At 33.8% G+C, this 55724-nt stretch carries 68 protein-coding genes and 2 tRNA genes (2 of these 70 cut by a window edge); 50 read left to right on the forward strand and 20 right to left on the reverse strand.

Translation table 11 applies throughout. The features are described 5' to 3' along the window. The 12 genes in view from DESAMIL20_RS00295 to DESAMIL20_RS00350 are tightly spaced (at most 27 nt apart) and all read left to right on the forward strand, a layout consistent with a single transcriptional unit that may run on beyond the window. On the forward strand, positions 1-1103 hold the final stretch of the coding sequence (locus tag DESAMIL20_RS00295) for a helicase-related protein (RefSeq protein WP_086032885.1). 1969 nt of this gene lie to the left of the window's left edge; 1103 of the gene's 3072 nt are visible here — the last part of the coding sequence; the start codon falls outside the window, past its left edge; its stop codon occupies positions 1101-1103. Between the two features lie 27 nt (positions 1104-1130). After that, positions 1131-1991, forward strand: coding sequence for a peptidyl-prolyl cis-trans isomerase (locus tag DESAMIL20_RS00300; protein WP_086032886.1), 861 nt, complete (start codon positions 1131-1133; stop codon positions 1989-1991). After that, a complete protein-coding gene (locus tag DESAMIL20_RS00305) occupies positions 1981-2244 on the forward strand; it encodes an RNA-binding S4 domain-containing protein (protein WP_086032887.1) in 264 nt (87 codons plus the stop codon). Before DESAMIL20_RS00300 ends, DESAMIL20_RS00305 begins: the two co-directional genes overlap by 11 nt. Continuing rightward, positions 2234-3235, forward strand: a complete 1002-nt coding sequence (pdxA, locus tag DESAMIL20_RS00310; RefSeq protein ID WP_086032888.1) for a 4-hydroxythreonine-4-phosphate dehydrogenase PdxA — start codon at positions 2234-2236, stop codon at positions 3233-3235. The genes DESAMIL20_RS00305 and pdxA overlap by 11 nt, the downstream gene beginning before the upstream one ends. Further along, positions 3214-3972 carry a 16S rRNA (adenine(1518)-N(6)/adenine(1519)-N(6))-dimethyltransferase RsmA gene (gene rsmA / locus DESAMIL20_RS00315; RefSeq protein WP_086032889.1) on the forward strand — a complete coding sequence of 253 codons (759 nt, stop codon included), beginning with the start codon at positions 3214-3216 and terminating at the stop codon, positions 3970-3972. The genes pdxA and rsmA overlap by 22 nt, the downstream gene beginning before the upstream one ends. Beyond that, positions 3963-5609 (forward strand): ribonuclease J, encoded by a 1647-nt coding sequence (locus tag DESAMIL20_RS00320; RefSeq protein ID WP_086032890.1) that lies wholly within the window; start codon positions 3963-3965, stop codon positions 5607-5609. The genes rsmA and DESAMIL20_RS00320 overlap by 10 nt, the downstream gene beginning before the upstream one ends. 2 nt (positions 5610-5611) lie before the next feature. After that, on the forward strand, positions 5612-7744 hold the full coding sequence (locus DESAMIL20_RS00325; RefSeq protein WP_143340206.1) for an FtsK/SpoIIIE family DNA translocase: 2133 nt from the start codon (positions 5612-5614) through the stop codon (positions 7742-7744). Positions 7745-7755: 11 nt separating this feature from the next. Continuing rightward, entirely contained in the window at positions 7756-8976 is a 1221-nt protein-coding gene (locus DESAMIL20_RS00330; protein ID WP_086032892.1) for an aspartate kinase, read from the forward strand. Between the two features lie 17 nt (positions 8977-8993). After that, positions 8994-10586 carry a citramalate synthase gene (cimA, locus tag DESAMIL20_RS00335; RefSeq protein WP_086032893.1) on the forward strand — a complete coding sequence of 531 codons (1593 nt, stop codon included), beginning with the start codon at positions 8994-8996 and terminating at the stop codon, positions 10584-10586. Positions 10587-10589: 3 nt separating this feature from the next. Then, positions 10590-11540 (forward strand): acetyl-CoA carboxylase carboxyltransferase subunit alpha, encoded by a 951-nt coding sequence (locus DESAMIL20_RS00340; protein WP_086032894.1) that lies wholly within the window; start codon positions 10590-10592, stop codon positions 11538-11540. A gap of 7 nt (positions 11541-11547) precedes the next feature. Continuing rightward, complete coding sequence (gene pheA / locus DESAMIL20_RS00345) at positions 11548-12621, forward strand: prephenate dehydratase (RefSeq protein WP_086032895.1); 1074 nt, start codon at positions 11548-11550, stop codon at positions 12619-12621. Continuing rightward, complete coding sequence (locus DESAMIL20_RS00350) at positions 12622-13926, forward strand: diguanylate cyclase (protein ID WP_086032896.1); 1305 nt, start codon at positions 12622-12624, stop codon at positions 13924-13926. Here DESAMIL20_RS00350 and DESAMIL20_RS00355 read toward each other — a convergent pair. The 4 genes from DESAMIL20_RS00355 to DESAMIL20_RS00370 all read right to left on the reverse strand — a co-directional run bounded on the left by DESAMIL20_RS00355 (position 13912) and on the right by DESAMIL20_RS00370 (position 15727). Then, entirely contained in the window at positions 13912-14862 is a 951-nt protein-coding gene (locus tag DESAMIL20_RS00355; RefSeq protein ID WP_086032897.1) for a hypothetical protein, read from the reverse strand. The genes DESAMIL20_RS00350 and DESAMIL20_RS00355 overlap by 15 nt on opposite strands. Beyond that, on the reverse strand, positions 14859-15527 hold the full coding sequence (locus DESAMIL20_RS00360) for a M48 family metallopeptidase (RefSeq protein WP_086032898.1): 669 nt from the start codon (positions 15525-15527) through the stop codon (positions 14859-14861). Before DESAMIL20_RS00360 ends, DESAMIL20_RS00355 begins: the two co-directional genes overlap by 4 nt. Before the next feature lie 6 nt (positions 15528-15533). Further along, positions 15534-15627: transfer RNA gene (locus tag DESAMIL20_RS00365), tRNA-Ser, on the reverse strand. 10 nt (positions 15628-15637) lie between these two features. Beyond that, positions 15638-15727, reverse strand: a tRNA-Ser gene (locus DESAMIL20_RS00370). A 509-nt stretch (positions 15728-16236) separates the two neighbouring features. Here DESAMIL20_RS00370 and DESAMIL20_RS00380 point away from each other — a divergent pair. The 3 genes from DESAMIL20_RS00380 to DESAMIL20_RS00385 all read left to right on the forward strand — a co-directional run bounded on the left by DESAMIL20_RS00380 (position 16237) and on the right by DESAMIL20_RS00385 (position 17454). Then, positions 16237-17028 (forward strand): COG4705 family protein, encoded by a 792-nt coding sequence (locus DESAMIL20_RS00380; RefSeq protein WP_086032900.1) that lies wholly within the window; start codon positions 16237-16239, stop codon positions 17026-17028. Between the two features lie 71 nt (positions 17029-17099). Next, positions 17100-17258, forward strand: coding sequence for a hypothetical protein (locus DESAMIL20_RS10425; protein WP_158090464.1), 159 nt, complete (start codon positions 17100-17102; stop codon positions 17256-17258). Further along, positions 17245-17454 (forward strand): ATP-binding cassette domain-containing protein, encoded by a 210-nt coding sequence (locus DESAMIL20_RS00385; protein WP_143340207.1) that lies wholly within the window; start codon positions 17245-17247, stop codon positions 17452-17454. The genes DESAMIL20_RS10425 and DESAMIL20_RS00385 overlap by 14 nt, the downstream gene beginning before the upstream one ends. A gap of 1 nt (position 17455) precedes the next feature. Here the strand turns inward: DESAMIL20_RS00385 and nikR are convergent, their stop codons facing one another. After that, the gene (gene nikR / locus DESAMIL20_RS00390) at positions 17456-17869 is read right to left on the reverse strand and encodes a nickel-responsive transcriptional regulator NikR (RefSeq protein WP_086032902.1); all 414 of its coding nucleotides are present in this window, start codon (positions 17867-17869) and stop codon (positions 17456-17458) included. Positions 17870-18040: 171 nt separating this feature from the next. On the opposite strand from nikR, the gene DESAMIL20_RS00395 reads away from it, so the two are divergent. The 9 genes from DESAMIL20_RS00395 (at position 18041) to speB (ending at position 25877) form a co-directional block, all read left to right on the forward strand. After that, positions 18041-18316: a hypothetical protein gene (locus tag DESAMIL20_RS00395; RefSeq protein ID WP_086032903.1), complete on the forward strand. Its 276-nt coding sequence runs from the start codon at positions 18041-18043 to the stop codon at positions 18314-18316. Then, the gene (locus DESAMIL20_RS00400) at positions 18313-21672 is read left to right on the forward strand and encodes a pilus assembly protein (protein ID WP_086032904.1); all 3360 of its coding nucleotides are present in this window, start codon (positions 18313-18315) and stop codon (positions 21670-21672) included. Before DESAMIL20_RS00395 ends, DESAMIL20_RS00400 begins: the two co-directional genes overlap by 4 nt. Beyond that, positions 21657-22100 carry a prepilin-type N-terminal cleavage/methylation domain-containing protein gene (locus DESAMIL20_RS00405; RefSeq protein WP_086032905.1) on the forward strand — a complete coding sequence of 148 codons (444 nt, stop codon included), beginning with the start codon at positions 21657-21659 and terminating at the stop codon, positions 22098-22100. Before DESAMIL20_RS00400 ends, DESAMIL20_RS00405 begins: the two co-directional genes overlap by 16 nt. After that, entirely contained in the window at positions 22078-22470 is a 393-nt protein-coding gene (locus DESAMIL20_RS00410) for a type IV pilus modification PilV family protein (RefSeq protein ID WP_086032906.1), read from the forward strand. Before DESAMIL20_RS00405 ends, DESAMIL20_RS00410 begins: the two co-directional genes overlap by 23 nt. Further along, positions 22467-23537, forward strand: a complete 1071-nt coding sequence (locus DESAMIL20_RS00415) for a PilW family protein (protein ID WP_086032907.1) — start codon at positions 22467-22469, stop codon at positions 23535-23537. The genes DESAMIL20_RS00410 and DESAMIL20_RS00415 overlap by 4 nt, the downstream gene beginning before the upstream one ends. After that, on the forward strand, positions 23534-24046 hold the full coding sequence (locus DESAMIL20_RS00420; protein ID WP_086032908.1) for a hypothetical protein: 513 nt from the start codon (positions 23534-23536) through the stop codon (positions 24044-24046). The genes DESAMIL20_RS00415 and DESAMIL20_RS00420 overlap by 4 nt, the downstream gene beginning before the upstream one ends. A gap of 129 nt (positions 24047-24175) precedes the next feature. Next, entirely contained in the window at positions 24176-24574 is a 399-nt protein-coding gene (gene speD / locus DESAMIL20_RS00425) for an adenosylmethionine decarboxylase (RefSeq protein WP_086032909.1), read from the forward strand. Then, complete coding sequence (locus tag DESAMIL20_RS00430) at positions 24571-25053, forward strand: pyruvoyl-dependent arginine decarboxylase (protein ID WP_086032910.1); 483 nt, start codon at positions 24571-24573, stop codon at positions 25051-25053. Before speD ends, DESAMIL20_RS00430 begins: the two co-directional genes overlap by 4 nt. After that, the gene (gene speB, locus DESAMIL20_RS00435) at positions 25050-25877 is read left to right on the forward strand and encodes an agmatinase (protein WP_086032911.1); all 828 of its coding nucleotides are present in this window, start codon (positions 25050-25052) and stop codon (positions 25875-25877) included. The genes DESAMIL20_RS00430 and speB overlap by 4 nt, the downstream gene beginning before the upstream one ends. On the opposite strand, the gene DESAMIL20_RS00440 is transcribed toward speB, so the two are convergent. Both DESAMIL20_RS00440 and DESAMIL20_RS00445 read right to left on the reverse strand, forming a co-directional pair. Beyond that, positions 25872-26480: a pyrimidine 5'-nucleotidase gene (locus tag DESAMIL20_RS00440; RefSeq protein ID WP_086032912.1), complete on the reverse strand. Its 609-nt coding sequence runs from the start codon at positions 26478-26480 to the stop codon at positions 25872-25874. The genes speB and DESAMIL20_RS00440 overlap by 6 nt on opposite strands. Further along, positions 26440-26952 (reverse strand): glycosyltransferase, encoded by a 513-nt coding sequence (locus DESAMIL20_RS00445; protein WP_086032913.1) that lies wholly within the window; start codon positions 26950-26952, stop codon positions 26440-26442. Before DESAMIL20_RS00445 ends, DESAMIL20_RS00440 begins: the two co-directional genes overlap by 41 nt. A gap of 430 nt (positions 26953-27382) precedes the next feature. Between DESAMIL20_RS00445 and surE the strand changes: the two genes are divergently transcribed. After that, entirely contained in the window at positions 27383-28138 is a 756-nt protein-coding gene (surE, locus tag DESAMIL20_RS00450; RefSeq protein ID WP_158090466.1) for a 5'/3'-nucleotidase SurE, read from the forward strand. Here surE and DESAMIL20_RS00455 read toward each other — a convergent pair. Beyond that, positions 28126-28770 (reverse strand): CBS and ACT domain-containing protein, encoded by a 645-nt coding sequence (locus tag DESAMIL20_RS00455; protein WP_086032915.1) that lies wholly within the window; start codon positions 28768-28770, stop codon positions 28126-28128. The two genes, surE and DESAMIL20_RS00455, sit on opposite strands and share 13 nt — an antisense overlap. 239 nt (positions 28771-29009) lie before the next feature. Here DESAMIL20_RS00455 and DESAMIL20_RS10550 point away from each other — a divergent pair, with 239 nt between their 5' ends. After that, positions 29010-29357, forward strand: a complete 348-nt coding sequence (locus DESAMIL20_RS10550) for a redoxin domain-containing protein (RefSeq protein WP_204218537.1) — start codon at positions 29010-29012, stop codon at positions 29355-29357. Positions 29358-29381: 24 nt separating this feature from the next. Then, positions 29382-29558 (forward strand): hypothetical protein, encoded by a 177-nt coding sequence (locus DESAMIL20_RS10555; RefSeq protein ID WP_204218538.1) that lies wholly within the window; start codon positions 29382-29384, stop codon positions 29556-29558. Positions 29559-29577: 19 nt separating this feature from the next. Here the strand turns inward: DESAMIL20_RS10555 and xerA are convergent, their stop codons facing one another. Genes xerA through gmhA form a run of 3 tightly spaced genes read right to left on the reverse strand, consistent with a single transcriptional unit; the run spans position 29578 to position 31422 of the window. Further along, positions 29578-30405, reverse strand: coding sequence for a site-specific tyrosine recombinase/integron integrase (gene xerA / locus DESAMIL20_RS00465; RefSeq protein WP_086032916.1), 828 nt, complete (start codon positions 30403-30405; stop codon positions 29578-29580). Then, positions 30389-30874, reverse strand: a complete 486-nt coding sequence (gene rfaE2, locus DESAMIL20_RS00470; RefSeq protein WP_086032917.1) for a D-glycero-beta-D-manno-heptose 1-phosphate adenylyltransferase — start codon at positions 30872-30874, stop codon at positions 30389-30391. The genes xerA and rfaE2 overlap by 17 nt, the downstream gene beginning before the upstream one ends. After that, complete coding sequence (gene gmhA / locus DESAMIL20_RS00475; RefSeq protein WP_086032918.1) at positions 30862-31422, reverse strand: D-sedoheptulose 7-phosphate isomerase; 561 nt, start codon at positions 31420-31422, stop codon at positions 30862-30864. The genes rfaE2 and gmhA overlap by 13 nt, the downstream gene beginning before the upstream one ends. Before the next feature lie 139 nt (positions 31423-31561). Here gmhA and DESAMIL20_RS00480 point away from each other — a divergent pair, with 139 nt between their 5' ends. From DESAMIL20_RS00480 to DESAMIL20_RS00490, 3 genes are all read left to right on the forward strand, one after another. Further along, a complete protein-coding gene (locus tag DESAMIL20_RS00480) occupies positions 31562-31762 on the forward strand; it encodes an MBL fold metallo-hydrolase (RefSeq protein WP_086032919.1) in 201 nt (66 codons plus the stop codon). Between the two features lie 165 nt (positions 31763-31927). Next, the gene (locus DESAMIL20_RS00485; RefSeq protein ID WP_086032920.1) at positions 31928-33220 is read left to right on the forward strand and encodes an acetamidase/formamidase family protein; all 1293 of its coding nucleotides are present in this window, start codon (positions 31928-31930) and stop codon (positions 33218-33220) included. Positions 33221-33229: 9 nt separating this feature from the next. Continuing rightward, positions 33230-34492, forward strand: coding sequence for a hydroxyacid-oxoacid transhydrogenase (locus DESAMIL20_RS00490; RefSeq protein WP_086032921.1), 1263 nt, complete (start codon positions 33230-33232; stop codon positions 34490-34492). A gap of 104 nt (positions 34493-34596) precedes the next feature. On the opposite strand, the gene DESAMIL20_RS00495 is transcribed toward DESAMIL20_RS00490, so the two are convergent. From DESAMIL20_RS00495 to DESAMIL20_RS00510, 4 genes are all read right to left on the reverse strand, one after another. Continuing rightward, positions 34597-34776 (reverse strand): RtcB family protein, encoded by a 180-nt coding sequence (locus tag DESAMIL20_RS00495; RefSeq protein WP_086032922.1) that lies wholly within the window; start codon positions 34774-34776, stop codon positions 34597-34599. A gap of 293 nt (positions 34777-35069) precedes the next feature. After that, on the reverse strand, positions 35070-35396 hold the full coding sequence (locus DESAMIL20_RS10840; RefSeq protein ID WP_086033094.1) for an RtcB family protein: 327 nt from the start codon (positions 35394-35396) through the stop codon (positions 35070-35072). 474 nt (positions 35397-35870) lie between these two features. Then, positions 35871-36284 (reverse strand): LUD domain-containing protein, encoded by a 414-nt coding sequence (locus DESAMIL20_RS00505; RefSeq protein ID WP_086032923.1) that lies wholly within the window; start codon positions 36282-36284, stop codon positions 35871-35873. Beyond that, positions 36281-36952: a 2,3-bisphosphoglycerate-dependent phosphoglycerate mutase gene (locus tag DESAMIL20_RS00510; protein WP_086032924.1), complete on the reverse strand. Its 672-nt coding sequence runs from the start codon at positions 36950-36952 to the stop codon at positions 36281-36283. The genes DESAMIL20_RS00505 and DESAMIL20_RS00510 overlap by 4 nt, the downstream gene beginning before the upstream one ends. A gap of 93 nt (positions 36953-37045) precedes the next feature. Between DESAMIL20_RS00510 and DESAMIL20_RS00515 the strand changes: the two genes are divergently transcribed. Continuing rightward, positions 37046-38920 (forward strand): ATP-dependent DNA helicase, encoded by a 1875-nt coding sequence (locus DESAMIL20_RS00515; protein ID WP_086032925.1) that lies wholly within the window; start codon positions 37046-37048, stop codon positions 38918-38920. Here the strand turns inward: DESAMIL20_RS00515 and bioB are convergent. Further along, on the reverse strand, positions 38880-39857 hold the full coding sequence (gene bioB / locus DESAMIL20_RS00520) for a biotin synthase BioB (RefSeq protein ID WP_086032926.1): 978 nt from the start codon (positions 39855-39857) through the stop codon (positions 38880-38882). The genes DESAMIL20_RS00515 and bioB overlap by 41 nt on opposite strands. An 82-nt stretch (positions 39858-39939) precedes the next feature. On the opposite strand from bioB, the gene DESAMIL20_RS00525 reads away from it, so the two are divergent. Beyond that, entirely contained in the window at positions 39940-40560 is a 621-nt protein-coding gene (locus DESAMIL20_RS00525; RefSeq protein ID WP_086032927.1) for an MBL fold metallo-hydrolase, read from the forward strand. A 28-nt stretch (positions 40561-40588) separates the two neighbouring features. Here DESAMIL20_RS00525 and DESAMIL20_RS00530 read toward each other — a convergent pair whose 3' ends face one another. Continuing rightward, positions 40589-40774, reverse strand: coding sequence for a ferredoxin (locus tag DESAMIL20_RS00530; RefSeq protein ID WP_086032928.1), 186 nt, complete (start codon positions 40772-40774; stop codon positions 40589-40591). A 132-nt stretch (positions 40775-40906) separates the two neighbouring features. Here DESAMIL20_RS00530 and DESAMIL20_RS00535 point away from each other — a divergent pair, with 132 nt between their 5' ends. The 17 genes from DESAMIL20_RS00535 to DESAMIL20_RS00615 all read left to right on the forward strand — a co-directional run bounded on the left by DESAMIL20_RS00535 (position 40907) and on the right by DESAMIL20_RS00615 (position 53932). Continuing rightward, positions 40907-41737 (forward strand): glycosyltransferase family 2 protein, encoded by an 831-nt coding sequence (locus DESAMIL20_RS00535; protein WP_086032929.1) that lies wholly within the window; start codon positions 40907-40909, stop codon positions 41735-41737. A gap of 14 nt (positions 41738-41751) precedes the next feature. Next, positions 41752-42300, forward strand: a complete 549-nt coding sequence (rfbC, locus tag DESAMIL20_RS00540; protein WP_086032930.1) for a dTDP-4-dehydrorhamnose 3,5-epimerase — start codon at positions 41752-41754, stop codon at positions 42298-42300. Continuing rightward, entirely contained in the window at positions 42297-43142 is an 846-nt protein-coding gene (gene rfbD / locus DESAMIL20_RS00545) for a dTDP-4-dehydrorhamnose reductase (protein WP_086032931.1), read from the forward strand. Before rfbC ends, rfbD begins: the two co-directional genes overlap by 4 nt. Then, positions 43132-44544 (forward strand): undecaprenyl-phosphate galactose phosphotransferase WbaP, encoded by a 1413-nt coding sequence (gene wbaP / locus DESAMIL20_RS00550; protein ID WP_086032932.1) that lies wholly within the window; start codon positions 43132-43134, stop codon positions 44542-44544. Before rfbD ends, wbaP begins: the two co-directional genes overlap by 11 nt. 63 nt (positions 44545-44607) lie before the next feature. Then, a complete protein-coding gene (locus DESAMIL20_RS00555; RefSeq protein WP_143340208.1) occupies positions 44608-44883 on the forward strand; it encodes a DUF167 domain-containing protein in 276 nt (91 codons plus the stop codon). After that, complete coding sequence (locus tag DESAMIL20_RS00560) at positions 44870-45169, forward strand: FmdB family zinc ribbon protein (RefSeq protein WP_086032934.1); 300 nt, start codon at positions 44870-44872, stop codon at positions 45167-45169. Before DESAMIL20_RS00555 ends, DESAMIL20_RS00560 begins: the two co-directional genes overlap by 14 nt. Next, positions 45144-45557: a nucleoside-diphosphate kinase gene (gene ndk / locus DESAMIL20_RS00565; protein WP_086033095.1), complete on the forward strand. Its 414-nt coding sequence runs from the start codon at positions 45144-45146 to the stop codon at positions 45555-45557. The genes DESAMIL20_RS00560 and ndk overlap by 26 nt, the downstream gene beginning before the upstream one ends. 24 nt (positions 45558-45581) lie before the next feature. Then, the gene (gene rpmF, locus DESAMIL20_RS00570; RefSeq protein WP_086032935.1) at positions 45582-45761 is read left to right on the forward strand and encodes a 50S ribosomal protein L32; all 180 of its coding nucleotides are present in this window, start codon (positions 45582-45584) and stop codon (positions 45759-45761) included. Further along, positions 45758-46804: a phosphate acyltransferase PlsX gene (plsX, locus tag DESAMIL20_RS00575; protein WP_086032936.1), complete on the forward strand. Its 1047-nt coding sequence runs from the start codon at positions 45758-45760 to the stop codon at positions 46802-46804. The genes rpmF and plsX overlap by 4 nt, the downstream gene beginning before the upstream one ends. Then, positions 46794-47762, forward strand: a complete 969-nt coding sequence (locus tag DESAMIL20_RS00580; protein ID WP_086032937.1) for a beta-ketoacyl-ACP synthase III — start codon at positions 46794-46796, stop codon at positions 47760-47762. Before plsX ends, DESAMIL20_RS00580 begins: the two co-directional genes overlap by 11 nt. Positions 47763-47772: 10 nt before the next feature. Continuing rightward, positions 47773-48717 carry an enoyl-[acyl-carrier-protein] reductase FabK gene (gene fabK / locus DESAMIL20_RS00585; protein WP_086032938.1) on the forward strand — a complete coding sequence of 315 codons (945 nt, stop codon included), beginning with the start codon at positions 47773-47775 and terminating at the stop codon, positions 48715-48717. Position 48718: 1 nt separating this feature from the next. Continuing rightward, positions 48719-49657, forward strand: coding sequence for an ACP S-malonyltransferase (gene fabD / locus DESAMIL20_RS00590; RefSeq protein WP_086032939.1), 939 nt, complete (start codon positions 48719-48721; stop codon positions 49655-49657). Beyond that, positions 49647-50390: a 3-oxoacyl-[acyl-carrier-protein] reductase gene (gene fabG / locus DESAMIL20_RS00595; protein ID WP_086032940.1), complete on the forward strand. Its 744-nt coding sequence runs from the start codon at positions 49647-49649 to the stop codon at positions 50388-50390. Before fabD ends, fabG begins: the two co-directional genes overlap by 11 nt. 27 nt (positions 50391-50417) lie before the next feature. After that, complete coding sequence (gene acpP / locus DESAMIL20_RS00600) at positions 50418-50657, forward strand: acyl carrier protein (protein WP_086032941.1); 240 nt, start codon at positions 50418-50420, stop codon at positions 50655-50657. A 2-nt stretch (positions 50658-50659) separates the two neighbouring features. Next, positions 50660-51901 (forward strand): beta-ketoacyl-ACP synthase II, encoded by a 1242-nt coding sequence (gene fabF, locus DESAMIL20_RS00605; RefSeq protein ID WP_086032942.1) that lies wholly within the window; start codon positions 50660-50662, stop codon positions 51899-51901. Next, positions 51894-52538 (forward strand): HAD-IA family hydrolase, encoded by a 645-nt coding sequence (locus tag DESAMIL20_RS00610; protein WP_086032943.1) that lies wholly within the window; start codon positions 51894-51896, stop codon positions 52536-52538. Before fabF ends, DESAMIL20_RS00610 begins: the two co-directional genes overlap by 8 nt. After that, positions 52535-53932 (forward strand): tRNA nucleotidyltransferase/poly(A) polymerase-related protein, encoded by a 1398-nt coding sequence (locus DESAMIL20_RS00615; protein ID WP_086032944.1) that lies wholly within the window; start codon positions 52535-52537, stop codon positions 53930-53932. The genes DESAMIL20_RS00610 and DESAMIL20_RS00615 overlap by 4 nt, the downstream gene beginning before the upstream one ends. A gap of 4 nt (positions 53933-53936) precedes the next feature. On the opposite strand, the gene minE is transcribed toward DESAMIL20_RS00615, so the two are convergent. The 3 genes from minE to DESAMIL20_RS00630 are packed head-to-tail and all read right to left on the reverse strand — an operon-like array spanning position 53937 to position 55620. Further along, a complete protein-coding gene (gene minE, locus DESAMIL20_RS00620; RefSeq protein ID WP_086032945.1) occupies positions 53937-54176 on the reverse strand; it encodes a cell division topological specificity factor MinE in 240 nt (79 codons plus the stop codon). A 3-nt stretch (positions 54177-54179) separates the two neighbouring features. Further along, entirely contained in the window at positions 54180-54974 is a 795-nt protein-coding gene (gene minD, locus DESAMIL20_RS00625) for a septum site-determining protein MinD (protein ID WP_086032946.1), read from the reverse strand. Positions 54975-54978: 4 nt separating this feature from the next. Then, the gene (locus tag DESAMIL20_RS00630) at positions 54979-55620 is read right to left on the reverse strand and encodes a septum site-determining protein MinC (RefSeq protein WP_086032947.1); all 642 of its coding nucleotides are present in this window, start codon (positions 55618-55620) and stop codon (positions 54979-54981) included. An 81-nt stretch (positions 55621-55701) separates the two neighbouring features. Between DESAMIL20_RS00630 and DESAMIL20_RS00635 the strand changes: the two genes are divergently transcribed. After that, positions 55702-55724 carry the beginning of a glutaredoxin domain-containing protein gene (locus tag DESAMIL20_RS00635; protein ID WP_143340209.1) on the forward strand. 721 nt of this gene lie beyond the right edge of the window, so 23 of the gene's 744 nt are visible here — the first part of the coding sequence; its start codon is at positions 55702-55704; its stop codon lies off the right edge, out of view.

A 55724-nucleotide genomic window follows, 5' to 3' on the forward strand; every position in this document is an offset into this window, starting at 1 on the left:
GTACGCTAAATATGGCAATTAACTCGATTATGGGAATTAGTGTTATAAAGACAGCCCCTCTTTCAAGAAAACACATACAAACATACGTACTTAAACAAACGGATAAAGTCATAAAAGAAGCGATAGAAAGGGAGCTTTTCCGTGATGGTAGTGTGTTCTTTGTTCACAATAGAATTGAAACAATCTATAAAATAAAAGAACACCTTGATCGGTTGTTGCCGGATTGCCAAAAGCATGTTATTCACTCAAAATTGCCAAAAAATGAGATAAAGAAAATTATTACAGATTTTGCAAATGGCAAGTTTCCTATTCTGATATCTACATCTATTATTGAATCGGGTTTGAATTTGAAGCATGTAAACACGATTATTATAACCCAGGCGCAAAATTTTGGCTTAAGCGACTTATATCAGCTAAGAGGTAGGGTAGGGCGCTCTGATATAGAAGCTTTTGCATATTTGCTCTACGATACTCAACTTAGCGAACAAGCCTTAACGCGGCTTGACACGCTAAGGCAATATATGCAAAGAGGTTTGGGTTTTAATATTGCCCTTAAAGACTTAGAAATTAGAGGCGCAGGCAATATTTTGGGAAAAGATCAAAGCGGCAACATAAAAGCTCTTGGGTATGATTTATATGTTGAGTTAACACAGGAAGCATTATCGCAAATATCAAATGAGAAAACCGAGCGCGATGTCGAGATAAAATTTATCGATAATCTATACATACCCGCCTGGTATATAGATGATAATGAAAAAACAGCTGTTTACACGCTTATTTCAAAAGCAAAAAATGAAGAAGAGTTAAGTAGCATAAAAAACTACATTGAAGATAAATATGGCAAACTTCCAAAATTAGTTTCAAAACTCATTGAAATTAGTATAATAAAACTGTATGCTAAAAAATCTTTTGTAAAAAGTTTAATGTTTGGCCCAAAAGGTGTTTCGGTGCAATTTTATATCGATGCAAAAATTGATACAGATAAATTAATAAAACAGGTTAATACATTAAAGGGTAAATTTTTGGGTGAGACAGCAGTTTTTTTAGATATTGACAAAGATAACTTAAATGTGCTAAAAAACTTCTTGATTAATATTGTATAAATTGATATTCTATAAAAAGGAGTACGTATGAAAAAATTTTTAGTATTTATTGTAGCTACTATTTTTTTTGTTAGCATAGCTAAAGCTGAAATAATAGATAAAATTATGGCAACAGTAAATGATAGGCCCATAACAACGTATGATTTAAAGGAACTTGCCCCATTTTATCATGCCAAAGATGAAAAGCAGTTGCTCAATGATGTTATAGATGATTATGTAATTGAAGATATTGCAAAAAAAGAGGGCATTGCGCTTACTGATGAAGATATTAATCAGTTTATTGAAAATGTTGCTAAAAATAACAAGCTTACAAAAGACCAATTAGAAGAAAAAATTAAACAGCAAGGCTTAAGCTATGATTATTATAAGGAATTTGCAAAATTCAACGCATATAAACTAAAAGTTATGCAAAAGGTTTTCGCCCCTACAATTCAAATTGATGAGCAAGAAATTAAAAACTTTTATAACAATCATTCAAATTTGTTTAATCAAAGTACTGTTGTTTTAGACATTATTAAAACGAGCAATAAAGCTGATACTGAGGATGCTATGAAACAGCTTCAGCTTGGAGCTAGTTTTGATAGCGTAAAAGAAAAATATTCAATAGACAAAAGTGAACCTAAAAAAGTTTATGTAGCTGATATAAATAAACAATTGCAAGGTATTATAGAAAAGATGCAGGTAGATCAGATTAGTCCGATTATTGAATCAAGTAACGGTTATTTTATCATTAAAGTATTAGATAAAAAAGATGTCAATTTGCCTTTTGATGAAGTAAAAGATAAAATTAGAAACTTGCTGTTTGAGGAAAAACTGCAAGAGAGATTTGCCAGCTGGCTAAATGGTATTAAAAGCTCTATGGATATAAGCATTTTTAATGAGAATTGATCTTTTTTTAAAACAATCGCGTATTGTTAAAAGACGTACGCTTGCAAAACAGATGTGCGATGATGGTTTTGTTTTTTTAAATGATAAAAAGGCCAAAGCGCAAAGTGATGTAAAAACAAACGATACCATCACAATATACTTTTCTTTAAAGAAAGTTACATACAAAGTGCTTGATGTACCAGAAAGGGTTTTAAGCAAATCCCAATCTAGCTTGCTGTATGAGGTATTAAGTGAGGAATTTTATGAAAAGTAAACCAATTGTTGGCATAAGCATGGGAGATGCAGCAGGTATTTCACCAGAAATTATAATAAAATACTTTCTTTACGGGAAAAAAGCTAACCTCAAGTTAGTTGTTTTTGGCGCAAGCAATGTATTTGAATTTTACAAAAAATTGTTTGATTTAAACTTTAAGATTAAGGTGATAGAAAATTTAAATAATTTAGATGATGATGCACTCAATGTTTTTAATTGTACAAGTTTAAACCCAAAAGACATAGTTGTTGGTCAAATAGATAAAGAATATGGCAAACTATCATTTGAATCAATAAATTATGCCATAGATATGGCACTTGAAAATAAAATTGATGCGTATGTAACAGGACCTATAAACAAAAAGGCTATGAATTTAGCTGGATTCGATTACCCAGGTCATACAGAAATTTTGGCCAAAAAAACTAATACAAAGAATTATGTTATGATGCTTGGATATAGAAAATTTAGAGTATCGCTTGTTACCACGCATGTGAGTTTAAGGGATGTAAGTGATTTAATTACAAAAGAGCGTGTGTTTAATACTATTTTAATTAGCCACAAAGATTTAGTTGAAAAATTTGGCATAAAAAACCCAAAAATATTAGTTAGTTCACTAAACCCTCATAACTCAGAAGATGGCATGTTTGGAGATGAGGAGAAAAAAGAGATTATGCCTGCTGTTGAACAAGCAAAAAAAATGGGCATAGATGTAGTAGGCTCAATTGCCGCAGACACTACATTTTTGCCTCAAAATAGAAAGATATACGATTTGTTTATTAGCATGTACCATGATCATGGATTGAGTGTATTGAAAGCGCTTTATTTTGATAAAAGCGTAAATGTTACTCTGGGTTTGCCTATCATTAGAACATCTCCAGACCATGGCAGTGCATTTGACATTGCTGGCAAGTTTAAAGCAAGCTACCAAAGTATGCAAGAAGCGATACTTCAAGCCTATAATATGATCGAATGCAGGCAAAAAAGTCACTAGGTCAGCATTTTTTGCACGACAAAAGCGTCATTTGGCGCATTGTATCTTTAATTGATGAGCCTTGTTTGGTTTTAGAAATTGGACCTGGCGGGGGGGCGCTGACAGAAGGCTTATTAGAAAAAAGCTTTAGTGTAGATGCGGTTGAGTTTGATAAAGATATGGTTGAGTATTTAAAAGAAAAGTTTAAGGATAGCGGTAGACTAAATATTATCGAGGCTGATGCCACAACATACAGACTTGATAAAAGTTACTGCGTGATGGGTAATTTGCCATACAATGTATCAAAGAAAATTATTGTTAATATGATTAATCAAAAGAATTTTGTTAAAAAGATGATTTTGATGGTTCAAAAGGAAGTAGCAGATACTATAATTGCACAACCGAAAACAAAAGAATATTCAAAGTTTAGTATTTTTGTACAGATTTTTTGTAAAGTTAGAAGAGTTTTTGATGTGCAAGCTAGTGCATTTAAACCACCCCCAAAGGTAATATCCAGCGTTGTTGAGCTTGTGCCTTATGAGGTTAGCTTATTTAATGAGCCGCCAGAAAGTGATTTTTTTGACTTTCTAAAAAAATTCTTTGCCCAACCAAACAAAACTATCAGAAACAATCTAAAGGGATATATTACTGTTCAATACTTAAATGAGAATTTAATCTTGAATACAAGACCTAGGCAGGTGGGTATTCAAGAAATATATAAATTTTATAAATACTTAAAGGAGAGAAAATGGGTATAAATGTTATACCACTTGGAGGATTATCCGAAATTGGCTTAAACTGCACAGTAATTGAGGACAAAACAAATGCTATTTTAATTGACGCTGGATTAATGTTCCCAGAAGAAGACATGCTGGGCGTAGATATGGTAATACCGGATCTTAGCTATGTGTATGATAATGCAAGTAAATTTAAAGCTTTGTTTTTGACTCATGCCCACGAAGACCATTTGGGAGCGATACCTTATTTGCTTGAAAAGATTAAGCTTCCTGTGTATGGCACAAAATTTACATTGGGTATCTTACAAAAAAAACTCGATGAGTTTAAGATAACAGATGCTCAGTTAATAGAAATTGAAACAAAAAAGATTTATAAAGTGGGTAATTTTAAAATTGAACCTATCTTAATGACACACTCGATAATTGGTGGTGTGGGTTTTGCAATTGAAACTTCAGCAGGTATAATTCTGCATACTGGCGATTTTAAGATTGATCAGACGCCTGTAGATGGAAAACCTATAGATTTAGCCCGTCTTGCATATTATGGTGAAAAAGGGGTCAAATTGCTTTTAAGCGATAGCACAAATGCCTTAAATGAAGGTTTTACAAAGTCTGAGAAAAAAGTTGGAGAGGCATTTTATAATTTATTCAAAGAAGTAAAAGGTAGGATTATAGTTGTAACATTTGCTTCTAATATTCACAGAGTCCAGCAAATTATAGATGTGGCTTCTTTGACGAATAAAAAAGTCTGTATAATGGGGAAAAGCATGGTGAGAAACACAAATATATCAAAAGAATTGGGTTTTTTGAATGATCCCAAAGCTTGCATAATTGAAGAGTCTCAATTGGCTGATTATCCCGACGATAAATTAATTATTGTTACAACAGGCTCTCAAGGTGAACCTATGAGTGGTCTATCAAGAATCGCATCCAAAGAGCACCAGAAAATTAGAGTCAAACCTACAGATACATTTATCATATCAGCAAAGCCAATTCCTGGTAACGAAAAAGCCGTTTATAGGATAATAAACACACTATTAAAAGAAGGAGCAAAAATTTACCATGATAAGAACTCAGAAGTACATGTGTCAGGCCATGCTTCAAAAGATGAATTAAAAATCATTCTTGGAATCACAAAACCAAAATATTTTATACCCATTCATGGCGAATATATGATGCGTGTAGCTCACAGGGACATAGCAATTGATGTAGGTATAAATAAAGACAATATATTTATGCTTGACAACGGCGATGTGTTTGAGCTAAACGATAATGTTAAGTCTACAAAAAAGGTGTCTGCAGGACGAGTATTTGTTGACGGCAAAGGTGTTGGAGATGTGGAAGATGTAGTTATAAGAGATCGAATGCAGTTGTCCACAGATGGCTTTGTCATAGTGATTTTGGCTTTTGACAGCTCCAGTGGAGAATTGATAAGTGGACCGGATATTATCACAAAGGGGCTAACTTACGAAGAAAGGTCAAAAAAATTGATTAGCGAAGCTACAAGTATGGTAAAAAATCTTGTGAGTCAATGTGATTTGAATGTTAACATGGATTCTTTAGAATTAAAGAAAAAAATCAGAAAAGCACTAAATAAATTTTTATACAAAAAACTCATGCGCAACCCCATGGTTTTACCTATTGTAATGGAGGTTTGATTTTGAAAAGACAGACTTTTTCGGCCGTATATACATTCATATTACTCATAATTTTTTTAGCTATAATCTCTTATGATTTTCACGATACGTTTTATCCGCATACGCAAATACACAACCTTATTGGGTATGTTGGTGCTGATATTTCAAATTTTTTCTTCACAAATTTTGGTATACTTTCTTATGCATTACCTTTTTTACTTTTTACCAGCGTATTTGCATACTTAATAAAGCCTATAAAGCTTATAAGAAGTATTGTGTTTGTTTTTTTGTTTGTTGTAGCTATAAACATAATGCTATATATTTTATTTGGTGCTGAAGGTAGGCAGTATTTAACTCAAAATGGATATTTTCTTTATGGTTTAAGCGGCTATTATATGGGTAGTTTTTTAGAATTTTACCTTGGCAGAGTAGGTATAATGGTAATTTTCTCACCAATTGCTGCTTTGTGCTTGTTGTTTTCTACAAAAGAGATGTTTTTATTCATTATCAGTCTGTTAAAAAAAATTAAGTTCAAAAAAAAAATTAACATAAAACCAAAAATCAAAGAAAAACAGCCTATGATACAACAAAGTAAAATAGATGCGCCACAGTTACAATCGCAAAGCATAGTCGAAGAAGATAAAAAAGCTATAGATACAAATATTGAAAAAAAGTTAAATATCAGTATTAAGCGCAATTTAACAAAAGAAGATGGTATCCAGATAACACAAAATTTGGGAAATAAGACAAAAAATGGGTATATTTTGCCAAACATAGAGCTATTAAATGATCCGGTGCATATAAACAAAGAAGTTGAAGAAAACGAAATTTTAGAAAATGTTAAAATTTTAGAAGAAAAATTAAGAAATTTTGGTGTGACAGGAAAAACAGTTGAGGTAAGACCTGGACCTGTAGTAACACTCTATGAGTTTAAACCTTCATCTGGTATAAAAATTAGTAAAATTGCCAATTTAGCAAATGATTTAGCTATGGCTATGAAGGCTATTGCTGTAAGAATCATAGCTCCCATTCCAGGTAAAAATGTCGTAGGTATTGAAATCCCAAATAGGCAGATCCAAACAGTATACATGAAGGAAATATTGGCATCAAAGTTGTTTCTTAACTCAAAATCTTCATTGACATTAGCTTTGGGTAAAGATATAATGGGAAATCCTTTTATAGCTGATTTAGCTAAAATGCCCCACTTATTGATTGCAGGGGCAACAGGAGCAGGAAAGAGTGTTGGGCTAAATACAATGATCGTAAGCATACTATATAAGTCTACACCAGATGATATTAAACTTGTTCTTATTGATCCAAAAATGATTGAGCTTTCTATGTATGATGGCATGCCTCATTTATTGATGCCACCCGTTATAGATCCAAAACAAGCAAGTGGTGCACTGGCTGCCTTGGTAAAAGAGATGGAGACAAGGTATAAAATAATGAGCGAATCAGGCGTTAGAAACATAGATGGCTTTAATGAAAAAGCAAAAAACGGCTCAATAGATTATCCGCCATTTCCATATATAGTTGTCGTAATAGATGAGTTATCTGATTTAATGATGGTATCATCTAAAAAAGTTGAGCTGTCAATTGCAAGGCTTGCTCAAATGGCTAGAGCTGCTGGCATTCACCTAATTGTTGCAACGCAGCGGCCCAGTGTGGATGTATTGACAGGTCTTATTAAAGCTAACTTTAGCGCGCGTATTTCATTTAAGGTGTCATCTAAAATTGACTCAAGAACGATTTTGGACTCGCAAGGTGCTGAGATGTTGCTTGGCAGGGGCGATATGTTATTTTTGCAGCCTGGAACATCACATATGACACGTGTTCATGGAGCATTTATTACCGATGATGAACTAAAAGCTATTATTAACTATGTAAAATCTCAAGGTACACCTATCTATAACGAAGAACTCATAAATGAAGCCAAAGAAGAAAGTGGTATAGAAGAAGAATTAGACGAAGAAAAAGACGAGCTTTTTGATGAAGCGTTAAAAATTATTAAAGATGGTGGTTCACCAACAATTTCCTATATTCAAAGAAGGTTGAAGATTGGCTACAATAGGTCAGCTCGTATTGTAGAGCAAATGGAAAAAATGGGCATACTGTCAAAACCAGACGATAAGGGTAAAAGGGAATTACTAATATAAAGGGGGTTTAAATGGGCCTTATAGTTCAAAAGTATGGTGGTACATCAGTTGGGACACTAGAGAAAATTAAAAATGTTTGTAAGCACATTAAAGAAACTAAAGAAAAAGGCAACAAAGTTGTTGTAACTATTTCTGCAATGGCTGGAGAAACGGATAAGCTTGTAGAGATGGCTTATGCTTTATCAAAAAGTCCAAAAGAACGTGAGATGGATTTATTGCTCTCAAGTGGCGAGCGTATCTCAAGTGCACTTGTTGCAATTTATTTAAACGAGTTTGGCGTTAAAGCTGCTGCTTTGACTGGCAGACAGTGTGGCATAGTAACGGATTCTGCTCACACTAAGGCACGTATAAAAAACATTGATGCAAAAAAGATTTTAAATATGCTTGAGGATAATTATGTTGTAATTGTCGCAGGTTTTCAAGGTATATCAGAAGATACAGGCGATGTTACAACGCTTGGCAGGGGTGGTTCTGACACAACAGCTGTGGCCGTTGCTTGTGCCATTAAAGCAGATGTATGCGAAATCTATACGGATGTAGATGGAGTCTACACAGCAGACCCAAGGATTGTAGAAAAAGCCCGAAAACTTGATAAAATTACTTACGAAGAAATGATGGAACTTGCAAGTTTAGGCTCAAAGGTTTTGCAAATTAGGTCAGTTGAGTTTGGCATGAAGTATAGAATGCCAATTATGGTTATATCAAGTTATACTTATAATCCAGGCACATTAGTAACATGGGAGGATGAAAATATGGAAAAAGCATTAGTTTCAGGTATTGCGCATGACAAAAATCAAGCAAGAATTACTATTGTCAAGGTGCCAGACAAACCAGGCACATCAGCAAAGATATTTGGGGCTATAGCAGAAAAAAACATTAATGTAGATGTGATTGTACAAAATGCAAGTGAAGAGGGCTATACAGATATTTCTTTTACTGTCCCACGAAATGAAGCAGACAAAGCCTACGATCTATTAAAATCAATTATCAAAGAGATTAGTGCAAGTGAGATTGAGGTTAGAAAAGATATAGCTAAGGTATCTATTGTTGGAGTTGGCATGAGATCTCACCCTGGTGTTGCAGCTAAAATGTTTGGTACACTAGCAAAAGAAGGAATAAACATACTAATGATTACAACGTCAGAAATCAAAGTTTCCTGTATAATTGAAGAAAAGTACTTAGAGCTAGCCGTAAGGGCCCTACATACTGCATTTGGGTTAGATAAAGAATAATATATTTGGAGGGGGAAATGCACGATCAAGTTAAAATATTTGACACAACGCTAAGGGATGGTACACAATCAGAAGATGTTAGTTTGCTTGTTGAAGATAAACTTACAATAACAGAAATTTTAGATGATTTAGGTGTTCATTATATCGAAGGTGGTTGGCCAGGTTCAAACCCAAAAGATGAGGATTATTTTAGACAGGCAAAAAGCCTACATTTAAAAAACGCTAAAATCTCATCATTTGGTTCTACAAGAAGGGCTAAACTCAAAGTTGAAGATGATCCAAATATCATACAGTTAGTTGAAAGCCAAACGCCTGTTATTACGATTTTTGGCAAAAGCTGGGATTTGCATGTAAAAGATGCTCTTAAAATATCACTGAGTGAAAACCTTGAGATTATATATGACTCCGTTCAGTATTTAAAAAAACATTGTGATGAGTTTATCTACGATGCAGAGCATTTTTTTGATGGTTTTAAAAATGACCCGGAATATGCCCTAAAAACATTGCAATCAGCTGTAGAAGGTGGAGCAGATGTTATTGTGCTAGCCGATACAAATGGTGGTATAATGCCTTGGGAGATTGAAGAGATTATAGAAAAGGTAAAATTAAAATTTCCAAATGCAGTGCTTGGTATACACCAGCACAATGATTCTGAGCTTGGTGTTGCAAATACTATTTTAGCGGTAAATCATGGTATCGTGCATGTTCAAGGCACTATAAATGGCTATGGTGAGCGTTGTGGAAATGCTAATTTGTGCTCTATTATTCCAAATTTAAAATTAAAAATGGGTATAGATTGCATAAGCGATGAAAATTTAAAAAAGCTTACTATAGTGTCTAAAAAAATTGACGAAATACTTAATTTACACCATAATAAGCATTTGCCATTTGTTGGGGAGAGTGCTTTTGCTCACAAAGGTGGCGTTCATGTAAGTGCAATATTAAAAAATTCCAAAACTTATGAGCATATTGTACCAGAGCTTGTGGGTAACTCACAAAGAGTGTTGGTATCGGATCTTTCCGGAATTAGCAACATTATATACAAAGCCCAAAATATAGGCATACCTATTGATAAAGATTCAAAAGCAGGCAAAAATGCGTTAGCTGAGATTAAAAAACTTGAAAACGAAGGCTACTACTTTGAAACCGCTGACGCATCGTTTGAATTGTTGCTTAGAAAACACAGAGGTGAGATTAGAGACTATTTTGAAGTATTATCATACACTGTAATAGATAGAGAGCGATGCGATAAAAGTCAGCGCAGTCCTGTTGAAGCTACAGTTATTGTTAAAGTAAAAGACAAAATTGAACACACCGCAAGCCTTGGCAATGGTCCTGTTAATGCACTTGATAATGCTATAAGAAAAGCTTTGATTGTTTTTTATCCAAACCTTGCAGAGTTAGCGCTTATTGACTACAAGGTTAGAATTCTAAAAAGTGTGCAAGGCACAGGTGCAAGCGTAAGGGTATTAATCCAATCTACAGATAAAAAGGATAGGTGGGAAACGGTTGGTGTAGGCGAAGATGTCATCGAGGCATCGAAAAAAGCACTGTTTGATTCAATAATATATAAATTAATGAAAGATGATGGTTTGGTGAGTAAGAGGTGAGTTATGTTTATTTATGATTTTGAAAAACCTATTTATGAAGTAGAAGAAGAAATAGAGAATCTAAGACAAATGGCACTCAATAGTTCAATTGATGTTCACGAAGAGATAGAAGCTCTAGAGCGTAAAAAAAACGAGATAATAAGAGAAGAATTTAAAAATTTATCCATTGATAAAGTTATTAAAATTGCAAGACACCCCAACAGGCCATATACGCTTGATTTTGTAAATTTTATTGTTAAAGACTTTGTTGAAGTGCATGGTGATAGGTTATTTGCAGATGACAAGGCTATTATAGCTGGATTTGGTTATATTGATAAATACAAAGTAGCTATCATAGGCCACCAAAAGGGTCGCAATACAAAAGAGAATCTCTATAGAAACTTTGGGATGGCAAACCCAGAAGGCTACCACAAATCTCAAAGGGTTATGAAGCTAGCAGAAAAATTTAACCTGCCTATTATAACATTTGTGGATACACCTGGTGCATATCCTGGCATAGGTGCCGAAGAGCGTGGCCAATCAGAGGCAATTGCAAGGAATTTATACATTATGCCTGGTTTAAAAGTGCCTACGATTTGCATCATAACGGGCGAAGGCGGTAGTGGCGGAGCACTTGCTTTATCTGTGGGCGATAAAGTCGCTATGCTTCAGTTTGCTATTTATGGTGTTATATCGCCTGAGGGGTGTTCTTCTATTTTGTGGCGCGATGGTAACCATGTTGTTGAAGCTGCAAAAGCCATGCATGTAACAGCTAAAGATTTGTATGATTTAAAAGTTATAGATGATATTATTGAAGAACCGCTTGGTGGAGCACACAGAAATCCTCAACAAACAGCCTATGCAATAAAAAATTACATCGTGGAAAACTTAAAAGAATTAACACGGAATAATCCAAGAAAGTTATTGGATAAAAGATGGGAAAAATGGCGCACTATGACAACGAATTTCTTGTGAGGCTTAAATGAATAAAGATTTGCAAGATTTGCGGGTTCAAATAAATGAAATAGACAATAAAATAATAGAACTTTTAGAGAAGCGCTTAGAGATTGTAAAAGAAGTTGGTGCTATAAAGCGCGAAAAAAGTTTATCGTTCTACGCACCAGAAAGAGAAAATCAAATTTACAAGGCACTTGATAGCCTAAAGCTTACCTTTATGAATAAAAATTCTCTAAAGGCAATTTTTAGAGAAATAATGAGTGTTTCAATTAAAATGGAAGAGCCGCTCACGATAAGTTATTTGGGCCCAGAAGCTACATTTACACACCAAGCGGCAATTGAGAAATTTGGTACAAGTCTTTACTACCAACCAGAAGAATCTATTGAGGATGTTTTTTTTGATGTGGAACAGGATAGGGCTGATTTTGGTGTTGTGCCAATAGAAAATTCCATTGAAGGCGTTGTTAACTATACACTTGATATGTTTGTAAACTCAAATGTAAAGATTGTTTCTGAGGTTATGGTAGATATAAAGCATAATTTGCTGTCCAAAGCAACCAGTTTGAGTGAAATTAAAGCTGTATATTCACACCCAAACGCCCTTGGCCAGTGTAAAAATTGGCTCAAAAAACACTTACCAAACGCTATACTGTTAGAAACCGCCTCTACTGCAAAAGCGGCAAAAATTGCAGCAAAAGACAAGAGTGTAGCCGCTATATCGTCTTTGGCAGCAAGTAGTTTGTACGATTTAAATGTGCTTGCAAGGGGCATTGAAGATAAAATAAACAATGTAACGCGCTTTTTGGTTATAGGCAAGCATATCCCATCGCCAAGCGGAGAAGACAAAACTTCATTGATGTTTTCAATACACGATAAGGTTGGAGCGCTGTATTCCATTTTAAAAATATTTTATGACAATCAGATTAATTTGACGCGCATAGAATCTAGACCATCAAAACAAGAAAATTGGTCTTACATATTTTATGTTGATGTTGATGGACATATTGAGTCTGAAAGTGTAAAAAAAGCTTTTGACAGTTTAAGTGAGATTGTGCCGTTTGTTAAACTTTTGGGTTCATATCCAAAATATATTAAATAAGTGAAAAAGCGAATTTTAATTTGCGATGATAGTTCCACAATAAGAGCCATTATAAAAAAAGAACTTCAAGATTATTTTGATTTAGAAATTTTCGAAGATGGCATATACGCTTATAATTTTCTGCTTAGGGGTCAAAGGCTTGATTTTGCTGTGATTGATGGTGAAATGCCACAAATGAATGGCTTTGAACTGTTAAAAAAAATAAAAGAAGAATTAAACTTAATCTTTTTACCCGTTGTGATTTTGACTGCTAATGAAGGGGATTATTACGAAAAGGAGGCATTCAATTTAGGCGCATTTGATTTTTTAAAAAAGCCATTTAACCAAGGTGAACTATTAACGTATTTATTAGACTATTTTAATGAAAAAATTACAGAAGGTAGTGTGTTGGTTGTAGAAGACTCTATGCTTCAAAATGAAACCATTTGTCAACAACTAAGGCTCAAAAACATACAACCAGTTAGTGCAAAAAATGCTGTTGAAGCTATGAGGTATCTGTTGAGTGGGTATGATGTAGATGTTATTTTGATGGATATTTTTTTACCACAATACACTGGATACGATTTGATTAGTATTTTAAAGTCTGATGAGCGTTTTATTACTATACCAATTGTGGGTCTTACAGCTTTTAGACAAAAGGATATATTATCTGAAATTTTGGATTTAGGGGCGGATGATTTTATTTATAAGCCATACAATATTAATGAATTTTTTGCGCGAATCAGGGCAAATATTAGAATTTCAAAGTTAATTAAGCGATTGAAAGAAACATCCGAGAAAGACTATTTAACAGGTATTTACAACAGACGCACGTTTTTTCATTTTCTTGAAAATCTTTCTGCTTTGAGCATAAGAGAAAACAAGCCACTTTCTTTTATGATTTTAGACATTGATTATTTTAAAAAAATAAATGATACTTATGGTCACGATGTAGGTGATTTTGTTTTAAAAAAACTTGCAGAAATTGTTTTAAAAATGACACGAAGGTCAGATATATTTGGCCGTTATGGCGGCGAGGAATTTTGTCTTGCGCTACCTAACACCGACCTTTATGGGGCATGCTTGCTTGCAAACAAAATTCTCTCTACTATTGCTCAAACAATTATAACTTTTAAAAATAACAAAACTATTTCTTTTAACATTACAATTTCTATCGGTGTTTCTGAGTTTGCTAAAGATATGAATATAGATGAGCTTATAAAGATTGCCGATAACAATCTGTATTTAGCCAAAGAAAATGGTCGAAACCGCGTTTATCCGCTTTTTTCTAAGCTTGACTCAAAAAATTATTTAAAAGGGTTTTAATTTGGTCATCTTTATAAATGGTGCTTGATTGTTTGTGTAGTAGACTATGTAAATATATCCATTTATGAAGGCTAAATCTGTATAGCCACCATCAAATAGACTGCCTTTGTATGTGTCAATTACCTTTTTTTCGTGTGTTTTTACGTTTATAATGCTTATCTTGTTTGTATTACCCTCATTGTCCCTAAAACTTACAAATATTATGCCATTTACATCTATTGCCATAGGGGCTAAAGCAAAGTCTGTGAATTTTTTTGGCTTATCCCAATTGATAAAATCTTTGCTAGTGCTATAATACAAAGCATAGTTTGGGTAAGTATCTTTTCGTGAAAATGCTATATAAACATCGCTTGCTTTTGCTACCGAAGTTTCATTTAACATTAAATCTTTAGAACTATCTAGATAGCTAAAAAGTTCAAAATGCGAAAAATCTTTTGTTGCAATAAATAGGGGCCTTGTAAAATTTTCGCCTTTTAGGGCGCCGTATGCACTAAATATATAGTAAGAATTTACAATTAATGCTTTACCGTAAAAAGCGGCCAGGTTAATATCTTTAACGCTAACTTTTTGCCTATGCTTAAAATTGCAATTCTCAGATACAGATAAAAATACATCGTTTATTTTATTTCTAACAAAAATTCTCGTGCCAAGCGTGTATAGATTATCATTTAATTTTGAAACTATAGCGTCCAGTTCATTTTGGCTTTCAAATAATTGGCTTTCTTGTATATTAATTGGGTTGTTTTGATCGAAAAACCTCTCTAATTCACTTAATTTTATTTTTATACACTGTACTTTGCCATAAAAGCCATGAGGGTTTGTATGGTCAACTACGCCTTGCCTGTAAAATATTGCCAAATAATCTCTGCATATACTCATAGTGGGAAAAGAGCTGTATAACCGTAGCTCTTCTTTTACAATTGTTTTGGTTATCATAAACTACTTACCATTATATAAAAATTTTTCCTAAGCCACAATCTTTTCTGTTTGAAATCAGGCATAATGCTTTGTACTTTTTGCCAAAATGCTTTTGAGTGGTTTAGGTAAAATAAATGGCAAAGCTCATGAACAACAACATAATCAATATAGGCTTCATCTAGTAAAATATTGTAGAAACTAAACCTCAAGTTTCTTTGAAAATCACAAGATCCGAGCCTTTTTTTGGCACTTGTAATAGTGATGCTTTTAAATTTGCACCCAAGTATGTTTGCATAGTAAACACAGCGCTGAAAAATAAATTTCGATGCTTGCTGTTTATACCATTTTATTAAAATGCACTCTGGTTTCGATTGTTTTTTTAAGCTTAATAGAAGCGTTTCGTTTTCAATTAAGACGCTGTTTTTTTGCGAATTGACTATTTTGAGAGTAAGCAGTTCTCCTAAATAATAAAACGTTTCTTTGTCTTGATATGAGTTTTTAGAAACAGGTTTAATTTGCTTAATTTCGTTGATTTTTCTTTCGATCCAGTCCTTTTTCTCATCTATAATTTTGTTTATGAGTTTTTTGTCTGTGCCAAAGGGTACCCTTAGAATCAAATCAGCATGATCTGTTATGATAAGGCTTATGGTTTTGCGTTTAGAAAAAATAACTTGCGCTTGCATAAAAACTGGCGGAGAGGGCGGGATTCGAACCCGCGGTAGAGGTTTTGCCCCTACACTCGCTTAGCAGGCGAGCGCCTTAGGCCAACTCGGCCACCTCTCCAAATAAAAAATGGCGGAGGAGGTAGGATTTGAACCCACGGAAGGCTTACACCTTCAACGGTTTTCAAGACCGCCGCCTTAAACCACTCGGCCACTCCTCCGATAAACTTTTATAAGTATAACAAATGTAAACTTTTTTTCAAGTATTTTTGTAAAAATAATGCTTGACGAAGTTATATAGAAGTTATATAGATTTAATATTATTAGTTTAATATAATATTTGGTGGAGTATGGGTATGTGTGTGTACTAGTGCTTGGCTGTATGGATAGATTGGAAGATGACTATATTGAAACAAGTAAAAACTGGGTTTGATCTAAAGGTTTATACTAAATGCGTATGTGGTTTTTCAGCTAGAATTGGCAGTATTTACAGGGTTATAGCATTTATAAATCAAGTTTCCCATCGAGCAAAAAATCAAATTTTTAAATTTTTAATTTTTTAAAAAAGACCAATAAACCAGTGTGCATGTACTATTCATGTGGCATATATTCACCTAAAAAACGCCAAATTGGGATTAAAATAAAAAATAAAAGCGTAGGGTTTGTTAATGCTTTGTTAATGTATTTTGTGATATTGTGGTTGGCGAAATTAATCTTAGGAGGTGCAGGTATGCAAAATACAGATTCGGTTGAAATTTTTAACAAGGTTGCTGAGGTTGGACTGGTGTTTTGGCTAACAAAAATTGTAGCGACCACATTGGGTGAGACATTTGGAGATTTTTTATCTATGACGCTAAACTTAGGTTATTCTATCACACTTTTGTTGACAGCTGTCTTTTTGATGATTACACTTTCTGCCCAGTTGTCGTCAAAAAAATATGTGCCGTTGTACTTTTGGCTTGCAATTGTAGGTACAACAACGGTAGGCACAGAAATTTCAGATTTACTTGATAGAACGCTTCACTTAGGTTACCCTTTGGGTAGTTTAATTTTAACTACTGGTTTGTTTTTGACTTTATTCGCATGGTTTAAAAAGTTTAACGATTTAAGCATTTACCCTATGACAGACAAAACAAAAGAGTTGCTTTTCTGGATAGCTGTATTGTTTTCTAATAGTTTAGGTACTGCTTTTGGAGATTTTCTGTCTGATAGCTTAGGTTTGGGTTATTTGGGTGCTACATTTATTACAACAGGTGTAATTTTAGCAGTAGTAATATTGCATCACTTTAGCAATGTAAACAAGATTGCTTTATTTTGGGTAGCATTTGTTTTTACAAGACCGTTTGGCGCAACTTTCGGGGATTTATTGACAAAACCCCTCTCAATGCATGGCTTCGGATTAGGCACGCTAAATGCTTCTGCAGTAGAGCTTGCTATTATAGCAGGGCTAATCTTTTTTGCACATTTAAATTTAAAATCGAACCAAAAACTATCATATCAAAAAATAAACAGAGTCAACTAGGGTTTCCTAGTTGACTTAACCTTTTATTATAAAAAGGTTAAATTTAGAGCACCTTGCATTAAAAAAGTTTAATGAACTCAGTGGCGGAAGAGGCTCAAAAAGTTAGGATTGCCCAGCTTTTGGCTCAAGACTCAAGGGCTATTGCTTATAGACGAGCTTCTAAACAATCTCGATTTAAAAAATCAGATAGACACCATACGTCTTATAAAAGGTTTGGTGGAAAAGACTGAGCTTATAGCCATAATAGCAATTCATGATATTAACATTGCTATAAACTATGCACACTCGTTAATTTTTTTAAAAGATGGCAAGGTGCTTGATTTTTGTAAAAGCACCCAAGCTAATCCACATACTATAGCGGAAACGTACGGCATGGGGTTTTATTTTATTAGCAAAAATAACAAGAAAATATGTATACCGATCTAAATTATTTATCAACCGTAGCAGCTCTTGTTAATTTTGAAAATTTTATACCGGTTAAGCCGCCTATTTTGATGGCAATGTTTTCTATAGCCTCTGGAGTACCTCTTAGAATGATAGTTTCAAGGCAGTTGTGGTGATCTATGTGTATATGTGTTGCGCATACAATATTTATGGGCGTATGATGCTGAATGTCAATTAATCTTTCTGCTAATTCTTTTTTGTTATGGTCATAGATGAGCGCTAAAACACCAAATACTTCCTCTCCAGAGATAGACCACTTTTCTTCGATTAACTCTTTTCTGATTAAATCCCGTACAAATTCAGATCTTGAAGCATAGCCTTTATTAATCATTTTTTCGTCTAATTCTTTAAGCAAAGACTCAGGCAGTGAAATACTAAACCTAATAGTTTCATCCATAAACTACCTCTTTCGTGTGTTTTTTTGCAAATCAAAACAACAAATTATTGTACATTTCTGTGCTTTTGTTGTCAATAAAGCTAAAATTTTCGTTGCATTTTTTTAATTTTTTACTTGCTTTTGTAAAATAGTAAATATAGAATAATACAAATAGGAAAACAAGGGGGTTTTATGAAAACGATTATTATGGCTATAATTATAACTTTATCATTGTTATTACACAGTGTGTATGCATTAAAAGAATATACAAGAATAGAAGGTAAAGTTTTATTTATTGATACAAAAAATTCTGCCATTGAGGTTAAAGTGTACTCTAAAGTGTGCAGCGGTTTGCATACATTTGATATAGAAAACAGCGAAGCTATAAAAGGACTTAACGTTGGGGATGGTATATCTTTGTATGTTATAAGTGATTGCAATAAAGCCAAAGTAGGAGAGCAAAGATGATTAAAAAACTGCTTTTGGTGCTATGGGCTTTTTTAATGTTTAGCCCGTATGCTATGGCTGATTGTAAGTCACCCTCTGCTTCAGCTATACCGCCGTTTTTGGGCTCAGCAGTATCAATACCGCCAAATGTGCTAATTGTAATGGATATTAGTGGTTCTATGAGCTGGAAGGCATATACAGGAAGATACACTGGCACAGAAGAGGGTTATTTTGACCCCAACGCGGTTTACTCTTATAATAGTAACGATGGTTATTGGTATCAATCACAGGTAAACTCTGCTAAATGTCCTACTGATCGAAGAGTTGATGGTGGATATTGCGGTTCATATTTAAACTTTCACTATATGACACGTATTGACTTATTACAGTGGGTTTTAACGGGAGGCTCGCCAAAGTATTGTTCTAATAATAATCAAAGTTGTGACCCTAGGCTTAATAACAATGGCAACGATATTATGCTGACTACTTATAATGGAGTAGATGTACTTACACCTATGAGCCGCATCAATAATTCTTTATTATTATCTTTAGCAAACAGCACGCAAAATACAAAGCCTCGCATTGGTTTAGAGATGTTTTCGAACAATGTGAGTGCAAGTAAAGTTTATATTGGTGATTACGATAAATCGGGTAACACAGGCCCTAACAATCCATATACAAACCTTATTAGAATGATAAATAGTGCAACGCCTGGTGGATCGACAGCAACGGGTCCTGCTATGAAAGCAGCGCTAGACTATTTTAATCAAAGCACACTTAATATTGGTACGGACTGTGAGGGACAAGGTTATAGCTACAGCAATGGCTTTAACACTTCTAAAGGTACCTGGAAAGACCCTATGTATCAGCCGTGTAAGTCAGATTGTATAACTAAAAGCTGTAGTTTTTGCTCTGCAGAATGCGCTAACAACTATGTAATTTTAATGTCTGATGGCGACTGGAATAGTGGCGGTGACCCGCTAAAGCCTGCATGGTATATGTACAACAAATTTAGCCGCCCATTAAACAATACAAATTTTACAATCAACAAAGTATACACAGTGGGTATGTTTTTACCAACAGGCAGCGGCTATTGCGGTTTTAAAGCGCTAAAAAATGTGTCACTGTATGGCTCAACAAATATTAGCAGCTATCCTACAAATTGCCCGTCGTGTTCAAGTGATTGCGAAAATACGGATTATTATAAATATGCATACGGTAGTTACTGCTCCACTCCAGAACCAGACCCCACTACTACAAACCCTCCTACAACTTTTAGCTCAAATAACGCAAGTCAGCTAAAAAATAGCCTATCTGCAATATTTCAGGATATTGCAAAAAATGTTTCATCTGGCTCATCTGCTGCTATTGCAAGCACGAGTAACCAGGGTTCTATATTGCTGCAATCTGTATTTTGGCCTCAGAAAACTTTTGATAATGGCGCTAAGGTTTCATGGGTTGGTAAGCTTTATGCTTGGTGGCTTCAGCAAAGCGCAGGTAGCGCACCTCAAATAAAAGCAGACAATGATGGCAATAAGCAATTAAACCCAAGCGACACAACTATCACATTTGGCTCTACAAATCAATCAACAATACTTGATCAAAATAAGCCTATTTTTGAAGCAGGTGCTGTACTGCTAAGCACTCTCCCAGATGATAGAACAATATATACCACAACAGATGGTAAAACACTTATTTCTTTTGGCACAAGCAAAGTAGAAGTAGATTCAATAAGTCCGTATTTTGGCAGTTTGCCAAGCTATTTAGGTAGTTCAAACCAGGCAGCTAATTTAATTAACTATATAAGGGGTACAGATTTTACAGATTTGGGCGCAAGGAGTCGAAGTGTTGGTGTATCTGGTGTGTGGAAATTAGGTGATATAGTCTACTCTTCACCATCTGTGATGCAGGCAGTTGACTATACGGATGCTTCAAAAACATACAATGTGATTTTTGTTGGTGCAAATGATGGGATGCTGCATGCATTTTTGCTTGGTCAGCCTATAAATACATACAAACAAGACCCAGTTGTTGTACTGTGCAACGATAATAAGTTTACAGTAGATTCTAGTGGAAATGTGGCATGCAGTGATGGAAACAATCAAGTAGGTAGTGAGCTTTGGGCTTTTATACCAAAAAATTCTCTACCGTATCTAAAATATTTAGCAGACCCAAATTATGACTCAAGCAAACATATCTATTTTAGTGATTTAGAGCCATTTGTATTTAGAATATATACTAACAATGGTGTTAAAACAATTTTAATTGGCGGCATGAGATTTGGTGGTTGTGTTAGCCCTTTAACTGATGCTGGCTATTCTTCTTACTATGCACTAGATGTTACAGACCCTAAAAACCCTTTACTATTGTGGGAGTTCAGTAATCTTGCTTTGGGTTTTAGCTATTCTGGTCCTGCTATCATAAAAGAATACGATGGTACGCAAAATAAGTATTTTGCAGTATTTTTATCTGGTCCAACGAATTATGATGGCACATCAACGCAGTCTTTGAGTTTATTTATTATAGATCTACTTTCTGGACAACTACTGCAAACAATTACAAATTTTGGTGGCTCAACTTACCAAAAAGCTTTTGGAGGCAGACTATTTACAGGTGGTATTGTAGATAATGCAAATAGCCTAACTCAGGCTATACCTTTTGGAATTTCTTATCAGGATCCAAACAACAATTGGCATGGTAAAGTTTTTTTGCTAAATACTTTTGAGAATTCGGATTATGCAAAATGGCAAGTTATCCCAGTTCCGTTGGGTATGGATATTGGGCCAGTTACTGCTCAAGTAGCCACGTCTAAGTGTCAAAATATAAGACAGTATATTTACTTTGGCACAGGGAGGTATTTTAAACCTACAGATGGTATAACTTTGCCAAATGAAAATATTTTTGGTGTTGATGTAACTGAGTGCATAAATTCTGCCTCTTGCACAACCAATAATATAACAAAAATAACACCTTCAAATCAAATCAATGCTTCTTATGTGCCCGGATTTTCTTGGTATATGCCATTAACTGATAATGGTGAGCGTGACATTAGTGATCCATCATCAGGAAGCACTGCTGTGACATTTACAACGGCTTTGCCTACAGGCACTAATAACGTTTCAAACTCTCTTTGTATATCGGGCTATGGTGGTCAGGCGAATGTATGGTCTTTAATGTGCGGCACAGGTGCACCAAATACTAGCACAGATATATATCTTATCTCAACTTCTTCCGGTGGTATTTATGCAGCAAGCGCTAATAGCTCAAATACAACGGGTAAAATTGGGACATTTAGCGGCATTCCTTCTATAAAAAAACCTGCAAAAGTTAGCGCTGGAACAAATAAAGGAATTATCATACAATGGTTAGAAAAGTAAGGGCGTTTACTTTATTAGAAGTGATTATTACGATAGCTATCTTGGCTATAGCCTTAGCGATTGCTATACCAAATTTTAATAAATACATGAAAAGCTTTCAGATCACAAGCCAATTTAATCGCATTGAAGCAGACCTTGATTATGCAAAAACTTACGCTTTTACAAGAAAAGTTAAGGTAAATGTGATAATCTCACAATATAGTTGCACTATAGTAGATACTACAAACAATAAAACGATAAAGGGTCCTATTGCTTTAAAATACGCTTGTTATACAAACCCTCAAAACGCTGTTGTTATATTTTATCCATTAGGCTACCCTACGCCTGCAAGCATATATACTACACAGGCAAACAATCCCAATTGTACAAGTGTTTCTTTTACAAAGATAATTTCTGGAGTATACAATGGCACAAGTTGCACGCAGTAATAGTGGTTTTTCTTTAATAGAAGCAATTATTGCTTTATTTATAATAATTGTCGCCTTAGTTGGCCTTTTGGGCGCTTTAAACTTAAGTATGAATGTAGAAGTACAAAATGAAGTAAGGAACGCTTTACTCAACATCATTGGTCAACAAAGAAATGCTATAGAATCTAACATCTCACTATGTGACAATTATGTTTCACCCACAACAATCAATATAACAAACTCTACTATACAAAAATATATTCCAAATTACACAATTCAAACTACAAAACAAGATCAGGGTTCAAATACTATTTGTACTGCAGATTTTAGCTGGGCATATAAAGGAAAACAGGAGCATACAACAAGAATTATCGTTGTGAGGAATCAATGAGTGATCGCGAAAAGGGTTTTACTCTAATAGAAGTCATTGTTACACTGTTTATACTAATGGTAGCTTTGGCTATAGGATATTATACTTTTGTAAGGGTTTTAAAACTCTCATTTTACCATTCAAGCACAACAAAATCACAAATAAACACGCTTATGGGTACGACTTTATTAAGGTACGATTGCGAGATGGCTGGCTACGGATTAACCCAAAGCATACCAAATACTGTAGACTCAAGCAATTATAATGAGGCAGTCTCTTCTCCAGCAAAAACTTACAATGTGGCACCAGGTGTGCCATGGCCGTACCAAATTGGCACATACAACAATGCCTCATATTTAGTCATACGTTCTTGCTTAGCAAACATAAATAGCGCTTCTAAAAAATGGAGCATAATGTACTATGATGGTTCTAGTTGGCAGATTCAAGGATACACTGATCAATTAGCCTGGCCAGCTGCTGAATCTGATTATCACTTTAGGCCAGGTTCAGACGACAATGATTACGTTATAATACTAAATAAGCGTGACTTATACGCAAAATCAAGTGGGCTTTACTACTTTAAATTAAGTACACTGCCCTCAAACGCCAATATACCACCATCGGATTATACATATATAGTCTATGGTGTAAGCCCAGATACTACACTACGCATGCCATTTAACCGTGTAGATTATTTTTTGGATAATACGAATTTGCCAAAGTTTTGCGAGCCTTCTACATACGAGTTATACAGGACTACAATTAATCAAGCAAACGGCGGAATGAATAAACAACCGCTTTTAGATTGCGTCGCAAAATTTCAAGTTGCCATTAAAAGCAATGGACAATGGTTTACAAGTAAAAATCCCTTTGGCAGTGTTATTGATTCTCAAAATACCCAAGAGGTAAGAATTTTTATAATCCAGCAGTCTGGCAAATTTAATCCAGAATACACTAATGCAAATACAATTAATTTAGGCGATACCGATACAGGTACCTTAAGCTCTTTTACGCCAGCTGGTAATCAAGTGCACTACCAGTGGAAGACAATAAAATTATCAATTGTACCAAGGAATTTAGTGCAATGAAAAAGTCAAGTGAAGAGGGTATAGCCTTAATTGTAGCAATTTTACTTAGTTTTATGACTTTAGCTTTGATTGGTGCTCTACTTTGGCTTGTGGTTGAAAGTACAAAGATGAGTAGTATGCATAAGCAATACAGTAGTGCACATGATGCGGCTATTGGTGGTGCAGAGGTTATCATGGATGCACTGTATTGGGGTCAAAATCCAAATTTGCCAGCAGGTACATATTCTATAAATGATCAAAGCTGTTTTCGAATAAAGAGAGAAAACCCTACGCAGTATTGGGGTAGCTGTCTAAATTCTAGCCCAGATATTACTATAAATTTTGGCAAGATAAACTCAAGTAGCGATTATTATAATGTAGGCATTACAATTACTTCAACTACGATAGCACCTGCTTGTGCAGCAAGTAGTACACCTGCTGCCTATACTTATGCTGTTTCTGTAGATGCTACGGATCCTACAAAGCTGGACAAGGCTGGGATTGATTTTGTATATTATGTAGGTAAATAAAATTTGCTTTATAAATTACTAAAATAAACTATTGACATTTTAGCAAATAAATGTTAAAAAACCCTGCTAGTGCATAAGTGCGCATTAAGAAATTTAGTGAAAATTTTTTGTTTGAAGGAGGGCACATGGGTGAAGGCACTCGGGAGGCATATTTTAGCGGAGTACTTTAGCTGTGATAAGGGCATCTTAAATGATGCAATGGCTTTGGAAAAATTCTTAAATGGTGCAGCAAGAGCTGCAAATGCTACTGTAATTTCTTCTTCTTTTCGTACCTTCCAACCTTTTGGCGTAAGCGGTATTGTTATAATAGCTGAATCTCATTTGGCTATTCACACATGGCCGGAGTATGGCTATGCGGCGATAGATTTTTTTACATGCGGGGATTCTGCAGATCCATGGAAAGCACACGAGTACCTTAAAAATTTGCTCAAACCACTATACACTAAAGAGCAAGAGGTGTTGCGAGGTGTGCTTGATTTAGAACATTTTACATATAAAGCTCAATGTAATTTGGCGGTAGAGCAATGAATAATATCTTTCTAACTGCGCCGAATATCTATAAACTTTCATCGTCAAGTGCTGAAGGGTTAACATTGCTTAACGCATTCGATGTAGCTTTGCTCGAAAGTGGCATAGGTAATACAAACCTTGTTAAAATGAGCTCAATTTTGCCACCAAACTGCGAATACCAAGACAACATCAAATTACCACTTGGATCATTGGTACCTGTGGCGTATGCATCGATTGTTTCTAAAAAAGAAGGCCAGAAGATCTCTGCTGCTGTAGCTTGTGCTATACCTAAAGATAAAACAAAAAATGGCCTCATAATGGAATACGAAGATTATGATATTTCAAAAATTGAAGCTGAGAGAGTGGTTATTGAAATGGCAAAATGGGGTATGGAAAAGCGTGACTATGAAATTGGAAAAATCGTAAGTATTTCTGCTGAACACATTGTAGAAAGAAACGGTTGTGCCTTTGCCTGTGTTGTGTTATGGTGGAAATGAAATACTACTGCGCTACTTCAAGTTATGAAAAATCAAATATAGTTTTAGTGGGTGTGCCATATGATGGCACATCCAGTTTTAGGCCAGGATCACGATTTGCTCCAAATGCTATTAGAGAAAATTCTGACGGAATTGAGTCTTATTCACCTTATTTTGATAAGGATTTAAGAGAAAAAAAGATATGCGATATGGGCGATATACCTTTGCCATTTGGGGATAAAGAGCTTGTTTTGGATATTGTAGAAAAATTTTCTTTTAAGCTAATTAAAAATAAAAAAAAGCTTTTGTCAATTGGCGGGGAGCATTTAATTAGTTTTCCTCTGATTAAAACATTTAGCAAGAAATACGAAAACCTTGCTGTTGTACACTTAGATGCCCACAGTGATTTGATAGATTCTTATCGTTCAGAAAAACTCTCTCACGCAAGTGTAATTAGACGTATATCTGAAATAGTTGGTTTTGAAAATGTTTATCAACTTGGGATTAGAAGTTTAAATATTACAGATTTAAACCTTCCATATAGAAAAGACAATCTATGCTTGTTTAATTTTGACAAAGTCCAAGATTATGTTGATAAAATTAGCAGTAAACCCGTTTATCTTACTATAGATTTAGATGTTTTAGACCCTTCGATTTTTCCTGGAACAGGCACGCCAGAGCCAGGTGGCGTTACATACAAAGAACTGATTGATTGTCTGAAAAAAATTAGCGTTTTAAATATAGTAGGATGCGATGTGGTTGAACTATCGCCCCAATATGATGTAAGTGGTGTTTCATCAATTGTTGCAGCAAGTGTAGTAAGGGAAGTTTTGTGTTTGTTATAAAAGCTCTACAGGTATTTCTTCAAAGCTTTCAACACACAAATCCACCTGAGTAGATTTGTTCTTATTAATAAGTATTGTTTTAAATTTGAACAATTTCGCTGTAATTAAATTTTGTTCCATATCGTCAATCATTGTGTAAAGTCTCGATGGGAATTTTTGTGTTACCTTTATATAGGGTTCTTTGTTTGGTTTGGCAATAAAGTCTGCTTCAATAATATCGAATATATCGTTAAATTCATCTAAAATTTCTAAACGCTCAAGTACATTTAAGGCATGTTTTTTGGGCGCGCTGGTAAAAATAATTTTTCTGCCTTTTATTGACCTTAGCTTTTCTTTTATAATGCTGTTTGGATTAATGGTTGATAAATCTACACTATGCGCAAAATCTAAGAAAACATATGGGTCAATATTGTAGTTTTTTATTAAGCCCATAAGCGTTGAGCCGTAAGTTTTAACATAATGTACCCTTAAGTTTTCTACAAATTGCTCTTGAAGGTTTAAATGCTGTATCATAAATTTTTTTATATTTTTGTTTATCTCTTCAAATATACCTGTTTGAGGTTTATAAAGTGTTTTGTCTAAATCTATCAAAAATGTCTTCATCTTTAATACTGTTTAATTTTATCATAAAGTTAGACGCATTGCAAGGAAGCTTATTTAACTCTTCTTTACTTTTATAGAAGAAATCCAATAAAACTTCCGAAAATTTATTAATATCTGTTGGGTCAATTACAACTCTGGTTTTTGCTTTTTTTACAAGTTTGCTGTAGCCAGCAAATTTACTTGCAATAACTGGCAAACTACAGGCAAGGGCTTCTTCTATTACAAAGCCCGCACTATCGTATAGACTTGGATAAGCAAAGCAGTCAGCTGATTTATAAAATTTTTCTAAATCGTTTCTTTTTTCAAAAGAAATTATTTTGTCTTCTATGTGTAGTTTACTTGCTTTAGCTTTAAATTTTTTAATATCGTTTTGTCCTGTTGCTATTAAATGCGCTTTTTTAAAAAAATCTTTATCTTTGCATGCGATTTTAAAAGCCTCTAGCAAATAAAAAAACCCTTTTGAGCCAGAAATTTATTGATACGTATAAAAAGTAAAATTTATTGTCAGGTAAGTTTAATAAGTTCAAAAAATCTTTATTTTTATTTTCGATATTGAAGCGATTTAGGTCTATTTTATTGTATTAAACAATAACTTTTTGATTCATCAACATTATATGAGTGCATAAGCTGTATTTTTATAAGTAAAGAAGGCATGATAAAGTATTTTGTTTTTTTTGTGTGAATGCTTTTTTTGAATATACAGCAGTAACCAGTGATACAGTGAAGCATTGCGTTTAATTTTGGCATAAATCAAAGATAGTTTGCTTGTGTGTCTAAGGCATGCTTGCTTAACGTAATCTTTATGCGTACTGCCGCTTACACGTAGTATATCGCATCCTATGCTGTTAATAGAAAAACTTGACAATACATCAAATTGCCTTTATAAAATATCTGAGGTTTTAATGAGAATTTTGCTTACGAACGATGACGGTTTTTTTTCTGAAGGTATAAGAGATTTAAGAGAATATCTACTAAAAAATAACGAAGTATTTGTAGTAACGACTGATAGGAATAGAAGCAGCTCAAGCCACTCTCTTACACTGCATAGGCCCTTAAGGCTTAGAAAAATAGAAGAAAATACCTATGCTATTGATGGCACACCAGCAGATAGTGTTTTAATGGCAATTAGGTATTTGTATAAAGATAATTTACCAGATTTAGTTATATCAGGTGTAAATGACGGTGCTAACTTAGGTGAAGATGTAATATATTCTGGCACTGTTGCAGCTGCTTTTGAGGCAAGATTGCTTGGTATAAAATCCTTTGCTGTCAGTCTTGCGTGTATCGATGAGGAGCAAAAACACTTTGAAAGCGCTTTTTTTTATACCGGAAAAATTATAGGATTAATAAATACTCTAAATTTACCAGATAGTACAATTTTAAATGTTAATGTGCCAAATAAACAAATTGAGCAAATTAAAGGCATAGTGTTTACAAGGCAAGGATCGCGTATATATCAAGAAAACATAATAAAGCGTCAGGATCCAAGGAGAAATTCATATTTCTGGATAGGCGGCCACTTAATTAAAACAAACGATTCGAAAAACACTGATTTTTGGGCACTTGAAAATAATTACGTATCTGTTACGCCAATAAAAGCAGATTTAACCGACTATACCTTGCTAGAAAAACTCACATCAACTAATCAAAATTTTTGAATCAAAACAGAGTCATATTTTTCTTTTAATTCTTTTTCCAAGCCATTTATATTTGCTATGTCTGTTGTTCTTATTACGACGTTTCTTTTTCCTGCTGGTGCTTTTTCGTAACATGTAAAAATAGCGTGCACTTTTGTATCAAACTTGCTTATAATATTTACAATCTCTGCAATGGTACCCGCAGCATCTGAGATTTGTGTATATATCCTTACGCCTTTTGATTGAGCCGCTGTTATAGAGATCAGGAGTTTAAAAATATCTCTATCCGAGATTATGCCTACCAATTTGTCGTTTTCCAAAACGGGTAAAGAACCAATCCTATTTTTATACATTATAGCACCAGCTTCTTCAATCGGAATGTCTGGCGTTATTGTTATAACATCACGCCTTGCAATTTCCTTTAGAGTTATTTTAGATAATAAATAATGTAATTCAAAAATATCTAACGATGTTGCTTTTGATGGTGAATATTCTTCTATTTCTTTTATAGAAATAATGCCAAAAATCTTATCTTTATCAATAATGGGTAAATGTTTAATGTTGTTTTCTTTCATTTTCGTAATAGCATTACTAACCTTTTCCTCTACCTGTGCGGTTATTACATTTTTTGTCATAAAATCTCTTACCAGCATTACATTTCCTCCTTTCTTTCTACTAAGATAGCTTAATTTCTAAAAATATCAAGTATTGGGTTAATTTTAACTTTACATATAAATATATGAGATATATAGATAAGATTATAAAAAATAATAATTTTAAGTAGGTATTTTATAGATGAGGCTAGATAGCTATTAATTGGTGAAATAGCGCCCGAATTTCAAGCACAAACTGCAAAAGGTCCTATCAATTTTTTAGACGATTTTAAAGGCAAATGGGTTGTATTTTCTTACACTCAGCTGATTATACATCGGTTTGTACTACAGAATTTATTGCATTTAATAAAGAATACTTTGAGTTTCAAAAAAGAAACTGCGAAATATTAGGCCTTTCTATTTATTCTCACATTTCATGGATTATGAACATCGAAGAAAAAGCTAATAAGAAAATACAATTTGCGGTTATAGGTGATCCTATGGGTAAAGTAGCCTCACTTTATGGTATACTGCACCCAAAAGCAAGCGGATCCAAAAACGGTAAGATCAGTGTTTTTTTATTGATCCAAATGAGATTATCAGGGCAATTCTTTACTAATCCTTTAACAAACAGAAGAAACATCTAAGAAATTATCAGGCTTTTAGAGGCATTGCAAAAAACGGATTCCGATAAAGTGGCAACGCTTGCAAATTGGGTTAATTCAAAGCAAACCTGGGAATTTGACGAAGAAAAAGTTATTATTAGAGCACCGTTAACTGTTGATGGCGCAAAGCAGAGACTGAACGAAAGCTATCAATACATAGGTTGGTTGGTATTTGTGCTTTAAAAAATAATTTTCAATTACTTCAATCCTTTTTGCTTAAAGGGTGAAATGCATCGTAGGCTTTGACTAAATCCTGCAGCGATAGGTGCGTATATACCTGTGTTGCAAGTATAGACGAATGGCCCAAAAAGCGCTGCAGGATCCTTAAATCCATTCCATTATTTAAAAGGTGCGTAGCACGGGAATGCCTTAGAGTGTGCGGCGAGATATCTTTTAGAAGTGAATTTTTAGCGTATTTTTTTACTATATTTTCTATCGATCGGCTAGTTAGTCGTTTATTGTATTTATTTAAGAAAACAGGCCCATTTTTTCTATCTCCTAGATAGTCCTTTAGGGTTTTTAGGGCTTTTGGGCTTGTTGGCACACTCATTTGTTTGTTACCTTTCCTTGTAATAAAAATTGTATTGTTTGAAAAATTTATATCTTCTATGTTTAAATTTACCAGTTCGGAGACCCTTAGTGCACTTGCATATAATAAAAAAATAATTGACTTATCTCGTAAAGATTGAATATTTTCTATAAGAGTGATTGTTTCATCTATGTCTAAAAATTTTGGCAAAGGTTTGGATGATTTTGGCCTTACAATGGAATCGAAGTTAAAATTGTATACGCCACTTTTTTTTAAGTAATCATAAAATACACTCAATGCTGAAAGCTTGCGTTTTATAGTTGAAGGGCTTTTTTTGCTTTTGCTTAAAAATAAAATGTAGGCGTTAATATCTTGCTCGTTAACTTCATATGTTTTTTTATACTCAATAAATTGCGATACATCCAAAAAGTATGATTTTATAGTTTGCTTTGATTGATAAGTGTTTTGCAAATAATCTAAAAAACTATTCAATACATCCATGGGTTTTCAGGATTTTTTTTATAATGTTAGTTGTGGATTTTCCCTTTAAATAATCGATTAGTGCTACCTTGCCGCCAGCCTTTTTTACGATATCTGCACCCACTATGCTTTTATTTTGCCAGTCTGAGCCTTTTACCAAGATATCTGGTTTAATTAATTCTATTAGTTCATAGGGCGTATTTTGCTCAAAAATAACTATATAGTCAACAAAATAAAATGCACTTAAAACAGATGCCCTATCATTTTGATTATTTATTGGCCTTTTTTCGCCTTTAATGGACTTTACTGAATTATCAGAGTTTAGTCCCACAATTAATGCATCGCCTAACTGTCTAGCTTTTTTTAAGTAATCAACATGGCCTGCGTGAATTATATCAAAACAGCCGTTTGTAAAAACTATTTTTTTGTTTTGAGCTTTTAGAGAATCCGCTATTTCTTTGATTTGTGAAAATACTTTTATTTTGTCCATAAGTCCTCTATTATTTTGCAAATATTATGAATAATAAAAATATGCAATTCTTGTATTGTAGGTGTATAATCGGAATCAACTATTAAACTAATTTCTGCAATATCTTTAATTTTTCCCCCGTTTTTGCCTAAAAGGCCTATTGTTGTTAATCCTAGTTGTCCAGCTTTTTTTAAACCCAGATACACATTTTCTGAGTTGCCGCTAGTTGATATACCAAAAACTACATCTTTGTTTTTACCAAGCGCTTCTATTTGGCGCTCAAATATCACATCAAAGCTGTAGTCGTTAGATATGCTTGTAAGTATAGAAGTATCTGTCGTTAGTGCAATTGCACTTAAAGCTTTTCTTTCTTTCAAAAAGCGCCCTACAAGCTCTGCTGCCATATGTTGAGCATCTGCAGCAGAACCACCGTTTCCCAAAATTAATAGCTTGTTGCCGTTTTTCAGTGTATTGAATATTACTGTTGCAATTTTTCTAATTTCTTCTTCTTTGCTTTGTAAATCAAAAAATTTTTGTGCGGTTTGTTCGCAGAGCTCTTTAAAGTCCATAGCTACTCCTTTTTTTTATATCATATCCAAAAGTATTAAAAGGTCAATAATTTTAAAAAAGTTACAAAAAATCTCCCTTTACTTGAAATTAATTAATATTGGGTTATTTTTTAAACACAAAATCTTCTGGAGGTTTTTTATGAGCACTAAGTTATACGTATTTAGCAGTGGCATTTTAAAATCTACTAAAGAAAAGTTTTTATTCAACACAGGCGTTGGCGAACCATTTGATATTCCTGTGCCTTATTTTTTAGTTGATGTAGATGGAACCAAGATTCTCATTGACACAGGTATATCGCCAGGGTGTATAAAAGACCCAAAAGGCACATGGTGTAATTAATTTATGGTTTTGCCCCCTTAACTTTGCAGATGCAGCCTACTTGTGTACAATCACTGGGTGAGTTATCAAAGGCGAAAAAAACGCCGAAATTTGGTTTGGAGATGATCCAGAATTTTTCAAGACTATAAAATTAGCTCCAGAGTACTATGAATAAAAGGAGGCAATATGGCATCTAAAGTAGTTTATGTAAGTGAGCTCACAAATGGGATTTTAGACCCGGACAGCCAAATGCTTGGGCCTGTAGAAAATGGCGGATATATTATCGCAAATACGGCACCAGGGTGCTGGGGACCCATGATAACACCGGCAATTCGTGGAGGGCATGAGGTAACAAAGCCTGTTTACGTAGAAGGTGCAAAAGTAGGTGATAGTGTAGTTATAAAAATTCATTCAATAAAAGTTACTTCAATTCTAACTTCTTCGGGCAATGAAAAAGTTATTGAAGGAAGGTTTCTGGGTGACCCTTTTGTTGCAGCCAAGTGCCCAAAATGTTCTACACTTTATCCAGAAACTATAATAGACGGTATAGGAAAAGATGCTATAAAGTGTAAAGTTTGCGGTGAAAGCATTGTCCCTTTTGATTTCACAAATGGATACACAATAGCCTTTGATGAAAATTACACGGTAGGTGTTACGCTTAACAAGCAAGCTGCAGAAATTGCTGCAAAAGATGCAAAATACTACATGCAAACGCCGGATAGTTCAATACAAAACCCTATTGTTGTATTTGCCCAAGCAGACATTGTAGGCCTTAGTGCTCGCTTAAGACCATTTCTAGGTCAGCTAGGCGCTACACCTTCTATTAAAATGCCAGATTCACATAATGCTGGTGATTTTGGACAATTTTTGATTGACGCACCTCATGAGTATGCAATCAAAAAAGACCAGCTTGCTATGCGCACAGATGGGCACATGGATATAAACAAGGTTAGAGAGCATGCAGTTGTTATTGCGCCGGTTAAAGTTGAAGGGGCTGGCATATATTTAGGCGATATGCATGCCATGCAAGGTGAAGGAGAAATAGCAGGGCATACGACAGATGTTTCTGGTATTACGGTTTTGCAAGTAGAGGTTTTGAAAAACGTATCAATTGAAGGTCCCATTATTTTACCAAACGTTGAAGATCTACCGTATCTGGCTAAGCCTTTCTCATGTGAAGAAAAGGAATCGGTAAAAAATTTAGCTTCTGTTTGGGGGATTGGAGAGCTTGAAGAATCCCTACCGGTAGCATTTGTAGGCAGCGGTGCAAATATCAATGAAGCAGTTGATAATGCTTTAGAGAGAGCTTCTAAAGTATTAAAGATATCCATACCAGAAGTTAAAAATAGAGCCACAATTACTGGAGCAATTGAAATAGGAAGGCTACCAGGTACAGTTACAGCCACCTTTTTGGTGCCCATTGATTTGTTAAAAAATGCAGGCTTATATAATATTGTTGCTAAAAAATACAAAAACTAGGAGGCTAATATGTCGCTTAAGTATGTTTCTCCAAACGATACAGTCTTTACGGTTAGAAACGTTCAGGTAAAATTTGGTGAAGGCGTTGCAAGTGAAGTGGGCTATGAGACAAAAAGGATGGGTGCAAAAAAAGTTCTTATCGTAACGGATAAAAATATAAGCAAAAACACAGATATACTGTCTACAATAAAAGACAGTCTGGAAAAATCGGGCGTAGGCTTTGATGTGTTTGACTCCTCGCCTGTTGAGCCTATAGATACTGCTTTTATGAAAGGCTTAGAATCAATTAAAGGCAGTACTTACGATGGTTTTATTGGTGTAGGCGGTGGCTCATCTATAGATACAGCCAAAATGCTTAATCTATACACTACCTACCCAACGCAAGACTTTAAAGACTATGTGGCGCCACCAACAGGACTTGGAAAAACCATACCAGGACCACTAAAACCTCTTATTGCTATCCCTACGACAGCAGGCACAGGCAGTGAAAATACGCCTGTTGCTATAGTGGATCTAGAAAAAGAAAAGTTAAAGGTAGGTATATCCCATCAATACTTGCTGCCAAGCCTTGCTTTACTTGACCCTGTTTTAACTGTAACACTATCTAGTTATTACACTGCTTCTACCGGCATGGATGCACTGCTGCACTCTATAGAAGCCTATACAAGTCTGCCGTTTTATGCAAGAAAAAGACCAGACTCGCCCGATAAAAGGCCAGTCTATATTGGTGCAAACCCAGTATCGGATTTGTTTGTAGAAAAAAGCATTGAGCTTGTTGGAAAGTACCTAAGGAGAGCTTGCCATAACCCCTATGATCTAGAAGCAAGGACCAATATGCTCTTGGCTGCTCATTTGGGTGGTGCATTTGGTAATGCAGGTGTGCATATACCGCACTCTTTGGCTTATCCTCTAGCTGGCAGAAATCATGAGTTGCCCCACGGCATATCCGTGTGTGTTACGGCCCCTGCAGCGCTAGAGTTTATCATACCAACAAGTGCTGCCAAGCTAAAAAAAATTGCAAAGCTAATGGGCAAAAACACAGATGGTTTGTCTGATATAGAAGGTGCTTATTTGGCAAAACAAGCCGTTGTGGAGCTAATGAAAGATATAGATTTCCCCTCTGGCATAGAAGCTGTGGGCTTTAGCGAAAAAGGTATAGAAGAATTATCCCAAGCAGCCATGGAAGTGCAAAGACTGCTTGTGTGCAGTCCAAGACCTGTAAAGATCGAAAACATAAGGGAAATTTACAGAAAAAGCTTAAAGAATTGGTAAATAGAGATTTAACAAAAAGAGAGGTAGTTAGCTTTTTATTACCAGCAAAGGTTTTGAGTTTTGCTACTTTTTTAGCAAGGTTTGCTTTTTAACAATATCTATAGCTATATCAATATCTTTGTAAGCAAATGGTGTTGCTTCAATATATCTTTTTGTTTTAATTGGGCAATTAAGTCTTGGTTTTTTAAAGTTTTTATAGCTTGCCTTCTTCCTAGTACTCTACCTACACCGTGACAAATGCTGTTTAGTGTTTGATCTGAGTTTTTAGCAACCAGAATGTGCAATTTATAGGTTTTGTGCTGTAGTCAAATATTATTTCCAATGCCCTAAAACCCAAAATTTGTCTGTTTGTAAGCGCGTAATTTGCCGCTTGATAGTAGTTTAGGGCTGGTTAGTCCAAAAAGAATAGACTAACAAGTTCTTTGTTTGAGAATGATAATTTTTTGTGCGCAGCGCTTGTCTTTAAATAACTTAAGATAATCAATAGCAATAGCCCTATTGAGCCTGCATGAAGAAATAATACAGGATGATTATGTAAGGTACCAAAAGTGGCGGCAGTTTGCTCATCAAAAATTTTTTAAACTTTATCAATTTCAAAAAAATGATTTCCACTGTCAAAAGATCCTGGTTCTGTTTTACCACACTCTACTACATCGCTTATTAGGCAATTCCTAGCAATTTCAATACAGCCGTTGTCTTCTATTGCCTGAAGGTTACTTTTTTCTACAAAGTCGTTTTTTATTGCAAATTGTGCGCCCTCAAACGTTACTTGCCTGGGTTTCTTCTCATTTAAATAGTAAACTGCTTTATCACTAACCGCACTTTTTGGTATTTGCGAGTAAAGCGCATAAAGAATTGTTTCGGCATGCCTTTGAATTTCATCTACATCTGCATTTATGCTAATTGCCCCACCACACCCCGCAGTTCATATTGTACCTCACGCCGACTGGCTAAATTACGCCTTCTTAGCAATCAAAAGCAGTAACACTTCCAATTGGAAAACCATTTAGTATTACTTTTTTTATGCCTAGCATTTGAGCAATTGAAAAATGCTTGTTTTCAGCTCATTGTCATCTTGTAATTTTTTAGATTGTAACTAAACGTACTCATGAAAGCTTTGACATTAAGAACACCACCGTTTATTTTTCTACATAAATTCTATGAGGTATGAGTTTTTCAATGTAGAATGTTTTTAAAAAAAAATTTAAAGCATCCACAATACCGTTTTTGATATTGCTATCTATACGGTAGCTTAATGTTTTTTATGGTTTTTGTTTTTATCAACAAGATAAATCAAACATACCATAAACTGCTTTCTTTCTTAGTGACTCAGTACTTTTTGATTTAATATACAAAGCTACATCGCTTGAACAGTCAATTATTTTACGCATACAAAAACTACTCTTTTTGGTCCTTGCACACCGCTTACAAGAGTTTTTTCAATATCTGCGGTTTTGCTTTCTTGAGAAACAAAGATATAATAAGCGCTTTCTTTTTTTTGTTTTGCAAACTTGTAGGCGTCTATTAGATTCTCTTTTATGTCTGATGCGTGAAAAACTATATAAAGATCTTGCGTCTTCATAATTTTGTCTAATTTTTCTTTTTTGTCAATATCGATTATTGTTTGGGCACTGTTGGCACTAACGCATAAAGCTTTAACAAAACCAACATCATTTTTACAGTCGTATTCTTTGGTTACATCAAGGTTGTGTTTTTCAAGAAAATCAATACTTTCGGTTTCTACTATATCAATTTTGTTGATTTTAGCTGATTCCTTTAATTTTTCAATCATAATATAACCTTATCCTTAAAAATTTTATTTTCATAATTATACACAATAGGTGTTCCTGTAGGGATTTCAACTTTTATTATTTGTTGTTCGTCTAAGTTTTCTATGTATTTTGTTATAGCCCTTAAACTATTGCCATGTGCTACGATAAGGACATTTTTATTATCATCCAAATCTGGAATAATCTTTTTTTTAAAAAAAGGCAAAGTGCGCTCTAAATTATCTTTTAGCGATTCGCCGCCAGGAGGTTCCACATCAAAGCTCCTGCGCCAAAGTTTGAGTTGTTGTTCACCATATTTTAACCCCACTTCTTTTTTATTTAAACCCTGGAGCGTGCCATAGTAGCGCTCATTCAACGCTTTTTTTCGGATTATTGGTATGGGCTCTATATTGCTTGCATAATTTGACCATTTTTTCATTTTTCCATTGAAGTGGATAATAAGCGGTGTTTTTTGTGTCTCAACTTTAGATAAAATTATAAGAGCTGTTTGGATAGCTCTTGCCAATTTTGAAGTATAAACTATATCAATATTAAATTTTGAAAGTTTTTCTCCAGCATTTAGTGCTTCAAAAATTCCTTTTTGACTAAGTGGTATGTCAACCCACCCTGTGAATAAATTTCTATCATTCCAGATTGATTGGCCATGTCTTACTAAAATCAACTTTGACATAATAGTCCTCCTTTTTTTACAATATTACTACTTTTTTGTTTACTTTCAAGCACCGCTATTGACATAAAAATTATTTTAATCTAGATTAACTTTATGGGCATAGATGAGATTTTTGAAGGTTTAAGTTTAAAAGTAGAAAACTATGAAAAAAGACAATCACAGATTGAAATGTCAAAAGACATATATAATTTGATGATAAATGGCCAAATAGGCTTAATTGAAGCGCCAACAGGCATTGGAAAAAGCTTTTCTTATCTTATTGCTTCTAGTTTGTTTGTAAAGAATTTTAAGAAAAAAATAGTAATAGCAACTAGCACGATTAATCTTCAAAAGCAGCTCATCTTAAAGGATATACCTGTAATTAAAGAGATTTTTAAGGATGTAGCTTTTGATATTGCACTTGGAAGGCAAAACTACGCTTGCAAAAGGAAATTTTATGCATACGCATCAAGTATTTTTAGCAATATAGAAGATCCAAAAGCCTTTTTGGCAAACTTAAAACATGGCACGAAAGACGAGTTTGATTTCTGGCAAGAAGGTATATTTGAGCAAATTAAATCCGAGAAAGATTCTTGCATGGGGCGTTTTTGCCCGCAGTATAGAAATTGTTTTTTCTTTAATGCAAGGTCAAGGCTAAAAGACGCAGATATTATTGTTACAAATCACCATCTTGTTTTTAGCGATTTATTCGAAATTGGGGAGGTATTTGATGCGATTGATGCGTTGATTTTTGATGAGGCACATAATATTGAAAAAAATCTAACGAGTTTTGCAACTTTATCATTTAATTTTTATGATCAACTCAATTTGATTAGAAATTTTTCCAGCATTATTGGCAAGTTAAGATTGTTTGAGTTAATAAACAAAGCTATGCAGACGATGGATAAACTAAAAGAGGAATTGATTAAGCTAGCAAATATTGTTGATTACAGTACTACATATGATGAAAGATATGCAAAAGATTTTTTGTTTAGGATTTCAGATTTGCAAAAACAGCTTGTTTTTGATCTTGTCAATTACAAAGACAAAATAGATGTAGAGCTAGGCATTGATTTTAAAGCTCTTGTTGACAAACTTAGTATAAATTTAAAAATAATGGAGTCGTTTTTAAGCCAAAACTACAATGAAGCTGTTTATTGGCTGGATAAATTTAAGGATATTGTTTTGTTTAATATTACAAATCTAAATTTTGCAGATTTATTGAAGAAAAATCTTTATCCAAAAGTGGATAGTGTTATTTTTACGTCAGCAACGCTATCAATTAATAGCGATTTTAGTTTTATAAAAGGCATTTTAGGAATAGAAAAAGCATTTGAAAAAACATTTAAAACAGAGTTTGACTACAAATCTCAAGCAAAACTAATTATCGTAAACAATATCTGCAATCCTCAAAATGATGGCTATATAGATGATATATCTACATTGATTTTAACAGTGGCTTCGCAAATTAACAAAGGTACTTTGGTGCTTTTTACATCCTATAAAACTCTAAATAAAGCTTATAGTAAAACAAATGATGCTTTGAAAAAACTAGGATACACCGTGTTAAAGCAAGGGCTCATCGATAACTACAATATGCAAAAAGTTTTTTTTAAGAGCAAAACGATTCTTTTTGGTGTAAATAGTTTTTGGGAAGGCATTGATATTAAAGGTGACAATCTTTCATGTGTAATAATGACAAAATTACCTTTTGAAGTGCCAACTCATCCCATAGAAAAAGCAAAATATACAAATTTAGAAAAAAAAGGCCAAAATGCCTTTATAAATTATTCTTTGCAAAAAGCAATATTAAAATTTAAACAAGGTTTTGGCAGGCTTATTAGAACAAAAAACGATACAGGTTTTATTGTTATTGCAGACAACAGGGTATTAACAAAACCCTATGGTAAGATTTTTTTAAACTCATTACCAGAAGTGATTATAGAAACTAAAAGCGTTGAGGATTTATCTTTAAACCAAGATCATTGATTATCTCTACATCATCTTCAATTTTTCTTCCCTTTTGAGTCAAATAATCACTAACCATAATACCGTTTGCACCAGCAAAAAATACAAGCGGATGAAGTTGTTTTAAGACAACCTCTCTGCCACCGCATATTCTTATATCTTTTTCGGGCATTGCAAACCTAAACATAGCAATGATTTTTAATGCCTCCATTGGTTTTAATGCCTCTTTGTTTTCAAGCGGTGTGCCTTTGATTGGTATTAAGAAATTAAGTGGTATGGAATCGACATTCAAGCTTTTTAGTTCAAATGCAAGGCTAACCCTATCTTCAATAGATTCTCCTATACCAAATATACCCCCTGAGCATACATAAAAACCTAATTCTTTAGCAAGCCTGATTGTTTCTATATCTTCCTCGTACTTGTGTGTGGTGCAGATTTTTGTAAAAAATTCCCTTGAGGTTTCAAGATTGTGGTGAAACTCTTTTAAACCAGCTTCTTTTAATTCTAACAATTGCTTTTTTGTTTGCAAACCAATTGATACACCGGGTATTAGTGGAAGTTTAGAGATTTTGTTAATTGATTCTTTTAAGTTTTCAAAGTCGTTTTGGTTGTTTAGACTAAGCCCACTTGTTACAATACTGAAGCGCTCTATTGGGTAGTTAGTCATTTTTTTAGCTTTTTGCTCGATTACACGTGGTGGCAAAAAATCATACATACCCACATTAGCGTCAAAGTGAGCCGATTGGGCGCAAAATGCACAGTTTTCACTGCATCGGCCACTTTTTGCGTTTATGATAGAGCATAGGCTAATATTGTTATCTTTGAAGTGTATTCTTAATTTATTTGAAAAGTACAGTAATTCTAAAAACTCATCATCTGCTAACTTTAAGATTTCTATTGCATCGCTTTGATCAATTCTTTTTTCAATAGCTTTGTTAAAAAGCTCGTTTAATTTCATTTATCCCTCCACCTTGTTAAGTTAATAAAGTATACAAAATTAACATTTCAATTTCAACTGATTATATGCTACAATAAAATTTATGAAAATTGAAACAGTGGTTGTAGGTGTTTTGCAAACGAACTGCTATATAGTTCACGATTGCAAGCAAGCTATCATAATTGATCCTGGAGGTGATGCTGAAAAAATTATAAGCATTATTGAAAATAAGCATTTAAAACCTCAATTGATAGTAAATACACACTACCATTTTGATCATACAGGGGCTAATTTTGATATAAAAAATATGTTCAATATACCTATCGCAATTGGAGGAAAAGATGCCCAATTTCTTCAAAACGCTTACAAAGATGCTTTAATGTTTATGATTGATGCAAAAAAATCCCCCAAAGCAGATATTTTATTAAAAGAAGGCGACGAAGTAACGTTTGGGGATATTAAATTTAACATTATTGAAACGCCAGGACATACTATCGGCTCAATTTGTTTATACAATAGAGAAAATAAGGTGTTGTTTAGTGGGGATACACTGTTTTTCGAATCTATTGGGCGATACGATTTACCAACCGGTAATCTTGACGATTTAATGGCTTCTATTAATAAGATATTGGTTCTTAATGAGAATATTGCAGTTTACCCAGGCCACGGCCCTCAAACCACACTAAATCACGAAAAAGCAAATAATCCATTTATAATAAAATAAAAAAAAGGGGGGAAAATCCCCCTTTTTATTACTCTTCTACTTTAATTGATTCAGTTGGGCATGCTTCGGCTGCTTCTTTAATTACATCAATAGAAGCACCATCTGGGTTTTTTACCTGAGCTTTGCCATCAACCATTTCAAACACATCTGGTGCTGTATCAACACATACTTCACAACCAATGCATGTTGCTTGATCTACGCTAACTTTTGCCATACGAACCTCCATTTTTTTTTAGAATTGTAATATACAAGTTGAATTGTGTCAAGTGTAATGTATTGCACATTGAATTTACAACAATACTAAAATTACTTGAAAAATTACCACTGATAGGCTATAAGAAACACTATGAATGTATCTGTGGTAATCCCAACATTAAACGCTCAAAACACGATAACAGCGTTGCTTTTAAGACTAAGGCAAGAAAACATAAAAGACATAATTGTTATAGATAGTTCATCGAGTGATAACACACAAAAAATTGCAAAAGCTTTTACAGATAAGATGTATGTTATTAAAAAAGAAGAATTTAACCATGGCTTAACAAGAAATTACGCACTAAGCTTGGCAAAATTTAATACGGTTGTATTTTTAACTCAAGATGCGATTTTGTGTAAAGGTGCAATTGGCAGGTTAATAAAACACTTAGATCAAGAGGGTGTGGCAATAGCATTTGGCAGACAACTACCGCATAAGGACGCTAGAGCTTTTTCAAAACATTTAAGACTATTTAATTACACAAACTATTCTATAAAAAAAACGCTTGCAAACAAAAGCGCCTACGGTGTAAAATTAGCATTTAATTCTAACTCGTTTTCTGCTTATAAAAAAGATATTATTGAAAGCTTGGGTGGTTTTACTAGATTAGATTTTGGTGAAGATGTGTATATGGCAGCAAAGGTTTTACTTGCCGGATATGCTGTATACTATGATAGTAATGCATGTGTTTATCATTCACACAACTACTCATTAAAAGAAGAATTTAAGCGATATCTTGCGGTAGGGAGATTTTATAAATCTCAAAAGTGGATAACCCAAGCCTTTGGTAAAACCTCAAAAGAAGGTTTGAACTATATTGCAGATCAATTGAGTTTTGCGCTTGAGTCAAATAACTTAATTTTATTGCCAGAATTTTTGCTCAAGGATGCACTAAAGTTTATTGCATATAAAATTGCTTGAAATGGAGGCTTTTTATGCCATTTGAGTTCGAAAGGGGCGAAATAGACAATGTTTTACTGATAAAACCAAAAGTTTTTTTTGACGAGAGAGGATTTTTTTTAGAAACATACAAAAAAAGTTTATTTGCAGAAGCAGGAGTAAAAGAAGATTTTAATCAGGATAATTTTTCTTTTTCAAAAAAAGGCGTTTTGAGGGGTTTGCACTTACAAAGGAAACCAAAGTCTCAATCAAAACTAGTAAGGTGTGTGAAAGGAGAAATATTGGATGTAATAGCTGATGTAAGAGCAAACTCTAACACATACGGCGAATGGCTTTCTTTTAAGTTAAATGATGTCAACCAACATATATTGTATGTGCCAGAGGGCTTTTTGCATGGTTTTGTTGTGTTAAGTGATAGTGCGATTGTTCACTATAAAGCGTCAAATGAGTATTGTGTAAACTGCGAAGATGGCGTAGTGTGGAGCGACAAAACGCTAAATATTGACTGGCAGACTAAAGATCCTATTGTCTCTAAAAAAGACAAACTCTTAAAAAATTTTATAGATTTTGAGGCTTATAGATGATTGTAATTTTTGGCTGCGATGGGCAATTAGCAAAAGCTTTTCAAGAACAGTTAAACAAGCAAAATAAGACATTTGTGGCTTTTAATAAAAAACAGTGTGATATAACCAATTACTTACAATTAAAAGATGTTTTTGCTACATACAAACCAAAAATTGTTATTAATGCGGCTGCTTATAATTTGGTAGATGAATGTGAGGTTAATTTTTCTGAAGGTTTCAAAGTTAATGCTTTGTCGGTAGCCCAAATGGCTTTCCTTTCTAAGCAATTTGGTAGTTTTTTAGTACATTTTAGCACAGATTATGTGTTTGACGGAACAAAAGTCGGACTTTATAATGAAAATGATACTACAAATCCTTTAAATGAATACGGAAAGTCCAAACTTTTAGGTGAGCGCCTATTGATAGAATCTGGTTGCGATTACTTAATTTTTCGCACAAGCTGGGTTTATGGTAGAGGAAAGAATAACTTTATCTCAAAACTTATTAATTGGTGTGAAAAAAACGAAATATTAAAAGTGGCATACAATGAATTTTCTATTCCAACAAGTGCCTATGATATTGCTTACTTAGCAAGCTTTGCGCTGGATAAGGGTTTAAATGGTCTTTACAATCTAGTAAATAGCGGTTTTTGCTCAAGATTTGAATGGGCAACCTTTGCTTTTTCTAAATTAAAAATTGATAAGTTAGTATACCCAGTTGATAGGCTGATTTTTAATTTAAAGGCAAATAGGCCTTTTTTAAGTGCTATGACAAACAAATTAATTTGTAACAGTTTGAATGTAGAAATTAGAGATTGGAAAAGCGCATTGGCTGATTTCTTAGAAAATCATTATGAGAAATAAAACCAAAGAATATATGTCATTTTTAATTATTGTTTTTTTTGACTTTATAGCTTTTGTGTTAAGCCTATACCTTGCGCATCAAACAAGAATTTTTTTTAATATTTTTAATATTGTGCAGTATAAAAAACACTTTTCTTACTATTACGAGTATTTTTTTGTTTTTTTTATAGTATTTTTTTTATTTTATTACGAAGGTATCTACACAAAACGAGACGATGTTTGGGAAGATTTAAAGAAAATTTTTAACTCTTTAACAATAATTTTTATTATTATTCTATCTCTTGTGTCTATTACCAAGTCTAGCTTGTTATTTTCAAGGCTTTTGATATTTTTATTTTGGTTTTATGGGTTATTGTTGTTTTCACTATTACACATACTTTCTAAAAAATTTTTGTATATCCTTAAGCTTTGGCAAAGAAAAGTTATTATTTGTGGTATCTGCCGCCAGGCTGTAGATTTTAGCAAATCGCTTGATGATCAATTTTACCTAGGCTACAAGACATTAGCTTTTTTTGATCAAAAATCTCCTCTTAAAACGCTAAATAACAAGAAAGTTATAAGATCTTTTATAGAGTTATCTCAAGAATCTAAATTAAACAATGTAGATACAGTTTTTGTAATTACATCCTGCAATATAAAAATAGATTTAACAACTCTACAGACAATCTTTAAAAATGTTATATTAATACCAGATTTTGAAGGTTTGTCTATTTTTAATACAAAAATAAATTTTTACTTTTCTCAAAAATTACTTTTTATACAAACCAAAAATAATTTTGAATCGCCAATAAATAAATTTCTTAAAAGAGCATTTGATTTGATTTTGGTGGTGATTGCACTGCCATTTTTTTTAATGACATTGATATTCATCAGTGTTGCTATAAAAATTACATCAAAAGGACCTGTATTTTTTAAGCATGAGCGTATCGGCAAGAACGGAAAAACAATTAAAATATATAAATTTAGAAGTATGTATGAAGATGCACAAGAACGTTTAAAAATTTTACTAGACAGTAATGAAGAACTAAGAAAGGAGTGGAATCAGTACTTTAAACTTAAAAATGACCCACGTGTCACTAAGGTAGGAAATTTTTTGAGAAAAACCTCTCTAGATGAGCTCCCTCAAATTATAAATATCATTAAAAATGAAATGTCTTTTGTGGGCCCAAGACCTGTTGTAAAAGAAGAAGCAGAAAAGTACTACAGGGAATACGCTAAATTTTACTATATGGTAAATCCTGGGCTTACAGGACTGTGGCAGGTAAGTGGTCGCAACGATACTACTTATGATTTTCGTGTAAAAATGGATAGTTGGTATGTAACTAATTGGTCATTGTGGCTTGACGTTATTATAATAGTAAAAACTTTTGGTGTTGTGTTAAAAAAAGAGGGTGTTTACTAAAATTGTGCAAGTATTGTATTGACTGATAAAAAAAATTATGGTAGTTTGTCATTTGGCTTTTTTATGAAAGTTCGTTTGAAAGTAATTGCAAATGCAAAACAAGATTTGATCTGTGGGTTTGAAGGAGGGTATTTGAAAGTTAAAGTTTCAAAGCCTGCGCTAGAAGGTAGAGCTAACGAGGCTGTAATTATACTAATGTCCTCTTTTTTTAACATAAGGAAATCTGGTATTAAAATTTTAAGTGGTGAAAAATCGCATATAAAAACACTTAAGCTAGATATAGAAGAAAAAGTTTTTAATTCAAAAATAGAAAGGGTGATTAAAAATGCCAATTTATGAGTATAAGTGTTCTGATTGTGGTAAAACGATTGAATTTATGCAAAAAATGGGTGCTAAAGCTCCAAGCGCATGCCCTTCATGTGGTGCAATCAACTCTCTAAAAAAACTTATTTCTCATACCTCTTTTGAGCTAAAAGGCTCAGGATGGTATGTGACAGACTATAAAAATAATTCAAAACCAACAAATTCTAAAGTTGAGACTAATAAAGGAGAATCAACAAATTCTAAAGTTGAGGCCAATAAAGGAGAATCAAAAAATGCTGGAAAAGACGTTGTCAATCATTAAACCTGATGCTGTAAAAGCTGGCTATAGTGGTAAAATTATAGCAATGCTTGAGGAAAATGGTTTTGTGATTAAAGCTATGAAGAAGATTAATCTCACAAAAAAACAGGCTGAAGGTTTCTATATTGTGCATAAAGACAGGCCGTTTTACGATTCATTAACCACATTTATGTCAAGTGGTAGCATTATTGTTATGGTGTTAGAAAAAGAAAACGCTATTGCAGATTATAGAGAACTGATGGGTGCAACTGATCCTTCTTGCGCAAAAGCGGGTACAATAAGGGTACTTTATGGAAAAAATATAGAAGAAAATGCTGTTCATGGTTCTGATTCTAAAGAATCTACTGATTTTGAAATACCTTATTTTTTTAGTGCTTTAGAAATACTATAAATTAACATAAAAGGAGATTTAAAAATGGCTCAACCAAAAAGAAAATCTTGTCACTCAAGAGCTGCTAAAAGAGCAACACATAAAAAAGCCAGTATGCCAGCTATGTCAAAATGTCCAAGATGCGGCGCTGTAAAATTGCCTCATGCCATTTGCCCATCTTGTGGTTATTACAACGATAAGGAAATACTAAAAATTGAAGAATGAAACCAATAGCGGTAGATGCGTTTGGTGGCGACAATGCCCCAAAAGAAATTATTTTAGGGGCATTTTTGGCTGCCAAAGAGTTTGATTTAGATATAGTGCTTGTGGGTAAAAAAGGTGAAATAGAAAAAAATATAGAAACTATTTCCAAAGATTTTAGTTCAAATACTGCGCAGAAAATTACTATAGAAGATGCTCCAAATGCAATTACTATGTTTGATAAGCCCAGTGTAGCTACCAGGAAAAGAAATTCATCTATGCATATTGGAATGGAGCTTGTAAAAAATAAAAAAGCAGATGCTTTTATTAGCGCAGGCAACTCTGGAGCAGTTATGGCTATTGCTATGGTGGTGTTGGGTAAACTTAAAGGTATTTCAAGACCAGCAATAGGTGCTCTATTGCCCACAGTAAATAGCAGCGTTTTGCTTTTAGATGCTGGAGCAAATGTGGATTGCAAACCAATTCACTTACTTGAGTTTAGTATTATGGGTTCTGTTTATATTAAGCATATGCTTGGTGTGCAAAAACCAAGAGTGGGTTTAATTAGCAATGGCTCAGAACCGGGCAAAGGAAATAGTCTTGTGCTTAAAACTTATGACTTAATAAAACCTTCTACACTTAACTTTTGTGGAAACATTGAAGGTAATGAAATATTTTCAGATAAGGTGGATGTTGCTGTATGTGATGGTTTTGTTGGTAATATAATTTTAAAAACATCCGAATCTGTGCCCAATATAATAGGTGAATTTTTAAAAGCTCAGATTTCTAGAAGCTTGATATATAAAATTGGCTATTTGCTATCTAAACCTGCATTTAGAATGCTTAAGAAGAAAACAGATTACGCAGAATTTGGAGGGGCGCCTCTTTTGGGTGTAAATGGTGCTTGCATAATTAGTCATGGCAGGAGCAAAGCATATGCTATAAAAAACGCTATTTTGAAAGCTGCAAAATTTGCAAGCCTTGATGTAAATCTAAAAATTGAAGAGGCGATTGAAAAGTGTTCTGCGCTAAAATACATTGGAAAAGAGGTGGAGAATGCGATCTAAGATTGTTTCAATTGGTTCTTATTTGCCAGAAAAGATTATGAGAAATCTCGATTTGGAAAAGATAGTTGATACATCAGACGAGTGGATTGTGAAACGCACAGGTATCAAAGAACGCCATATATCAGATAAACCCACAAGTTATTTAGCATATATGGCAGCAAAAAAAGCTATTGAAGGTGTCATTAATCCAGAAGAGATTGATGCTATAATAGTTGCTACGGTGACACCAGATAAAATCTTACCAGCTACGGCATTATTTGTGCAATCACAACTTAAGGCTAAAAATGCCTTTTGCTTTGATATAAATGCTGCCTGCAGCGGTTTTTTGTATGCTCTAAGTGTAGGCGATTCATATATACGATCAAATACTGCAAAGAATGTGCTTGTCATTGGTGCTGAGGTATTAAGTAAGTTTGTAGATTGGACAGATAGAAGCACATGTGTAATTTTTGGTGATGGTGCTGCGGCTGTGTTGTTGCAACCAAGCAATGACGAGAGTGGTATACTTGATATAGTGTTGCATTCAGATGGTGATTATACGGATCTTATGCAAATACCAGCAGGTGGCAGTTTATCGCCTTGTTCAAAAGAAGCAATAGACAACCATGATATATATATAAAGATGCTTGGCAATCAAACATTTAAAATGTCCGTTCAAAGTATCGTAGCTGTCTCAGAAGAAGCTTTAAACAGAAGTAATTTGAGCTTTAATGATATAGACTTAATGGTGAGTCATCAAGCCAATATTAGGATTATAGAAGGTGTGGCAAAAAGAATACATTTTCCTATGGAGAAAGTGCAAATTGCACTCGATATTCATGGAAATACCGCAGCTGCTTCAATACCTCTTGCTCTTGATTTGGCTTATTCGCAGGGGAAAATTAAAAAGAATGACAAAATTTTGCTCAATAGTTTTGGCGCAAGTTTAACATGGGGTGCTTGCGTAGTTGTTTGGTAGGAGGAAATTAGTGTTTAAGACAGAAATTTGCGATATACTTGGCATAGAATATCCTATATTCCAAGGTGGTATGGCTTGGGTTTCGGATGCAAAACTTGCTTCAAGCGTGAGCGAGGTTGGTGCACTTGGTATCATTGCAGCAGGGCACGCCACACCAGAGTGGTTAGAAAATCAGATTTTACTTGCAAAAGAGATGACAGATAAGCCGTTTGGTGTAAATATAATGCTACTTTCACCTTTTGTTGAAGAGATTGTTAGATTAGTAATAAAACACAAAGTAAAAGTTGTCACAACGGGTGCTGGAAACCCTGGCAAATACATGCAAGCTTTTGCAGAGGCAAATATAAAAGTAATACCCGTGGTTGGAGCTGTGGCATTAGCAAAACGTATGGAGTCTATAGGCGCTGTAGCAGTGGTCGCAGAAGGTATGGAGTCTGGTGGACACATAGGCGAGCTTACAACAATGGCACTTTTGCCTCAGGTTGTAGACGCTGTTAAAATACCTGTAATAGCAGCAGGTGGTATAGCAGATGGAAGAGGCTTTTTAGCTGCATTGTCACTTGGTGCAAAAGGTGTTCAAATTGGCACGAGGTTTATAGTATCTATTGAGTGTCAGGCTTCTGAAAACTATAAACAAGCAATAATTAAAGCAAAAGATCGTGATACTGTTGTTACCGGATTATCAACTGGCCACCCTGTTAGAATTATAAGGAATAAACTTGCAAGAGAGTTTGAAAAGCTGGAAAAACTAGAAGCATCAATAGAGGAAATTGAAAAGTTGGGTTCTGGTAAACTTCGAATTGCTGTAATAGATGGAGATGTTGAAAATGGCAGTATTATGGCAGGTCAGATTTCAGGCTTAGTTAAAGAGATTAAACCTGTAAAAGAAATTATAGATGATATAATAAAACAGGCTAAAGTTACTCTTGGCAATTTAAACAAGCTTGGAGTCTAAAATGGATTTTTTGATTTTTACAGGTCAAGGTTCACAGTTTGTTGGAATGATAAAAGATCTTTATGATAGTTTTGATATTGTAAAGAATGTGGTAAAAAGAGCAGATGAATCCTTGTCTTTTTCTTTGAGTAATTTGATGTTTAATGGTCCATCAAATGAACTTTTATTAACTCAAAATGCTCAACCAGCAATACTAACATCCTCAATTGCCGTATATGAGCTGATAAAAACCGAATTAGGTTTTGAGTTTGAAATAAGCGCGGGCCATTCTTTAGGCCAATACTCAAGTCTTGTTGCAGCTGGCTCTATTTGCCTAGAAGATGCCGTCTTTGCTGTTTATAATCGCGGAAAATTCATGCAGGAAGCAGTAAGTGTGGGCATTGGCGCAATGATGGCTGTAATAGGCAATAATATAAAAGAAATAGAAAATTTATGCAAAGACGTTTCCAAAGATAGCGAGTTTTACTGTGATATTGCAAACTACAATGCGCCTACTCAGATTATAGTTTCTGGCTATAAAAAGGGTGTTGAAGGTTTGCAGTCAATTATAAGAGAAAGAAATTTAGGCAAAACAATTATGCTAGATGTATCTGCGCCTTTTCATTGCAAATTAATGGAGCCAGTCAAAGAAAAAATGCAAAAGGTTTTAGACAGCATTACAATAAACCCTGTAGATAAAATTATAATCGAAAATGTAAATTCAAACATTATCAAAACGCCTGATCAAATAAAACAATCATTACTTGAGCAAATAGCAAAACCAGTTAGATGGGTAGATAATGTAAATAAAGCTTTAGTATATCCAATAAAGTCTATAGTTGAATGTGGCCCAAAAGATACTTTGTCATTAATGCTAAAGAGAAATGTTAAAAATGTGAATATTAGTGGAATTTTTGATTTAAAAAGTTATAATACATTTAGGGAAGTTTATGGGTTATAAGGGTGATGTTGTAGTTGTTACTGGAGCTTCAAAAGGTATTGGGGCGTTTATAGCTATAGAACTTGCAAAAAAAGGCCTAAGTGCCATTATAAATTATAATTCAAGTGAGGGAAAAGCTATAGCTATTAGCGAATCAATTAAAAAAGAGCAGGGCAAGTGCGAGATAAAGAAATTTGATGTATCTAATTATGCTGAAGTTGAGAAAGCTTTTGAAGAAATCATTGATAAGTATAAAAAGATTGATTACCTTGTTAACAATGCAGGTATTGTCTCTGATAATTTAATAATAAAAATGAAAGAAGACGAGTTTGATAAGGTAGTGAGATTAAACTTATACGGTACTTTTAATTGTTCTAAAATTGTTGCAAAATACATGTTGAAACAAAGGTTTGGTGTGATAGTAAATATTAGCTCAATTGTAGGTCTTTTTGGTAATGCGGGCCAATCAAATTATGCCGCTTCAAAAGCCGGTATTATAGGTTTTACAAAGAGTTTAGCAAAAGAGTTGGGCTCAAGAAATATTCGAGTGAATGCTGTTGCACCTGGCTTTATTGAAACTGATATGACTAATGGTCTTAATATAATACAAAAGAAGTTTTTAACAGATAAAATTGCACTAAGAAGGCTAGGCAGCGGTCAAGATGTAGCTAACCTGGTTGCTTTTTTGCTTAGTGAAGAAGCTAGCTATATTACAGGTGAAGTAATAAACATAGACGGTGGTTTAAGTATTTAAAAATAATTGCACAAGGAGGAATAATAGATGTCATCTATTGCAGATCAGGTAAAAGAAATCATTAAAGAACAGCTAGGGGTTGAAGAAGAAGAGATTAAGCCAGAGGCAAAGTTTATTGAGGATCTTGGGGCAGATTCTTTGGATACTGTAGAATTAGTTATGGCTATGGAAGAAAAATTTGGTATAGAAATACCAGATTCAGATGCAGAGAAAATTTTAACTGTCCAAGACGCAATAAGCTACGTAGAAAGCCATATTAATAAATAATTATGAGAAAGAGGGTAGTTGTAACAGGCTATGGGATAATATCGCCCATAGGCCTTTCTGCTAAAGAAAGTTATAAAAATGCCATAAATGGCGTAAGTGGTATTGACAAAATTACAAAGTTCGATGCTACCAATTTTGAAGTTAAAATTGCTGCAGAAGTTAAAGGTTTTAATCCAGAAAATTATGTAGAAAAAAAAGAAGTTAAAAAGTACGATTTATTTAGTCTATATGCTTTAGTTGCAGCTCAAGAAGCCATAGAAAATTCTGGTCTAGATTTAGAAAAACTCGATTTATTTAGATGTGGTGTAAGTGTGGGTTCTGGTATTGGAGGTCTTGGGACAATAGAAAAATATGAACAAGCTTTGATGCAACGTGGCTACAAGGGTGTATCACCATTTTTTATACCCACAGCCGTAATAAACATGGCTGGAGGTAATATTGCTATAAAGTATAGACTAAAGGGCCCAAATTATGCTACAGTTACAGCATGCGCCTCCGCAACGCACGCGATTGGATTTGCAGCTAGAAACATAATATATGGTGATGCAGATGTTATGATTGCTGGTGGGTGTGAATCAACAATTACGCCTCTTGCAATAGCGGGTTTCCAAAACATGAAAGCACTCTCAACTAGAAATGACGAGCCACAAAAAGCATCCAGGCCATTCGATTCAAAAAGGGATGGTTTTATTGTTGGAGAAGGAGCAGGTATACTAGTTTTAGAAGAATACGAGTTTGCAAAAAAGCGTAATGCAAATATTTTAGCAGAGCTTGTGGGTTTTGGGATGAGCGATGATGGTTATCATATAACTGCACCCGATCCAGAAGGCAAAGGTGCAATTTATGCTATGCAAATGGCTTTGAATGACGCTCGTCTAAACCCAGAAAGTATTGATTACATAAATGCTCACGGTACATCTACATATTTTAATGACAAAATAGAAACGTTAAGTATTAAAACTGTATTTAAAGAACATGCGTATAAATTGGCTGTTAGCTCGACTAAATCAATGACAGGGCATTTGCTTGGTGCAGCAGGTGGTATTGAAGCAGTTTTTAGTGCTATGGTAATCGAAAATTCAATTATACCGCCAACTATAAACCTAGAACACCCAGATCCAGAATGTGATTTGTTTTACGTTCCAAACGTGTCCATTGAAAAGAAAGTAAATGCTGTTATGTCAAATTCTTTTGGCTTTGGTGGTGCAAACGCTGTTTTAGTGTTTAAAAAATTTAATGAATAATGCTATTTTTTTTGATTTAGATGGAACGCTTGTCGATTCAAAAAGTGATTTAGGAAAAGCAGTGGTTTACACTGCTTTAAATCTTAAATTAAAAATTTTAAGCAAAGAATATATTTTGTCTTTGGTGGGTAACGGGATACACAGGTTAGTTAGAGATTATTTAGACTCAATTGCTTGCCCTGATTATTATAATCAATTTTTAAATATTTTTTTATTATATTACTACGATCATGTGTGTGAGGATAGTTATCTTTACGATGGTGTTAAATCCACATTACTGACTTTAAAAAAACACTATAAGTTATTTGTAGTAAGCAACAAGCTTGAAAAGTTTTCCAAAAAATTATTAAATGAGTTAGGTATTGCCGATTTTTTTGAAGAAATAGTTGGCGGAGACAGTTTTGAGAATAAAAAACCACATCCTCAGCCTATTTTGAGTTTAATTGAAAGACATGCAATAAATCCATTAAGTTCTCTTTTTGTGGGTGATAGCGAAAATGATTATTTTGCTTCGAAAGCTTCAAATATTCAAATGGGGTGGATCAGTTTCGGCTATAAAGATGAATCAATTTTAAAAAAAATTACTCCTGACTTTATTTTTGATAAATTTCGGTATATATTAAATATAGCTTTATGAATTTTGATATTGAAGCATATCCCTATATGAATCAATTAAAAATTTTGTGCAATAACCATAAAGTCAAGTCATATCTAGTTGGCGGTGCTATAAGGGATATGCTTTTGAATAAAAAGCCAACAGATTTTGATTTTTTGATTAGCGATAAAATTGATGATATAGCTGCAACATTTTCGCAAATAACCGGCAAAACACATATACTATTTGAAAAAAAAATAAGGGTCTTTAGGTATGTTTTTGACGATTGCACAATTGATTTATCCCAGTTTGAGCCCAATAATTTAGAGTCAGAATTAAAAAGAAGAGATTTTACTATCAATGCAATTGCTTTGGATCTGGATACGAAAAATATCATAGATCCCACAAAAGGCATTGATGATCTTCAAAATCGCATTGTTAAATATTCAAATAGTTATATTTTTGAGGAAGACCCAATTCGACTAATAAGATTGTTTCGTATTGCTGCCAAACTAAAGTTTGATATAGAAAAAAACACTTTAAAAAAAGCTAAAGACCTTGTTTATCTTATTAACAGTGTTGCAAAAGATAGGATAACGCAAGAATTAGAAAAATTTTTTATAATAAACGATACCTATAGTTATCTTTTATTAATGGATAGGATTGGTTTACTTGATGAGCTTTTCGAAGAATTGTCTTACGAAAATGGCTGCATGCAAAGCTCAAGTCATCTATATGATGTAAAATCACACTCTTTAAGTGTGTACAATTTTGTTGAGTGGTCGATTTTAAGGATGAAAAGAATAGTTGGTGAAGAATGTTTTGAACATTATTATGGTTATTATAAGGCAAATAGAAAGCAAATAATTATTGCTTTAAAATTAGCTGCACTGTTTCATGATTGCTCAAAGCCGTTTGTAAAACAAGTGGTTGGTGATGAAATTTCATTTAAAAATCATGAAATTTACAGTGCAGAAATTTTTCAAAAGTTTGCCAAAAAATTCAATTTTCAAAAAAAGATTACACAAATTGCAACATTTTTGATTTTAAACCACATAGAACCTGCTAAACTTTTTTTAAATTGGAAAAACAATGCTTTAACTGATGAATTATTGTACGATTTTTTTGATAAATTCGGTATTAATGGTGTTGATCTTTTGATTTTTGCTTTAGCAGATACTTTAGCTAAAGGAAAAATCAAAATGATAAACAGAGAGGTATTTATAGACTTTCTCAAAGATATGACATGTTTTTACTTCGAAAGATATGTAAATTTCTTAAAAGTACCGCAAATTTTAAAAGCAGATGAGCTAATTGATCTAGGTGTTGAAAACAAAAAGCTTACTGCAGTTATTAAACTACTTAAAAAAAGCGTTTTTTTGCAAAAAATTAAAACAAAAGACGATGCTGTCAAGTTTGCAAAACAGTTTTTGTGACAATTTAGCGCAAAGGTATATTTATTTCTAGTATTTCAAGATGATTATCACGTTCTAACTTAACATCTATGCGAGATGGGTCAATTTTGACATATTTTGATATTACAGCTATTAAGTCTTTCCTTAAATCTTCTACAAATGGGGCGCTGTTCAGCTGCCTTTCGTGTGCAAGAATTATTTGCAGTCTATCTTTTGCAACATTGGCTGATTCTCGTCTTTTTGTGAAAAAATCTAACAATCCCATGTTTTAATCCCTAAAAAAGCTAAAAATCGTTTGTAAAAAGCCTTTTTTTTCTTCTTTTATTTCGTTGAAATCTATATTGTCACCTAAAATTCTTCTCACCACATTAAAGTAGGCTTTGCCAGATGGACTATCTTTGTGTAGTACCGAGGGCTCGCCCATGTTTGTATAACTAATGATATTTTTATCTTCTGGTATAATACCAATAAGCGGTATGCTTAAAATCTGTAAAACATCATCTGTATTTAACATGTTGCCATTTTTAACCAGAAGTGGGTTTATTCTATTTATGATAAGCTTAATATTTCTTTTTTCATTGGCTTCAAGTATGCCTACAACCCTATCTGCATCTCTAATGGACGAAATTTCTGGCGTTGTGACAATAAATACTTCATCAGCTGGTATCATGGCATTTTTAAATCCACCTTCGATACCAGCCGGTGAGTCTAAAATAATAAAATCAAATTCTTCTTTTAACTCTTGAGTTAACTTGACTACCTGTTCGGGTTTTACAGCAGACTTGTCTCTTGTTTGGGCTGCTGCTATGAGGTATAGATTTTCTGTTCTTTTATCCCTAATTAGAGCCTGGTTAATTTTAGCTACATTTTCAATAACATTTACTACATCATAAACAATTCTGTTTTCTAAGCCCAAGATCATATCAAGGTTTCTAAGACCAATATCAAGATCAATTGCAACGCATTTTTTCCCTGCAAGTGCAAGCCCAAGTGCAATGTTAGCGCTAGTGGTAGATTTTCCTACACCACCTTTTCCAGATGTAATTGTAATTACTTTCCCCATTTAGTCACTCCATTTTGTAATTTAGCCATTCTTTATAATCTAGTACAATAATTTGAGAATTTTCAACAAATGCAACCTCTGGTTCTTTTTTAGAGCCATTTTTGATTTTATCAGGTGCTTTGGCTAGTAAATCAGATATACGAATCTGAGGACTGTTAAGTTCAAATGCAAACACGAATGTGTCTTTGTTACTTTGAAAACCTGCGTGGGGTACACCCTCTAATGTGCCCAAAACAAATATATTTTTTTTTGCGTAAATATAGGCATCCCTATTTACATTACCCATAATAATTAAATTATCGTCGGATTCAAGAGTTTGGCCACTGCGCAAATTACCTTTAAAGACCACTGAGTTTGGGTGCTTTATTACTTCATTTAATAAAGGTACCTCTATATTATTTTCGATTTTTTCACTGTTAGCAAAAATAGCACTTATATTCAAATTGTGACTTTTGAGATAATTAATTATAGCACCAGTCTCTCTTTTACTATCTAATTTAATTGTCAATATAGAATTTTTAAATAACTCAAAGTTTTTCACTACGTGGTTTTGTAAAAAATCAATTATTTGCTCATCTGAACTATCGTTATCTATCTGGATTTCATATCCTAGATAATTTCTACCTTTTATTGATAAACCTTCCATACTAATTTATAAATACCATAAAAAAATAATATTTTCAAGAATTATTGAAAATTAAAAACTCTTCATGTATACTTTGTGTCTGTGAAGAGAATTGCTATTTACCT

Source organism: Desulfurella amilsii (genome assembly GCF_002119425.1).
Taxonomy (GTDB): domain Bacteria; phylum Campylobacterota_A; class Desulfurellia; order Desulfurellales; family Desulfurellaceae; genus Desulfurella; species Desulfurella amilsii.

Coding starts and splice junctions, on each gene's coding strand:
- DESAMIL20_RS00430 (WP_086032910.1), top strand. CDS start 24,571: ATGAATAATATCTTTCTAACTGCGCCGAATATCTATAAACTTTCATCG.
- DESAMIL20_RS00480 (WP_086032919.1), top strand. CDS start 31,562: ATGAGCACTAAGTTATACGTATTTAGCAGTGGCATTTTAAAATCTACT.
- DESAMIL20_RS00355 (WP_086032897.1), bottom strand. CDS start 14,862: ATGATAACCAAAACAATTGTAAAAGAAGAGCTACGGTTATACAGCTCT.
- acpP (WP_086032941.1), top strand. CDS start 50,418: ATGTCATCTATTGCAGATCAGGTAAAAGAAATCATTAAAGAACAGCTA.
- nikR (WP_086032902.1), bottom strand. CDS start 17,869: ATGGATGAAACTATTAGGTTTAGTATTTCACTGCCTGAGTCTTTGCTT.
- fabF (WP_086032942.1), top strand. CDS start 50,660: ATGAGAAAGAGGGTAGTTGTAACAGGCTATGGGATAATATCGCCCATA.
- DESAMIL20_RS00415 (WP_086032907.1), top strand. CDS start 22,467: ATGAGTGATCGCGAAAAGGGTTTTACTCTAATAGAAGTCATTGTTACA.
- gmhA (WP_086032918.1), bottom strand. CDS start 31,422: ATGGACTTTAAAGAGCTCTGCGAACAAACCGCACAAAAATTTTTTGAT.
- DESAMIL20_RS00610 (WP_086032943.1), top strand. CDS start 51,894: ATGAATAATGCTATTTTTTTTGATTTAGATGGAACGCTTGTCGATTCA.
- DESAMIL20_RS10550 (WP_204218537.1), top strand. CDS start 29,010: ATGGGTTGTATTTTCTTACACTCAGCTGATTATACATCGGTTTGTACT.
- minE (WP_086032945.1), bottom strand. CDS start 54,176: ATGGGATTGTTAGATTTTTTCACAAAAAGACGAGAATCAGCCAATGTT.
- DESAMIL20_RS00405 (WP_086032905.1), top strand. CDS start 21,657: ATGGTTAGAAAAGTAAGGGCGTTTACTTTATTAGAAGTGATTATTACG.
- xerA (WP_086032916.1), bottom strand. CDS start 30,405: ATGGATGTATTGAATAGTTTTTTAGATTATTTGCAAAACACTTATCAA.
- DESAMIL20_RS10425 (WP_158090464.1), top strand. CDS start 17,100: ATGAACTCAGTGGCGGAAGAGGCTCAAAAAGTTAGGATTGCCCAGCTT.
- DESAMIL20_RS00505 (WP_086032923.1), bottom strand. CDS start 36,284: ATGATTGAAAAATTAAAGGAATCAGCTAAAATCAACAAAATTGATATA.
- rfbC (WP_086032930.1), top strand. CDS start 41,752: ATGCCATTTGAGTTCGAAAGGGGCGAAATAGACAATGTTTTACTGATA.
- DESAMIL20_RS00420 (WP_086032908.1), top strand. CDS start 23,534: ATGAAAAAGTCAAGTGAAGAGGGTATAGCCTTAATTGTAGCAATTTTA.
- bioB (WP_086032926.1), bottom strand. CDS start 39,857: ATGAAATTAAACGAGCTTTTTAACAAAGCTATTGAAAAAAGAATTGAT.
- rsmA (WP_086032889.1), top strand. CDS start 3,214: ATGCAGGCAAAAAAGTCACTAGGTCAGCATTTTTTGCACGACAAAAGC.
- DESAMIL20_RS00490 (WP_086032921.1), top strand. CDS start 33,230: ATGTCGCTTAAGTATGTTTCTCCAAACGATACAGTCTTTACGGTTAGA.
- fabG (WP_086032940.1), top strand. CDS start 49,647: ATGGGTTATAAGGGTGATGTTGTAGTTGTTACTGGAGCTTCAAAAGGT.
- DESAMIL20_RS00410 (WP_086032906.1), top strand. CDS start 22,078: ATGGCACAAGTTGCACGCAGTAATAGTGGTTTTTCTTTAATAGAAGCA.
- DESAMIL20_RS00455 (WP_086032915.1), bottom strand. CDS start 28,770: ATGCTGGTAAGAGATTTTATGACAAAAAATGTAATAACCGCACAGGTA.
- wbaP (WP_086032932.1), top strand. CDS start 43,132: ATGAGAAATAAAACCAAAGAATATATGTCATTTTTAATTATTGTTTTT.
- DESAMIL20_RS00340 (WP_086032894.1), top strand. CDS start 10,590: ATGTTTATTTATGATTTTGAAAAACCTATTTATGAAGTAGAAGAAGAA.
- DESAMIL20_RS00330 (WP_086032892.1), top strand. CDS start 7,756: ATGGGCCTTATAGTTCAAAAGTATGGTGGTACATCAGTTGGGACACTA.
- minD (WP_086032946.1), bottom strand. CDS start 54,974: ATGGGGAAAGTAATTACAATTACATCTGGAAAAGGTGGTGTAGGAAAA.
- DESAMIL20_RS00360 (WP_086032898.1), bottom strand. CDS start 15,527: ATGCAAGCGCAAGTTATTTTTTCTAAACGCAAAACCATAAGCCTTATC.
- DESAMIL20_RS00630 (WP_086032947.1), bottom strand. CDS start 55,620: ATGGAAGGTTTATCAATAAAAGGTAGAAATTATCTAGGATATGAAATC.
- fabD (WP_086032939.1), top strand. CDS start 48,719: ATGGATTTTTTGATTTTTACAGGTCAAGGTTCACAGTTTGTTGGAATG.
- DESAMIL20_RS00535 (WP_086032929.1), top strand. CDS start 40,907: ATGAATGTATCTGTGGTAATCCCAACATTAAACGCTCAAAACACGATA.
- DESAMIL20_RS00615 (WP_086032944.1), top strand. CDS start 52,535: ATGAATTTTGATATTGAAGCATATCCCTATATGAATCAATTAAAAATT.
- DESAMIL20_RS00560 (WP_086032934.1), top strand. CDS start 44,870: ATGCCAATTTATGAGTATAAGTGTTCTGATTGTGGTAAAACGATTGAA.
- cimA (WP_086032893.1), top strand. CDS start 8,994: ATGCACGATCAAGTTAAAATATTTGACACAACGCTAAGGGATGGTACA.
- DESAMIL20_RS00380 (WP_086032900.1), top strand. CDS start 16,237: ATGCAAAATACAGATTCGGTTGAAATTTTTAACAAGGTTGCTGAGGTT.
- DESAMIL20_RS00530 (WP_086032928.1), bottom strand. CDS start 40,774: ATGGCAAAAGTTAGCGTAGATCAAGCAACATGCATTGGTTGTGAAGTA.
- DESAMIL20_RS00525 (WP_086032927.1), top strand. CDS start 39,940: ATGAAAATTGAAACAGTGGTTGTAGGTGTTTTGCAAACGAACTGCTAT.
- surE (WP_158090466.1), top strand. CDS start 27,383: ATGAGAATTTTGCTTACGAACGATGACGGTTTTTTTTCTGAAGGTATA.
- DESAMIL20_RS00485 (WP_086032920.1), top strand. CDS start 31,928: ATGGCATCTAAAGTAGTTTATGTAAGTGAGCTCACAAATGGGATTTTA.
- DESAMIL20_RS00440 (WP_086032912.1), bottom strand. CDS start 26,480: ATGAAGACATTTTTGATAGATTTAGACAAAACACTTTATAAACCTCAA.
- DESAMIL20_RS00300 (WP_086032886.1), top strand. CDS start 1,131: ATGAAAAAATTTTTAGTATTTATTGTAGCTACTATTTTTTTTGTTAGC.
- rpmF (WP_086032935.1), top strand. CDS start 45,582: ATGGCTCAACCAAAAAGAAAATCTTGTCACTCAAGAGCTGCTAAAAGA.
- pheA (WP_086032895.1), top strand. CDS start 11,548: ATGAATAAAGATTTGCAAGATTTGCGGGTTCAAATAAATGAAATAGAC.
- DESAMIL20_RS00320 (WP_086032890.1), top strand. CDS start 3,963: ATGGGTATAAATGTTATACCACTTGGAGGATTATCCGAAATTGGCTTA.
- rfbD (WP_086032931.1), top strand. CDS start 42,297: ATGATTGTAATTTTTGGCTGCGATGGGCAATTAGCAAAAGCTTTTCAA.
- DESAMIL20_RS00555 (WP_143340208.1), top strand. CDS start 44,608: ATGAAAGTTCGTTTGAAAGTAATTGCAAATGCAAAACAAGATTTGATC.
- DESAMIL20_RS00510 (WP_086032924.1), bottom strand. CDS start 36,952: ATGTCAAAGTTGATTTTAGTAAGACATGGCCAATCAATCTGGAATGAT.
- speB (WP_086032911.1), top strand. CDS start 25,050: ATGAAATACTACTGCGCTACTTCAAGTTATGAAAAATCAAATATAGTT.
- DESAMIL20_RS00515 (WP_086032925.1), top strand. CDS start 37,046: ATGGGCATAGATGAGATTTTTGAAGGTTTAAGTTTAAAAGTAGAAAAC.
- DESAMIL20_RS00305 (WP_086032887.1), top strand. CDS start 1,981: ATGAGAATTGATCTTTTTTTAAAACAATCGCGTATTGTTAAAAGACGT.
- DESAMIL20_RS00580 (WP_086032937.1), top strand. CDS start 46,794: ATGCGATCTAAGATTGTTTCAATTGGTTCTTATTTGCCAGAAAAGATT.
- DESAMIL20_RS00395 (WP_086032903.1), top strand. CDS start 18,041: ATGAAAACGATTATTATGGCTATAATTATAACTTTATCATTGTTATTA.
- rfaE2 (WP_086032917.1), bottom strand. CDS start 30,874: ATGGACAAAATAAAAGTATTTTCACAAATCAAAGAAATAGCGGATTCT.
- plsX (WP_086032936.1), top strand. CDS start 45,758: ATGAAACCAATAGCGGTAGATGCGTTTGGTGGCGACAATGCCCCAAAA.
- pdxA (WP_086032888.1), top strand. CDS start 2,234: ATGAAAAGTAAACCAATTGTTGGCATAAGCATGGGAGATGCAGCAGGT.
- DESAMIL20_RS00400 (WP_086032904.1), top strand. CDS start 18,313: ATGATTAAAAAACTGCTTTTGGTGCTATGGGCTTTTTTAATGTTTAGC.